At 62.3% G+C, this 56927-nt stretch carries 53 protein-coding genes (2 of these 53 only partly in view); 39 read left to right on the forward strand and 14 right to left on the reverse strand.

The window, feature by feature from the left end:
• The 6 genes in view from tssE to N6L27_RS15705 are tightly spaced (at most 35 nt apart) and all read left to right on the forward strand, a layout consistent with a single transcriptional unit that may run on beyond the window.
• Positions 1 to 508 carry the 3' portion of a type VI secretion system baseplate subunit TssE gene (gene tssE / locus N6L27_RS15680; RefSeq protein ID WP_271908238.1) on the forward strand. 83 nt of this gene lie to the left of the window's left edge, so only the last 508 of its 591 coding nucleotides appear in the window; the start codon falls outside the window, past its left edge; the stop codon is at positions 506 to 508.
• Positions 505 to 2427 carry a type VI secretion system baseplate subunit TssF gene (gene tssF / locus N6L27_RS15685; RefSeq protein ID WP_271908239.1) on the forward strand — a complete coding sequence of 641 codons (1923 nt, stop codon included), beginning with the start codon at positions 505 to 507 and terminating at the stop codon, positions 2425 to 2427. Before tssE ends, tssF begins: the two co-directional genes overlap by 4 nt.
• On the forward strand, positions 2424 to 3515 hold the full coding sequence (gene tssG, locus N6L27_RS15690) for a type VI secretion system baseplate subunit TssG (protein WP_271908240.1): 1092 nt from the start codon (positions 2424 to 2426) through the stop codon (positions 3513 to 3515). Before tssF ends, tssG begins: the two co-directional genes overlap by 4 nt.
• 32 nt (positions 3516 to 3547) lie before the next feature.
• Complete coding sequence (gene tssH, locus N6L27_RS15695) at positions 3548 to 6193, forward strand: type VI secretion system ATPase TssH (protein ID WP_271908241.1); 2646 nt, start codon at positions 3548 to 3550, stop codon at positions 6191 to 6193.
• 35 nt (positions 6194 to 6228) lie between these two features.
• Positions 6229 to 6987 (forward strand): hypothetical protein, encoded by a 759-nt coding sequence (locus tag N6L27_RS15700; RefSeq protein ID WP_271908242.1) that lies wholly within the window; start codon positions 6229 to 6231, stop codon positions 6985 to 6987.
• Positions 6987 to 7367, forward strand: coding sequence for a hypothetical protein (locus tag N6L27_RS15705; RefSeq protein ID WP_271908243.1), 381 nt, complete (start codon positions 6987 to 6989; stop codon positions 7365 to 7367). Before N6L27_RS15700 ends, N6L27_RS15705 begins: the two co-directional genes overlap by 1 nt.
• A gap of 5 nt (positions 7368 to 7372) precedes the next feature.
• Here N6L27_RS15705 and N6L27_RS15710 read toward each other — a convergent pair whose 3' ends face one another.
• The 3 genes from N6L27_RS15710 to N6L27_RS15720 form a co-directional block, all read right to left on the reverse strand.
• Complete coding sequence (locus N6L27_RS15710) at positions 7373 to 9154, reverse strand: hypothetical protein (protein ID WP_271908244.1); 1782 nt, start codon at positions 9152 to 9154, stop codon at positions 7373 to 7375.
• Between the two features lie 14 nt (positions 9155 to 9168).
• Positions 9169 to 10560, reverse strand: coding sequence for a hypothetical protein (locus tag N6L27_RS15715; RefSeq protein WP_271908245.1), 1392 nt, complete (start codon positions 10558 to 10560; stop codon positions 9169 to 9171).
• A gap of 76 nt (positions 10561 to 10636) precedes the next feature.
• Positions 10637 to 11047: a DUF1036 domain-containing protein gene (locus tag N6L27_RS15720; protein ID WP_271908246.1), complete on the reverse strand. Its 411-nt coding sequence runs from the start codon at positions 11045 to 11047 to the stop codon at positions 10637 to 10639.
• 152 nt (positions 11048 to 11199) lie between these two features.
• Here N6L27_RS15720 and N6L27_RS15725 point away from each other — a divergent pair, with 152 nt between their 5' ends.
• From N6L27_RS15725 to N6L27_RS15760, 8 genes are all read left to right on the forward strand, one after another.
• On the forward strand, positions 11200 to 11694 hold the full coding sequence (locus tag N6L27_RS15725) for a hypothetical protein (RefSeq protein ID WP_271908247.1): 495 nt from the start codon (positions 11200 to 11202) through the stop codon (positions 11692 to 11694).
• Positions 11695 to 11797: 103 nt separating this feature from the next.
• Positions 11798 to 12238: a hypothetical protein gene (locus N6L27_RS15730; RefSeq protein ID WP_039186982.1), complete on the forward strand. Its 441-nt coding sequence runs from the start codon at positions 11798 to 11800 to the stop codon at positions 12236 to 12238.
• A 57-nt stretch (positions 12239 to 12295) separates the two neighbouring features.
• Positions 12296 to 12949, forward strand: a complete 654-nt coding sequence (locus N6L27_RS15735; protein ID WP_271908248.1) for a MotA/TolQ/ExbB proton channel family protein — start codon at positions 12296 to 12298, stop codon at positions 12947 to 12949.
• Positions 12949 to 13404 carry an ExbD/TolR family protein gene (locus N6L27_RS15740; protein WP_271908249.1) on the forward strand — a complete coding sequence of 152 codons (456 nt, stop codon included), beginning with the start codon at positions 12949 to 12951 and terminating at the stop codon, positions 13402 to 13404. Before N6L27_RS15735 ends, N6L27_RS15740 begins: the two co-directional genes overlap by 1 nt.
• A gap of 2 nt (positions 13405 to 13406) precedes the next feature.
• Entirely contained in the window at positions 13407 to 13811 is a 405-nt protein-coding gene (locus N6L27_RS15745; RefSeq protein WP_271908250.1) for a biopolymer transporter ExbD, read from the forward strand.
• Positions 13808 to 15034 (forward strand): serine/threonine protein kinase, encoded by a 1227-nt coding sequence (locus N6L27_RS15750; protein WP_271908251.1) that lies wholly within the window; start codon positions 13808 to 13810, stop codon positions 15032 to 15034. Before N6L27_RS15745 ends, N6L27_RS15750 begins: the two co-directional genes overlap by 4 nt.
• Before the next feature lie 237 nt (positions 15035 to 15271).
• Positions 15272 to 15952, forward strand: a complete 681-nt coding sequence (locus tag N6L27_RS15755) for a D-lyxose/D-mannose family sugar isomerase (RefSeq protein ID WP_271908252.1) — start codon at positions 15272 to 15274, stop codon at positions 15950 to 15952.
• Positions 15949 to 16896 (forward strand): carbohydrate kinase family protein, encoded by a 948-nt coding sequence (locus N6L27_RS15760; RefSeq protein ID WP_271908253.1) that lies wholly within the window; start codon positions 15949 to 15951, stop codon positions 16894 to 16896. Before N6L27_RS15755 ends, N6L27_RS15760 begins: the two co-directional genes overlap by 4 nt.
• Before the next feature lie 63 nt (positions 16897 to 16959).
• Here the strand turns inward: N6L27_RS15760 and N6L27_RS15765 are convergent, their stop codons facing one another.
• The 4 genes from N6L27_RS15765 to N6L27_RS15780 all read right to left on the reverse strand — a co-directional run bounded on the left by N6L27_RS15765 (position 16960) and on the right by N6L27_RS15780 (position 22857).
• Positions 16960 to 17862, reverse strand: coding sequence for a class I SAM-dependent methyltransferase (locus N6L27_RS15765; RefSeq protein ID WP_271908254.1), 903 nt, complete (start codon positions 17860 to 17862; stop codon positions 16960 to 16962).
• Positions 17832 to 19781 (reverse strand): Hint domain-containing protein, encoded by a 1950-nt coding sequence (locus tag N6L27_RS15770; RefSeq protein WP_271908255.1) that lies wholly within the window; start codon positions 19779 to 19781, stop codon positions 17832 to 17834. Before N6L27_RS15770 ends, N6L27_RS15765 begins: the two co-directional genes overlap by 31 nt.
• A 237-nt stretch (positions 19782 to 20018) precedes the next feature.
• Positions 20019 to 21419 (reverse strand): class I SAM-dependent methyltransferase, encoded by a 1401-nt coding sequence (locus N6L27_RS15775; RefSeq protein WP_271908256.1) that lies wholly within the window; start codon positions 21417 to 21419, stop codon positions 20019 to 20021.
• Positions 21420 to 21825: 406 nt separating this feature from the next.
• Positions 21826 to 22857 carry a hypothetical protein gene (locus N6L27_RS15780; protein WP_271908257.1) on the reverse strand — a complete coding sequence of 344 codons (1032 nt, stop codon included), beginning with the start codon at positions 22855 to 22857 and terminating at the stop codon, positions 21826 to 21828.
• Between the two features lie 899 nt (positions 22858 to 23756).
• Here N6L27_RS15780 and N6L27_RS15785 point away from each other — a divergent pair.
• Positions 23757 to 24152: a hypothetical protein gene (locus tag N6L27_RS15785; RefSeq protein WP_271908258.1), complete on the forward strand. Its 396-nt coding sequence runs from the start codon at positions 23757 to 23759 to the stop codon at positions 24150 to 24152.
• A 191-nt stretch (positions 24153 to 24343) separates the two neighbouring features.
• Here the strand turns inward: N6L27_RS15785 and N6L27_RS15790 are convergent, their stop codons facing one another.
• Complete coding sequence (locus tag N6L27_RS15790; protein WP_271908259.1) at positions 24344 to 24574, reverse strand: hypothetical protein; 231 nt, start codon at positions 24572 to 24574, stop codon at positions 24344 to 24346.
• A gap of 78 nt (positions 24575 to 24652) precedes the next feature.
• A complete protein-coding gene (locus N6L27_RS15795) occupies positions 24653 to 25591 on the reverse strand; it encodes a LysR family transcriptional regulator (RefSeq protein WP_271908260.1) in 939 nt (312 codons plus the stop codon).
• 910 nt (positions 25592 to 26501) lie between these two features.
• Here N6L27_RS15795 and N6L27_RS15800 point away from each other — a divergent pair.
• The 16 genes from N6L27_RS15800 (at position 26502) to N6L27_RS15875 (ending at position 38227) form a co-directional block, all read left to right on the forward strand.
• A complete protein-coding gene (locus N6L27_RS15800; RefSeq protein WP_271908261.1) occupies positions 26502 to 26771 on the forward strand; it encodes a hypothetical protein in 270 nt (89 codons plus the stop codon).
• Positions 26771 to 27880 carry an FHA domain-containing protein gene (locus N6L27_RS15805; RefSeq protein ID WP_271908262.1) on the forward strand — a complete coding sequence of 370 codons (1110 nt, stop codon included), beginning with the start codon at positions 26771 to 26773 and terminating at the stop codon, positions 27878 to 27880. Before N6L27_RS15800 ends, N6L27_RS15805 begins: the two co-directional genes overlap by 1 nt.
• The gene (locus N6L27_RS15810) at positions 27877 to 28332 is read left to right on the forward strand and encodes a hypothetical protein (protein ID WP_271908263.1); all 456 of its coding nucleotides are present in this window, start codon (positions 27877 to 27879) and stop codon (positions 28330 to 28332) included. Before N6L27_RS15805 ends, N6L27_RS15810 begins: the two co-directional genes overlap by 4 nt.
• Positions 28333 to 28734: a hypothetical protein gene (locus N6L27_RS15815; RefSeq protein WP_271908264.1), complete on the forward strand. Its 402-nt coding sequence runs from the start codon at positions 28333 to 28335 to the stop codon at positions 28732 to 28734.
• Positions 28703 to 29539: a type III secretion system inner membrane ring lipoprotein SctJ gene (gene sctJ, locus N6L27_RS15820; RefSeq protein WP_271908265.1), complete on the forward strand. Its 837-nt coding sequence runs from the start codon at positions 28703 to 28705 to the stop codon at positions 29537 to 29539. Before N6L27_RS15815 ends, sctJ begins: the two co-directional genes overlap by 32 nt.
• The gene (locus N6L27_RS15825; RefSeq protein ID WP_271908266.1) at positions 29536 to 30165 is read left to right on the forward strand and encodes a hypothetical protein; all 630 of its coding nucleotides are present in this window, start codon (positions 29536 to 29538) and stop codon (positions 30163 to 30165) included. Before sctJ ends, N6L27_RS15825 begins: the two co-directional genes overlap by 4 nt.
• Entirely contained in the window at positions 30152 to 30766 is a 615-nt protein-coding gene (locus tag N6L27_RS15830) for an HrpE/YscL family type III secretion apparatus protein (RefSeq protein ID WP_271908267.1), read from the forward strand. Before N6L27_RS15825 ends, N6L27_RS15830 begins: the two co-directional genes overlap by 14 nt.
• On the forward strand, positions 30756 to 32072 hold the full coding sequence (locus N6L27_RS15835) for a FliI/YscN family ATPase (protein ID WP_271908268.1): 1317 nt from the start codon (positions 30756 to 30758) through the stop codon (positions 32070 to 32072). The genes N6L27_RS15830 and N6L27_RS15835 overlap by 11 nt, the downstream gene beginning before the upstream one ends.
• Positions 32065 to 32550 (forward strand): YscO family type III secretion system apparatus protein, encoded by a 486-nt coding sequence (locus N6L27_RS15840; RefSeq protein WP_271908269.1) that lies wholly within the window; start codon positions 32065 to 32067, stop codon positions 32548 to 32550. Before N6L27_RS15835 ends, N6L27_RS15840 begins: the two co-directional genes overlap by 8 nt.
• Complete coding sequence (locus tag N6L27_RS15845; RefSeq protein WP_271908271.1) at positions 32547 to 33704, forward strand: FliM/FliN family flagellar motor switch protein; 1158 nt, start codon at positions 32547 to 32549, stop codon at positions 33702 to 33704. Before N6L27_RS15840 ends, N6L27_RS15845 begins: the two co-directional genes overlap by 4 nt.
• The gene (gene sctR / locus N6L27_RS15850) at positions 33697 to 34350 is read left to right on the forward strand and encodes a type III secretion system export apparatus subunit SctR (RefSeq protein ID WP_260018924.1); all 654 of its coding nucleotides are present in this window, start codon (positions 33697 to 33699) and stop codon (positions 34348 to 34350) included. The genes N6L27_RS15845 and sctR overlap by 8 nt, the downstream gene beginning before the upstream one ends.
• Positions 34351 to 34361: 11 nt before the next feature.
• Positions 34362 to 34625, forward strand: coding sequence for a type III secretion system export apparatus subunit SctS (gene sctS / locus N6L27_RS15855; protein ID WP_271908272.1), 264 nt, complete (start codon positions 34362 to 34364; stop codon positions 34623 to 34625).
• 10 nt (positions 34626 to 34635) lie between these two features.
• Entirely contained in the window at positions 34636 to 35427 is a 792-nt protein-coding gene (locus tag N6L27_RS15860) for an EscT/YscT/HrcT family type III secretion system export apparatus protein (RefSeq protein ID WP_271908273.1), read from the forward strand.
• The gene (locus N6L27_RS15865; RefSeq protein WP_271908274.1) at positions 35424 to 36452 is read left to right on the forward strand and encodes an EscU/YscU/HrcU family type III secretion system export apparatus switch protein; all 1029 of its coding nucleotides are present in this window, start codon (positions 35424 to 35426) and stop codon (positions 36450 to 36452) included. The genes N6L27_RS15860 and N6L27_RS15865 overlap by 4 nt, the downstream gene beginning before the upstream one ends.
• A gap of 56 nt (positions 36453 to 36508) precedes the next feature.
• Positions 36509 to 37297, forward strand: a complete 789-nt coding sequence (locus N6L27_RS15870) for a tetratricopeptide repeat protein (protein WP_271908275.1) — start codon at positions 36509 to 36511, stop codon at positions 37295 to 37297.
• Between the two features lie 102 nt (positions 37298 to 37399).
• A complete protein-coding gene (locus N6L27_RS15875) occupies positions 37400 to 38227 on the forward strand; it encodes a hypothetical protein (RefSeq protein ID WP_271908276.1) in 828 nt (275 codons plus the stop codon).
• Between the two features lie 12 nt (positions 38228 to 38239).
• On the opposite strand, the gene N6L27_RS15880 is transcribed toward N6L27_RS15875, so the two are convergent.
• Positions 38240 to 39148: a LysR family transcriptional regulator gene (locus N6L27_RS15880; RefSeq protein ID WP_260018929.1), complete on the reverse strand. Its 909-nt coding sequence runs from the start codon at positions 39146 to 39148 to the stop codon at positions 38240 to 38242.
• A gap of 248 nt (positions 39149 to 39396) precedes the next feature.
• On the opposite strand from N6L27_RS15880, the gene N6L27_RS15885 reads away from it, so the two are divergent.
• The gene (locus N6L27_RS15885) at positions 39397 to 41925 is read left to right on the forward strand and encodes a hypothetical protein (protein ID WP_271908277.1); all 2529 of its coding nucleotides are present in this window, start codon (positions 39397 to 39399) and stop codon (positions 41923 to 41925) included.
• 140 nt (positions 41926 to 42065) lie between these two features.
• Here the strand turns inward: N6L27_RS15885 and N6L27_RS15890 are convergent, their stop codons facing one another.
• Genes N6L27_RS15890 through N6L27_RS15905 form a run of 4 tightly spaced genes read right to left on the reverse strand, consistent with a single transcriptional unit; the run spans position 42066 to position 45660 of the window.
• A complete protein-coding gene (locus tag N6L27_RS15890) occupies positions 42066 to 42824 on the reverse strand; it encodes an iron ABC transporter ATP-binding protein (RefSeq protein WP_271908278.1) in 759 nt (252 codons plus the stop codon).
• Positions 42821 to 43765, reverse strand: coding sequence for an iron chelate uptake ABC transporter family permease subunit (locus N6L27_RS15895; RefSeq protein WP_271908279.1), 945 nt, complete (start codon positions 43763 to 43765; stop codon positions 42821 to 42823). The genes N6L27_RS15890 and N6L27_RS15895 overlap by 4 nt, the downstream gene beginning before the upstream one ends.
• Positions 43758 to 44744 (reverse strand): ABC transporter permease, encoded by a 987-nt coding sequence (locus N6L27_RS15900; protein ID WP_442915786.1) that lies wholly within the window; start codon positions 44742 to 44744, stop codon positions 43758 to 43760. Before N6L27_RS15900 ends, N6L27_RS15895 begins: the two co-directional genes overlap by 8 nt.
• The gene (locus N6L27_RS15905; protein ID WP_271908280.1) at positions 44737 to 45660 is read right to left on the reverse strand and encodes a siderophore ABC transporter substrate-binding protein; all 924 of its coding nucleotides are present in this window, start codon (positions 45658 to 45660) and stop codon (positions 44737 to 44739) included. Before N6L27_RS15905 ends, N6L27_RS15900 begins: the two co-directional genes overlap by 8 nt.
• Positions 45661 to 46027: 367 nt before the next feature.
• Here N6L27_RS15905 and speA point away from each other — a divergent pair, with 367 nt between their 5' ends.
• The 7 genes from speA to N6L27_RS15940 all read left to right on the forward strand — a co-directional run.
• On the forward strand, positions 46028 to 47914 hold the full coding sequence (gene speA, locus N6L27_RS15910; RefSeq protein ID WP_271908281.1) for a biosynthetic arginine decarboxylase: 1887 nt from the start codon (positions 46028 to 46030) through the stop codon (positions 47912 to 47914).
• Between the two features lie 76 nt (positions 47915 to 47990).
• Positions 47991 to 49202, forward strand: coding sequence for a saccharopine dehydrogenase family protein (locus tag N6L27_RS15915; RefSeq protein WP_271908282.1), 1212 nt, complete (start codon positions 47991 to 47993; stop codon positions 49200 to 49202).
• Between the two features lie 169 nt (positions 49203 to 49371).
• Positions 49372 to 50544 (forward strand): carboxynorspermidine decarboxylase, encoded by a 1173-nt coding sequence (gene nspC, locus N6L27_RS15920; protein ID WP_271908283.1) that lies wholly within the window; start codon positions 49372 to 49374, stop codon positions 50542 to 50544.
• Positions 50541 to 51401 carry an agmatinase gene (gene speB / locus N6L27_RS15925; RefSeq protein WP_271908284.1) on the forward strand — a complete coding sequence of 287 codons (861 nt, stop codon included), beginning with the start codon at positions 50541 to 50543 and terminating at the stop codon, positions 51399 to 51401. The genes nspC and speB overlap by 4 nt, the downstream gene beginning before the upstream one ends.
• Before the next feature lie 192 nt (positions 51402 to 51593).
• A complete protein-coding gene (locus N6L27_RS15930) occupies positions 51594 to 53582 on the forward strand; it encodes a TonB-dependent receptor plug domain-containing protein (protein WP_271908285.1) in 1989 nt (662 codons plus the stop codon).
• Positions 53583 to 53877: 295 nt separating this feature from the next.
• Entirely contained in the window at positions 53878 to 55638 is a 1761-nt protein-coding gene (locus N6L27_RS15935; protein WP_271908287.1) for an IucA/IucC family protein, read from the forward strand.
• On the forward strand, positions 55625 to 56927 hold the 5' portion of the coding sequence (locus N6L27_RS15940) for an IucA/IucC family protein (protein WP_271908288.1). Its footprint extends 410 nt past the window's final position; the window shows 1303 of its 1713 coding nt (coding positions 1–1303); it begins with the start codon at positions 55625 to 55627; its stop codon lies beyond the right edge, outside the window. Before N6L27_RS15935 ends, N6L27_RS15940 begins: the two co-directional genes overlap by 14 nt.

Consider the following 56927-nt stretch of genomic DNA (forward strand, 5'->3'; position numbering starts at 1 on the left):
GGTCTTCCGCGCCGCCCACCTGGAACATGATGCCCGCAGCAACCGCGGCAAGGCCGGCGACGGCACCGCGCAGCTGACCAAGGCCCGCAAGCAGCGCCGCTTCGGCGTATCCGAAAGCGAGCTGCGCGCCCACCTCGAGGCCGATCTGGCGGCGCTTTTGAACACAACCCACCTGGAATCCGCTGTTCCGCTGGATGACGTGCCGCATGTGGCCGGTTCCATCGTGAACTACGGCTTCCGCGATCTCAGCAGCCTGGGCGCGCGTGAGCTGAACACCCCCGCCGTGGTCGAGACCCTGCGCCAGTCGCTGCTGCGGTTCGAACCCCGACTCATCCCCGCCAGCCTGGATGTGCAGATCCGCGACGGTGACGGCCGCAAGCACCACCTAGCTGTGGTGGTGTCAGCCGAACTGATGGGCGATCCCGTCGACGTGCCGCTCGACTTCGATGCCGAGGTGGATCTTGGCGCGGGCAAGATGACGCTTTCCAAACTGCGGATGACTGCATGAAACGGGCCCTGCGCGACGCCTACAACCAGGAACTCGGACTGCTCAAGGAACGCGCGGCGGAGTTCGCCGCGGAATATCCCGGCCTTGCTGACCGGCTGGGCGGGCTGCTGGAGGAAAACCTCGATCCTGCGGTGGCGGGCCTTCTGGAAGGCAGCGCCTTCCTGTCTGCCCGCGTCCAGGTCCGGATGGACGAGGAATACCAGACCTTCACCCGCGAACTGCTGGAGCAGATCTTTCCCGATGCGCTGGCCCCCACGCCCAGCGTCATGCTGGCCCAGGCACATGTCCCCGTGGACAGCCCCGACATCGAAAACGGCCTGCATTTCCAGCCCGGCAGCTACATGGACGCGCGTTTCCTCGATGCCCAGCAGCGGGTTTCCTGCCGGTTCGCCATGGCCGCGCCCCTTTCGGTCTGGCCGGTCGCGGTTACCCAGGCCGCCTATCACGCCAGCGCCGGGCCTATTGGCGCGCTTGGCCAGGAGATCGCCAGCGGCACCAAGGCCGGGCTGGTTGCGGAACTCACCCGGCTGGGCGGGGACGACGCCGGCGCCGCCAGCTTCCGCACTCTGGCAATGGACAGCCTGACCTTGCATTTCACCGCCCCGATGGACCAGGCCGCGGCGCTTTATGAGCAGGTCTTCTGCAACTGCACCCGCATTTCGCTGCGCTGGCTCAATGCGCAAGGCGATCCGGTCTTTGCCCGCCTGTCCCTAAGCCAGCTGCACAAAATCGGATTCGACCCTGACGAGCGGCTGTTTTCCCATCAGAAACGCCTCTTCAGCGGTTTTGCCCGCCTGCGCGAATTCTTTGTTTTCCCGCGGAAATTCCTGGGCCTGCGCCTCAGCGGCCTGCAGGATGTGCTGCCCCATGTCCGCGGCAGCACGCTGCAGATCATTTTTGAGTTCAGCACCGCCCGCCAGCGGCTTGCAACCGCGATGGAACCGCATCATCTGGCGGTGAACGCCGCTCCGGCGGTCAATCTGTTCGAGGAAATGTCCAGCCAGCTGCATCTCGACCGCAAGCGGCATGAATATGCGGTTGTGCCGAATTCCAGCCCTGTCACCCACTACGAGGTGCATCACGTCAGCCAGGCCTGGGCCCATTACAGCGACCGCAAGGGCAAGACCGAGGTGCATCCGCTCTATGCGCTGCCGCCCGACGGCAAGGACCCGCGCCAGACACTCTATTACACTACCCGCCGCAAACCGCGCCGCCAGACACTGAGCGAGCAGCGCAACGGCGCGCCGCGCAACAGCTACCGCGGCACCGAGACCTTCCTCAGCTTCTATCAGCCCGAAGGCCACGACACCCTGAACCGGCTGCAGGTCAAACTGCTCTGCTCCAACCGGCATCTGACCGAATACCTGCCGATCGCAGGCAGCACCGATGCCTTCCAGCTGAGCGACGACCTGTCGGTGTCGCTGGCCTGCCTGGCCGGACCCACACCGCCGCTCGACAGTCTCGCGGACAGGGAAACCGCAGCCAGCCACCGGGCCGGCGCGGGCGACACCTACTGGCGGCTGATTTCCTACCTGTCGCTTGGCACCCACGGGCTGCAAAGCCCTGACGGCGACGGCTCCGCCGCGGCGCTGCGCGAGATGCTGTCTCTGTTTGCCGACCTGTCGGACACCGTCAGCGAAGCCCAGATCAGCGGCATCCGGCGGCTCGACTGCACCCCGGTCACCCGCACGGTCGCCGCGCCGGACGGCTATTACACCGCCCGCGGCATCGAGGTGCGCGTCACCTTTGACGAAACCGAGTTCGAAAGCACCGGCATCGTGCCGCTCGGCGCGGTGCTGGACCGTTTCTTCGCGGAATACACTGCCGTCAACAGCTTCACCCAAACCGTGATCGTCAGCCAGCAGCGCGGCGAGATTGCCCGCTTTGCCCCCTGCTCCGGTACCGGAGCGCTGCTATGAACGAAATCCAGCCCGTTTCCCAGGCGGCTGAAACCCTGACCCGGCGGGAACGGCAGCAACAGGCGGCCTCAGGCACTGGCCTTTTTGCCCTGCTGCGCGAGCTGGAGCGCCGCGCCGGCGTATCCGGCAAGCCCCGTATCGGCAAAAACAGCAGGCTGCGCGATGCCATTGTGCATCTGGGGCAGGACCCGGCGCTGGCCTTTCCGTCGCGCGATCTGGCGCGGGTGGACCTGACCAGCAGCACGCCGCGGCTGCGCGCCCAGTTCATGGGCCTGTTCGGCGCTTTCGGCGCGCTGCCGCTGAACTGGACAGAGGAGGTGGAATCCTGGTTCGCCGCCGGTGATGAAAGTTTTGTCGCCTTCTGCGACATCTTCACCGCCCGCTTTCAGGAGCTGTTCTTCCGCGCCTGGTCTGATGCCAAGGCCATCACCCAATTCGACCATCAGGACGGCGACCGGTTCCAGGCCTATATCCTGTCGCTGCTTGGCTGCGGCACCCCGGCCCTGCGCGGCACCACGGGCCTCAGCGACATGGCGAAACTGCAGCTGGCACCGCTGGCTGCAGGCCGCGTCAAAAGCCCGGTGCGCCTGCGCCAGATGCTGGAGCTGCATTTTGCAGACCGCGCCGCCTTCCGCATCGAGGAACACGTGCCCTGCTGGCTGGACCTGGAGCCCGACGCGCTGTGCCTTCTGGGCGAACAGGGCTGCACCCTGGGCGAAAACACCTTCCTCGGCGGCCATGTGCAATCCCTCAGCGCCAAGATCCGCATCCACGTGACCGTCAGCGGACCGGCCTCCTACCAGCGTTTCCTGCCCGGCGGCCCGGATCACGCCAGCCTGCGCGGCATTGTGTTCTGGTACCTCGGCCAGTCGGTTGATGTGGAAACCGCGCTCTGGATGCCGGAACCGGACATCCGCACCGCTGTTCTGGGCCAAAGCACCCAGGTCGGCTGGCTGGCCTGCGTCGGCCCCGCAGAAGAAGCCGCTGCCGCAGGCATCCCGCGGCGGGACGGCCACCTGCAGGTCAGCCGCTACCCGCTGTTCCCCGCCCCCTCTTCAGAAACCGCATTTGAAAGCCAGGCCGCATAATCTGCAGCCGCCCGTATTTGAGGCAGACCGAGATGACAGAAATCACCATAGAGAAATACGCGGGCAAGATGAACCGCGCAGGCTATGACGCCTTCCTGCAGGGCATGCGCCAGGCCCGCAGCGCCCGCAACCGCTATGTCGATCTCAGCCACTGGCTGTTCCATTCCGTCTCCAACCAGAACGCCGACATCTCTGTCACCCTGCGCCAGCTGGATCTGGACCGCACCCGCATGCTCAAGGATCTGTCAGCCGCGATGGACCGGCTCGACAAGAACGTGACCGAGACGCCCGGCATCAGCGATCACCTGTCGGACGCGCTGAACCACGCCTGGACCTATGCCACGCTGTTTTTCGGCGAGGCGCAGATCCGCACCGGCCATGTGCTGACCGCGCTCCTGAACGACCCCGCCCTGCGCCGCCAGCTGCTACGCTATTCGCCTGTGTTCGAAAGCATCTCTGCCGAACAGCTTGGCCAGGACAGCCGCACGCTCTGGGCCGGCAGCGAAGAGGAAACCATGCGCCCGATGGACGGCGCCAACCTCTCGACAGCTGAGGACACCGCTGGCGGCAGCCCCGCCAAGGGCGGCAGCACCGCCCTGGACCGCTTTGCCAAGGACATGACCGCTGCCGCTGCAGATATGGACCCGGTCAAGGGCCGCGACGAGGATATCCGCCAGCTGACCGACGTGCTGCTGCGCCGCCGCCAGAACAACCCGATCCTTACCGGCGAGGCCGGGGTGGGCAAAACCGCCGTGGTCGAGGGCTTTGCCCAGTTGCTGGCCGCGGGCGAGGTTCCGCCCAAACTGCAGGGCACCCGCCTCTATGAACTCGACATCCAGTCGATGCAGGCCGGCGCCTCGATCAAGGGCGAGTTTGAACAGCGCCTGAAATCGGTGATCGACGAGGTACAATCCAGCCCCGAGCCGATCATCCTGTTCATCGACGAGGCCCACACGCTGATCGGCGCAGGCGGCCAGGCCGGCACCGGCGACGCCGCCAACCTGCTGAAACCGGCGCTTGCGCGCGGCACCCTGCGCACCATCGCCGCCACCACCTGGAGCGAATACCGCCAGCACATCGAAAAAGACCCGGCCCTGACCCGCCGCTTCCAGCCGGTCAACGTGGATGAACCCTCGGTCGAGGTCTGCTGCGACATGCTGCGCGGCATTCTGGAGCCGATGCAAAAGCACCATAATGTGCGGATCTCGGACGAGGCTATCGTCAGCGCCGTCACCCTGTCGCACCGCTACATCCCGGCGCGGCAACTGCCGGACAAGGCGGTCTCGCTCTTGGACACCGCCTGTGCCCGCGTCGCCATCAGCCAATCCGCCGTCCCCGCCCGCATCATGGACACCAAGGCGCGCATCAGCGCGCTGGAAGCAGAACTCGCGGGCAAGACCGCCGCCCGCGACCTGGGCGAAACGGACGCGGAGCGCGAGGACGGCATCCGCGCAGAGATCGAGACGCTTAACAGCAGCCTTGAAGACCTGCAGTCCGGCTACGCCCGCGAAAAAGAGATCGTGGATCAGGTGCTTGCCCTGCGCACCGCGATGCAAACAGCAGACCCGGACAGCAGAGAAACAGCCTCCCCCGACGCACTGCGCAGCGAGATGCACACCCATATGGCCGAACTCGACGCCGCCAGCCCTGACGACCGCATGGTCTATGCCCATGTGGACGCGCAGGCGGTGGCCTCCGTGATCTCCGACTGGACCGGCATACCCGCAGGCCGCATGGTCCAGGATGAGCTGGCGGCGGTGCTGACCCTGTCGGACACGCTGCGCGAACGGGTGATCGGTCAGGACCACGGCCTGCGCACCATCGCCAAACGGATCGAGATCAGCCGCGCAGGCCTTGCCAACCCCAACAAGCCGATCGGTGTCTTCATGCTCTGCGGCCCCTCCGGCACCGGCAAGACGGAAACCGCGCTGGCGCTGGCCGAACAGCTTTACGGCGGCGAGCAGAATGTCATCACCATCAACATGAGCGAATTTCAGGAGGCCCATACCGTCTCCCTGCTGAAAGGCGCGCCTCCCGGCTATGTCGGCTATGGCGAGGGCGGCCGCCTGACTGAGGCCGTGCGCCGCAAACCCTATTCCGTGGTGCTGCTGGACGAGATCGAAAAAGCCCACCCCGACGTGCATGAGCTGTTCTTTCAGGTCTTCGACAAGGGCGTGATGGAGGACGGCAACGGCCGCCTGATCAACTTCAAGAACACCCTGATTCTGCTCACCTCCAACGTGGGCACGGACGTGATCATGGAGATGGCCGGGAACGCGGACAACCAGCCCGACCCTGAACAGCTGGGCCTCGCCCTGAAACCCAGCCTGCTGGAGGTCTTCCCTCCCGCCCTTCTAGGCCGGATGGTCACAATCCCTTATTTCCCGCTCAGCCGCGAGGTTTTGGGTGGAATTACCCGCCTGAAACTCGCCGCCGTTGCAGACCGTCTGAAAGGCGCCCATGGCACAGATCTGGTTTACAGCCAGGATGTGCTCGACCACATCACCGCCCAATGCAACGACCCCGACAGCGGCGGGCGGATGATCGACAACGTCATCACCAATTCCATCCTGCCAGACCTCAGCCGCAAACTGCTGCAGGCGCTCAGTTCCGGCCAGGAAATCGCCCGCGTCAGCGTTTCAGCCGGCCCGGACGGCTTTGAATACGCATTATCCTGATATTGAACCGCAATCCCTTTGTTGAGAGAGTACCCATGGCAGAAACCCTGGCCACCGGCCGCTGCACCGTCACCACAGACAGCCGTGAAATCACTATTGAGGAAACCCTGCTCTACGTTGCCGAGATCAACGACGAACTGGCCCAGGCCACCGGCGTCGATCTGGTCAGCGCCGCCACTGCGGGCATCGACAGCGCCGGTGCCGTCAGCATCGTGCGCCGCCTCGGGCTGACCGGCCGGGCCTATATCAAACATGTGAACGGCAAGGACTACATCATCATCAAGGGCTACCCCGGCCAGCGCGCCACCCTGCAGGGCACCCGCTACCTCGCCAGCAATCCCAAGGTCGCCAAACTGGTGCTCAGCGGCAAGGATCTGGCCAGGGGCGCCGCCAAAATGACCGGCATCGCCATTGTCGCCTTCACCGCGCTGCGGGTGGTGGAACATGTGTTTGCGGACAATGATCCGCGGCTCACCCAGCTGATCGGCACCGTGGCCTCCGATGTGACCAAATTCGCCATCGCGGCGGGCGCCGGCTATCTGGCAGGTGTGGCCGTGGGCACCCTCACCACCATCGCCGCCGGCCCGGTCATCGCGGCAATCGCCGTCGGCATCGGCATGTCGATCCTGCTGGACCGGGTGGACCGCAAATTCGGCCTGACGGAAACCCTGGTCCGCGCCATCGAGGACACGGTGGATTCCTTTGAAAACCCGCTGCGCAAGCTGGCCCGCCAGATCAACGCCTGGGAGCGGCACCTGGTCAATCAGGCCCTGCGCAACGCGCTGCCGCACTGATGTCCAGGGCCGCAGCCATCGCCATTCTGGGCGGGTTTTCCCTGCTCGGCCTGCTGGCGGCAGGCTGGGGGCTGTCGGATATCTCCGCAGCCCTAGCCGCCATGCGGGGCTGCGCCGCCGAAGCGGTGATAGACAACAGCGCCTTCTGGTTCCTCGGACTCGCCGTGCTGCCCCTGTTCCTGCTGCTCGCCCCCCTGCCCCACCGCTGGCACGCCCGTCTGCTGGGGGCCATCACCGCGCTGTTCCTGCTGCTTCCTGCCGGGGGCTTTGTGCTTTTCCAGCACAAGGCATCAGCAGCGGGCTATGTCTTCACGCCGGATCTCAGCCTGTTCGGCCTGCGCGACTTCTCCGCCCCCCGCCCGCAGCCCTGCGGCGGCTGAGGCCCTTACAGCCCGCTCAGCACCCCATCAATCTGCGCCTTGTACGCCAGCACGTCGGCGGGCACCGCAGCCGTCTTGCCCCGCCCCTGCATCTTGCGGTCGGCCCAGGCCAGCAGATCCGCGATCCGCTTACCCTCCAGGAACGGATTGGCAGCCACCACTGCCGCACCCATGACGTCGCCGACACCCAAGGAGGGATCACTGGACAGGGCCCGGTGCGCCCCCTCCGCCCCCAGGAAATGCGCCAGATACAGGCGTCCGGCGGTGGTCTGATGCCCCCGCGCCTGCAGGTATTCCTCGTTTTCCCGAGCCAGATTCCGCACCATTTCCCGACTGAGATCCGGGTCCAGCCGCAGCGCCAGCAGCTCTGCCCGCGCCAGGCTCTGGGCCAGGTCCGGATAGTAACTGCGCATCATCCGCAGCCAGGTGCCCTCAATGAACTGGCCCAGCCCGGTGGCCGTGGACAGCGGGTTTTTGGCATCGGCCCGCCCGGCGCTTTCCACCTGCACGATCCGGCCAACCAGCGCATCCACCGCCTCTATGCCCGCGGCGGCGCCGCCTGCGGCAAAGCTGAAACAGCCAAAACCGCTGTCCGGCCCGGTACGTGCGGTCACATAACAGCGCATCTGCCCCGACGGGCCGCCGAGACCGGCAAACAGAACCTGGCCGCCCCCCTGCCCGTCCGGGCCGGGGTTGGCGGCAAGCACCAGCGTCAGCCGGTCCTCACCGGAAACCGGGCGCTCCAAATCAAAACGCCTGGACAGCATCACGATCAGCTCGCCCGCCAGATCGGTGGCCAGCCCGTTGCGCAGGGCCGTGGAGTAAAGCGCATCCAGCAGCCGCGGCTGCTGGCCCGACCCCGTCTGCAAAGGCTTACGGCCCGACACCTGAAGCAAATCCTCCCCGGCCCAGGGATCTGCCGCGGCCTGAAACCGGCCCGGGCCGGTTTGCGCCATGCTGGCCAGATAGCGCTGCGGCCCGTACAGGGACAGTTGCAGCAGCTCCCGTCCCGCTTGCCCGAACGGCCTTGGCCGCCAGCGCAGCGCCACCAGGCTGCCCGGCGCCAGCGCGCCATCAAACTTCAGCAGCCGCTGCGCCGCCGCGCCGATCTCCTCTGCCTCCTGCCGGGTGAAGCCGTGATCCTCCAAGAGACCGCTCAGGGTCTGGGACGCGGACAGATGCAGCACCGTTTCCCTGAACAGGTACACGCGCGCCTGCGCCGCGCTGACTGTGGCGGCGCTGGTAGCCTCCCGAGACCCCGCCAGGGTATCTGCGCCCTGCCGGGCCGCCCCCGGGTCTTCCGCCGCAGGCAGCGCCCGCCGCCGATGGGCCTGGAACAGGGCAAAGTCATCGCGCTCAGACGGCAAATGCACCATCAGCTGCTGCCCGGCGGCAAACAGCTCATCCTGAACAACCGACAACCGGGCCGGGCCGGGCGGACCTGCACGCTCTGGCAGAAAACCCGGCGGCCCCGGCAGCGTCCGGCGGCTGCCGCCCTGGCCTTCCTCCTTAAGCCGCAGCAGCATCGGTGCGCGGCGCAGGTTCAGCATCGCCCGATTTTGCGCCTGCTGCCGGACCGGTTCTGCAGCGGCTGCTTCGCTCTGCGGCATCATGGTCAGGCGGGCGTCTTCCTCTATCCCGCGGTTCAGCGCCCAGAACAAAGCCGCCGCGGCCACAGCCGCCAGCCCCGCGCCGCCCGCACCGAGCCGGACCGCCAGCCGCCGCCGCCGTCTGGCCACCGCCTTGGCTTTGGCCCTGTGAAAGACCGGATCAACCGGGATACCCATCGCTGCCCCGCTGCCTAGCGGAACACGCCGCCCAGGGCAGACCCGGGCGTGATGGTCTGGGCCGGCTGGCTTGACGGCGCCTGCTCGGGCGCAGCCCGCCGGGCTTGGGTCTGCCGGCTGCCGCCGCTGTTTGCGTTTGTGCGCGGGGCTGCGGCCACCGGGCGGGCGCAGACTACGTCATCCCGGCTGATAATCAGGCGGAACAGCTCTGCCGTCGCCTCCAGACTGGCGGGGCTGCCGCCGCCAGCAGCCGCGAAATACCGGCGCGCCGCAGCCTGCGAGCCGCGTCCCCAATCGCCGTCAATACGGCTGGTATAACACCCCATGCGGGCCAGTTCGCTCTGCAGCGCCTGCGGCAGCAGCGGCGCCGGCGGATCGAACGCCCCGGCCGCAACCAGACTGGCGAACAAATCCGGATCGCCGCTGCGCAGACGCTGCCGCGCAGCCAGGTTGTCATAGGCAATTTCACTGCCCTGCAGATCCGCCGGGTCCTGCGCCGCCGCGAAATCCGCACCGCCCGCCCCCCCGATCACCCCGACGATGACTGAGGGCTGCGGCAATCCTTCGGCCCGCGGCCGGGCGGCAAACTGCGGCGCCGGAGATGTTAGGGCTGCGCCGGTCCCCAGCAGACCGTTTGCCAGCACAGAAACAGGCTGGACCGCGGCCACCGGACGGGCCGGCACCGGCGCCCGGGCGGGCATCAGCCGGACCGTATCCGCCGCCGGAACCTGCGCGCGCTGTGCCGGGACCGCCTTCGCGCTGCCCAGGCCCGCAAGCACCTCCCCGGAACCGTTTCGCACAAAGGCCTGCAAAACATCTGCGGCGGCAGCGCCCTGCGCCTTGGCTGCCGTCTTCATCGCATCACTCAACCGCCCGCCAGCGGCCGCCGCGGGGCAGGCCTCGCCCGCCCCGGCACTGGCGGCCAGCGTCAGCGTGACCCCCGCCTTTGCAGCTTCGACAGACAGATCCGGCAGCGCCGCAGCCTCCCCTGCGGTGCCTGCGCAATTCTCGACCAGCAGCAGCAGATGCGACAGCCCCGCGGCCGCCAGCGGCTCAAGCCGGTCGGCCAGCGCCAGACCGCGCCCGTCCGCAAGCAGGCCGCCATCCAGCTGCACCGGACCCGCATAGTACAGCACCAGCCACCCGGCTCCCTGCAGCCCGTCCAGCGCCTCCGCCGCATCCTTGTGCGCTGCATTGCGCAGCAGAACCGGCGCCGCGCCGCTCCAGCTCCGGATCGCCTCGGCTGCATAATACGCATCGGCAAAGGCCCGTGCCGCACCACCGCCGGTGTCTCCGATCGCCAGCCCGCGCCAGTCCTGCGCCGCGGCTGCACCGCAACCAAGACCAGCAGCCGCAATCAGGGCCAGTGCGGCCCGGCGGGCCAGGGAATAAGGAACAGGCTGCAATACTTTCAACCTAAACGCGGAGATCAATACCGGCTTCATACCCTAAAGGGAGAGCGCTTTGGAGCAGAATATCCGCCTATTGCGCCCCTGAGCGAAGGAAAAATGTCCAGCTGTCCGCCTGCTGCGTGTCCACTTCATGAAACCGCGCGCCGGTGTAGCCCCGGACCAGGCAATCCGACTCGCCGCGGATCTGGAACCGGCCGACATCCACGCACATCGGCGCCGCGCCCTCCAGCAGCACCCGCCCGAATACGTCTTTCGCAAAGATATAGACATACCGCGACCGCAACTTATGGCTGATAAGATCTGCGCATTGGCTTGGCCCGACAACCCACCAGCCCAGGGTTTCAAAAACATCCCCCTCAGAGACGCCAAGCGCCAGATTGGCAACATCCAAGGTCTGGTTGCAGACAGTGAACGCTGCCCTGGCCGGGCGCACGGCGATCAGGCTGACGGCAAGACAGGTAAGCAGGATAAGGCGCATCATTATAGGATTGCTGGAAATTTTCCGTTTCCCCTACAGTAATCCCATCCGCGTGGCAGCGAAAGTGAGATAAACGCAACATTTTTTGGCCCGGACCGGAGGCCAGCGGCAGAATCCGCTGGCGCTGCGCGGCAGCATGCCTAAAAGTGGCCGCCATGGTACGGTATTTCGCGATAGGCGCAGGCCTTGTTTGTCTTTCAGTTGCCGCAGGGGTTGCATTGGTTCTCAGCCACGATGCCGCCTCCGGACAGCGGCGCCTGGCCTCTCTGGCGCCAGCGGTGCAGCCTGAACCAGCTGTGCGGCGTCACGCCAAGGCCGCGGCCGCTCTGCCCGGCACCCTGGCCGAACCGGTTTCCGTGCAGGCGGTGCAGCCCGCCGCCAGCGAACCGGCAGCGCCGTCCAGCTGCTGCGCTGCACCTCTGGAGCGGCAGGCCCCCGGCACAGTCCCGCAGCGCCGTCACACGGCGGCACCCGCTCTCCGTCCTGCCGTTCAGGACCCGCAGCTTGTGCACAAGCAATCGCAGGCTGCAAAGCCCGGCACCATCACCGTGGCCGGGGCTCAGCCGGCAGCGGTTTCCTTGCCGCCGCAGCTCCAGCGCCGGGACGCGCAGTCCGCACTCCCCGGGTTCTTCATAGGGGTCTTCCGCTGACTCGGCCATAACGGGTTTTTTCCATCGAATTTTCCCGGTTGACCTGTGCTGCGGTTTAGCGCCCATATAGCCGCGATTTGATGATCAGACCCGTTGAGGAAAAATGCGCTTTTGTTCTGCTCTAAAACCGGGGGCTCTTGCCGCCGCCGCCCTTCTGGCCCAGGCCGCAGCCCTGACCGCCCAGGACACCGATCAGTTCCAGCTTGATCTGAACGCCGTCACCGAGACCGAAGCGGGTGACTGCCGCCTGACCTACGTTGCCGCGAACCAGTCCGGCACCGCCTTGGAGCGCGCGTCCTACCAGATCGCTCTGTTTGACGGCGAGGGCGTGGTCAGCCGGCTGCTGGTCCTGGAATTCGGCGCCCTGGTGGAAGGCAAAACCAAGGTTCTGCAGTTTGACCTGACAGGCACGCCCTGCGGCGCGATTTCGCGGATTGTCGTCAACGACGCTCCGGCCTGCACCGCCAGCGACGGCAGCGAAAGCCCGCTGTGCATGTCCAATCTTGCAGCCAGCTCCCGCACACCGATCCAGTTCGGCATCTGATACCCGCCGCCTTTCGTTTAACGGCGCGCCGCCTGCGGCCAGCCAAGGAGTGTTTTCATGACCGGTTTCCGGGGCGATTTGTTTGATCCCTTCACGCTGACAGTCTTTGCCGCACTGTTCCTGATGTCCTTCACGGTGCTGTCGGTCTTTTTCTTCAAGCTGCTCCAGTTTTCCCGCCTGGGCGTGGGCAAACGCAGCATGGCTGAGAAAATCATCGATACCTGGCTGTCCGGCCAGGCCGAAGCTGCCATGCAGCAGGCCGCCGCGCGCCAATCGGTTCTGTCCAGGGTTCTGCATGCCGTGTTCACCGGCCTGCAGGCCCGCCCCGGCGAAACGGCCTATGCCGAGGAATTGGGGCGGCAGACCGCCATTGCCGAACTCGCCACCCTGTCGGATCGGATGCGGGCCCTGGAACTAGCCGTGCAGGCGGCGCCCATGCTGGGTCTGCTGGGAACAGTGATCGGCATGATCGATGCCTTCTCGGTGCTGGCGCAGTCGCAGGCCACCGCGGATCCGGCGGCGCTGGCCGCTGGCATCTGGACCGCGCTCACCACCACAGCGGCAGGGCTGGCAATCGCCCTGGTGGCCTATTTCCTGGCCAATTGGCTGGACGCCCGGATCGAGCGGGAGCGCAACCTGATCGAGGTTCTGGTCTCGGCGGCCCTGCATGGCCGGGTCGGCCAGACTGCAAGCGCGCAGGCCCGGACCTGATGCAAATCAGCCGGCTTGGCCTCCCCGCGCCCCGGCAGCGCAGGGCATTTGCCCTCACACCCTTGGCGGACATCATGTTTCAGCTGCTGATCTTCTTCATGCTGTCCTCCAGCCTGACCCCCTATTCGGTTCTGCCCCTGCACAGCAGCGGCCCGGTGGCGGACCGCCAGCCCGGCCCGGCGCAATCCGCTGCCGCCGAACAGGCCCCGCAGGCCTCCGTCCCCGGCGGCACAGCCTTGTGGAACCTGGAGGCCGGCAAACTGCGGGTGCAGGGACAGGACTTCCCCCTTGAGGCCCTGCCCGGCCTTGCCCGCAGCTTGCGCGATGACAACCCTGAGGCAGCCGTTGTGGTCATCGTGAAGCCCTCGGCCCGGGTGCAGGACCTGACCACCGTGCTTGAGCAGCTGCGCACGTCCGGGATTGCGTCGGTCCAGCTCAGTGCAGGAGCCGGCTGAAGATGCTGTCCCGGCGATCCCTGCTGCCGCCGCATAAGGCCTTGCGCACACCCGGCACTTCGCTTGCCATCGTCAATATCGTGCTGCTGCTGCTGTTCTTTTTCCTGGTCACCGGGTCTCTGGTGCCCGCGCCGGACACACAGGTTCAGCTGCCTGCAACCCGGGAATTGCCGTCCGGGCATCTTCCCAGCCCGCTTCTGGAGGTCGGACCGAACGGCAGCTTGCGTCTCGACGGCAGCGCGGTCACGGCCGCCGCCTTGCAGGACACCCTGCCTGCCGGGCAGGTTCTGCATGTGCTGACCGACAGCACCGCCCCGGCGCTGGACCTGCTGCAACTGCTAGCACAGCCGCCGTTTCCGGATCTGGACATCCGGCTGGTCACCCGCCACAGGCAGGCCGGCGCATGAGCACCCTTCCCTATGGCAGTCCGGCCAGCAGGGGCTGGCTTGCCGCCGCCTGCAGCTCTCTGGCCGTTCATGCGGCACTGGGCGCGCTTCTCCTTGGCGGCCTGCAGCCTCTCATCGGCCGCTTCACCCCGCAGACCGCGGCCCCGGAGTACCGTGTCACCCTGCAACGGCTGAACTCGGACACTCTGGCCGGCCTTTCTCTGCAGGACGGAATGGCCGGCGCAGAGGCCCAGACGGAAAGCGATCCCCTTTCGCCAGAGCTTATGAACTCAGCGGAAGATTCCTCTGAGCAAACAAGTCCCGCCAGCGATGAAGCCCCCGGAACCCCGGACGTTGCGACGCAGCCGGTTGGGCAATCACCGGACCCGCAGACCGCCACCGGACCTGCTGTTGCAGCCGAAGCTGTATCGCCCCTTCTGCCAGCAGAAACCGGACCTCTGGTCCCGGAAATCCTTGCCCCGGTGGCACCCAGCGGCCTTGCGGTGTCAACGGCCTCTGTGAATGGAAGTTTGGCAACACTTCAACCGCTGGCGGCCCTTCCCAGCGGAAGCTCCGGCACTGCGGTTGAACCCGCTGCGGCCAAGACCCCGCCACCGCCCCGCGCACAGGACCTTGCGGTTAAAGACCTGATTGCCCGGATCCGCGCAAACGGCGGGCCGGACTGCTTGCTGGCCTTGCCCCGCAGGGACGGCGCCGACAGCACCGGCCTGGAGATGCTTGCCGCCCGCGATGCCGCCTTCGGCCAGTTTTCCGAGGCTGTACTGGGTGAGAACGACAGCGCCCTGCGCCAGACGCGGACGCTGCTGGATCCGCGCCAGTGCCCGGCAGCCGAATACATCCGCCGCAACCGCGATTACCCGGCAACCCGGCTGGGTCTGCGGCTGGACTCTGGCAGAGTGGCCAGCGGCGGGCGTCTCACCGGTGCGCTGCGCGGCACTGCGGGCAAATACGTCGCGCTCCTGCTTGTAGACAACAATGGCGTAGTCCAGGACCTTCAGCGGTTTCTGTCGCAGACAGGCAATGTCACCCGTTTCGACGTGCCCGTGACATTGGCTGGCCCGGTCCGGGACACGGCGCAGATGCTGATTGCAATTGGCAGCACCAGCCCGCTGCAGCAAATCCGCAACCGCGACGGGCGCCTGGCTCAGGATGTTTTCACCGCCCTGACCGGAGATTTGGCCGGGTCTGCATCGCTGGCCGTAGCGGCCTTCGAAATCAGATGAACCAAGCCGGATCCAGCGAAAGCTCCAGCTTTTCTGCGGTTGAAGATCTGCCCGCCCCTTGTGCCCACCGGCGGGCAAGTGATGCCGAGACACTGGAGCGGACTTGCGCCATGGCGCCTTCAGCGTGTTTGATGCTTCGGAATAGAACAGCCGCGGCTGCACCCTGCTCAGGAGATTGCACATGAACCAGAAACGGCGCTGCCTGCCGCCTCTGCTCCAGCTGTCAAAGGCCATGCCATGAAACGCTCTGCCGTCAACGGCCTGATCCGCGAAGGCGCCGCCTTCCTGCGCGCCTTCCAAATGCATCTGCCGCCCTTTGCCTATTGGACGCCCGCGGAAATGGCGGCGCGGGACAACGCGATGATCGCCGCCCGCGGCCTGGGCTGGGATGTCACCGACTACGGCCAGGGCCGTTTCGATGAGCTGGGCCTGTTCCTGTTTACCCTGCGCAACGGCCGCAAGGAGGACCTGGCCACCGGTTCCGGCATGCTCTACGCCGAAAAGCTGCTGATCAGCCGCAGGGACCAGCTGTCGCCGATGCACCGCCACATCCAAAAGGCTGAGGACATCATCAACCGCGGCGGCGCCACCCTGGTGCTGGAGCTGTTCGCCAGCGCCCCCGATGGCAGCATCTGCCGCCACAGCGAAGTGTCCGTGCCCTGCGACGGGCAGATCCGCACCCTGCCCCCGGGCGGCCGTCTGGCGCTGGCGCCCGGCGAGAGCGTCACCCTGCTGCCCGGCGTCTGGCATGCCTTCTGGGGCGAAGGCGGCGACGTGCTGATCGGCGAGGTCTCCACCGTCAACGACGACACCACCGACAATGTCTTTGAAATGGACATCGGACGGTTTTCCCGGATCGAGGAGGACGAGCCGCCGCTGCATCTGCTGGTCTCGGACTACGGGACCTGGCTCAGATGATCCTCTGCTGCGGCGAAGCATTGATCGACATGCTGCCTGCAACGGCCGCGGATGGCAGTGCCTGCTTCGCCCCCTGCCCCGGCGGCGCGGTGTTCAATACCGCCATCGCGCTTGGCCGCCTCGGCGTACCCTGCGGCCTGGCCGCCGGCCTGTCGTCGGACATGTTCGGGCAGCGGCTGCTGGAGGCGCTGGAGGCCAGCCATGTCAGCACCGCGGGCTGCGTCATCAGCGCCCGCCCCTCGACCCTTGCCTTCGTGACGCTGGAGCATGGCGAGGCGCGCTATGCCTTCTATGACGAAAACACCGCAGGGCGGATGCTGGCACCGAAAGATCTGCCGCAGCCGGGCGCCAGCGTCACCGCGCTGTTCTTCGGCGGCATCTCCCTGGCCTGCGAACCCGCGGCTGAGGCCTTTGAGGCGCTGGCGCTGCAGTCCCACGCAGAGCGGCTGGTGATGCTCGACCCCAACATCCGCCCCGCGTTCATTACCGGTGAGACCCGCTACCGCCGCCGCCTGGACCGGATGCTTGCGGTCAGCGACATCGTCAAACTGTCGGAGGACGACCTGGGCTGGCTGTTGCCGGGGGCGGAACCCGCCACGGACAAGCTGGCCCGGATCCAGGCCATGGGGCCGCCGTTGGTGCTGTTGACCCGCGGCAGCAAGGGCGCCGCGGCGCTGCTGCCCGGCGGGGACATTGTGCAGGTGCCTGCCCGCCCTGCCCCTGCTGCGGCATCAGGCGCCGGCGACACCGTGGGCGCCGGCGACACCTTCAACGCGGGCTTCCTGGCGGCACTTGCCCCGGACGGGCAAGCCAGCAAGCGGACGGCCCGGAGCCTGACGCCAAAGGCCGCAGAGGCCGCGCTGCACCATGGTGCAGCGGTTGCCGCCGTCACCGTTTCGCGCAGCGGCGCCAATCCGCCTTGGCAGCATGAGCTTGACCTTTGACCCTGAGCGGCAACGCTTCTGCCATCACTGGCCTTTCGGCCCGCTGACCAGCACCTGGCTTGACTATGAACGCGGTGCTGCGGCAATCAAATGCCTCGGCCAGCCGGCAGCAAATGGTTTGAGATCATAGGTGCCGAACCTCTGCAAAACATGCAGCCCTGCTTCTGCGATCATACCGTCCAGTTCTCCCGCCGTGAAAATTTGCTGCGTATAACTTGAAGCGGCTGTGGTTTCTCCGCTCTGCATGTCTTCGATCCTCCAATGTACAGACAGGGTTCTGCTTTCCTGTTCGTACTCCGAACGCTCCCAGGCACGCATACTGCGGCCAGACACCTCATCCAAGAAGGTTCTGATGACGGTTTCCGGAGAAGAAGGCGCAAGGAAACTGTCGTCAACATTGGCAACGTCAATGACAACCTGCCCATCGTCCGCACAATGGGCTGCAAATGCGGAAAGAGCGGAGAGGGCATCGCTTGGTGTCAGGTGCATCAGGGAGTTGAACGGACAGACCACAACGTCAAAGCGCTTCCCAAGATCAAAGGCCCTCATGTCCGCCTGCATAAAACGCCCCTCCGGCTGCCTTTTCCGAGCCAGATCAAGCATCGGCTCCGAGGCATCAATGCCGGTGACATAAGCAGCGGTTTCCGCCAGCACCTGCGAGAGTGTTCCCGACCCGCAAGCAATTTCCAGAACGTCCAGCGCAGGCGGCAAAAAACTCCGATAAAACTGGAACTCCTCATCCCGGTTGCTATGCAGAACATCATAATATCCGGCACATGCGTCGTAAAATTTCACGTTTCCGTCTGGCATCTGAAACCCGCTCTCCGATTTGACTATCAGTTTAGCGGACATGGTGCTGATGAGCTTATCGCTTTTGGCTATGACAACCGGGCCAAAGAAGCCTGCAGGCAGGACGCAGACCCGGCGCATTGATCCTAGGCCGCCATCTCCGGTGGCCAGCTCCACAACCGCGCGGGGCGCAGAAACGCCGGAAATCCGCCAAAAAACCTTGGAATCCGCGGTGCCGCAAGGCCGCCAGCCTGATAGCGCTCTGCCAGCTGCTTGCGTGTCAGAACCGGACGTGCTGGTGGCCCATAGCAGTTTTCAGGCGGCGTATCTTCAAGGCCCGGAACGCAGGCCTTGAGGCGGCGCCTGTCCTGCGGACTCAATATGCCTGTCGCATAAGGTCCAGGATAAAAGCTCTCCGACGGAATCCCGTTGGAAATCAGCACCTCGTGCTGCCTGGTCAACAGGTGGAAATACCTTATCTTTTTATGGCCTCTGGCAAAGGATGCGAGATTTGTCTCTTCAGCAAGATGCTTGGCCCGGGCAAAATAAGTCTCGCCGCTCTTGCGGCATTGCATCAGGATGCAGTGCTGCTGGGAAACCAGCAATGCACGCTTGTTTCCAAGGCTCCCCGGTTTGATCCGTACCGGAACCAGATTTTGCGGAAGCGTTTCCGTCCCGTCACCGAAGGCCGAGGATGCAACCCAGTGCACCTGTTGTATGCCATTCCCGACTGTGGTGACAAAATCTCCCGGCGCGATCTCCTCAACCGGGCGGCTGCCGCCTGGCACCGCAAGCCGTGTGCCTTCCGCAAAGCAAACGAACCCCATCGCCATCAATTCCGGCCCCTCGTCCACCTGAGATGCCTGTATCCCGTCCAAGGTGACCGTTTCACCGCCAGGAAAAGACAGTATGGCGTTACCAGTGCCGTCACCGTTGCTGTCGGTCACCGTGATGTCCCAAACCCGCACCGGTGCCCCGCCAGGGGTTGTCAGCTCTGAGATGTCAAACTGGTCAACCGTGGTGCCGTCACCGCTGTCACTGAGGTCGAACCCGTAGATCGTGTCGTTGCCGCCATCCACATCCACGACCAGATAGTCACGGTCGGAGTCGCCTGCGACATCAATTATATCATCTCCGGTCCCGCCGTTGATGGTGTCCGAACCGCCCCCTGCAATGATACTGTCCGCGCCGGCCCCGCCCAGCAGCAGGTCGCCGCCCGTCCCGCCGGTCAAGGTGTCATCGCCCTCGCCACCGTCCAATGTTGCTGAGCCTGAGGACGGCAATGTGGCGAAGAATTGCGCCGGATCGGAAATGCCTGAACCGCCATCATTGTAGAACCGGAAGGTCTGCGTGTTCCCGTTCGCATAGGTCACGGTGAAGTCGGAAACGCCAGAGGTTGCATAGGTGCTGACGATCAACGCAGGTGTCTCGGAAAGATATACTTGGTCAATACCCGCATCGAATTTCAAGGCGGTCAGATGCGCGCCGTCGCTGGTGCTGGACACGGTGATCGTGTCGGATGCGTCGTCGCTGCCGGTTGTGCCAGGGCTGCCGCCAAGGTTGATGGTGCTGGTGCCGCCCGAGCCCGGCGCCCACTCGAAATCATCCTGTCCGTAGCCGCCCGAGCCGGTATCGCCATCGCCCACAAAAGTGGCGCCCGGCGGCGGCGTGGCGCCGCCACTTGCGCTGAGCTGGTCATTGCCAGCACCGCCCATAAGCGTGTCGCCGCCGGAACCTGCCAGGGTATCGGACCCGTCCCCGCCAAACACCGCCTGGCCGGAACCGTCGCCATCAATGCTGTCATCACCCGAAGTTCCCTTGACGGTATTTGCCGGGATGGTCTCCGCAACCGCGGTGCCGCTGGTGATATCCCACAAGTCCGGAACGAAATAAACATTGCCATCCTCGGCTAGGTGATAGGTGCCTGTATCCGTTATGTTTTCGTAGTAAAGCCCGTCATCCTCCATGATGCCGGACCACGTCCACTCACCGGCTCCAATTGTCCCGGCCGACGAAAAACTGGCCTGAGATACCGTGATGCTGTCCCCCGCATCCAGAATGCCATCTCCAAGTACGACCAGATAGCCAACCGGCATAACGCGCCTCCGTTTTGCTTGCGCTACGTATTTGGCGGTCCAAGAATTTATGTGGGTTTAACGATCCCAGCCCCTTCCCTTAGGTCACCCTCAGAAAATCCGGATCATTTCAGGCTATCCTCTGTTGAGCAGCGCGCGGCTGCAAAGCGCACGCATGTTGAGCAGACTTGGCGCAGGCCGGGCCGGAGGACACAGAGTCCTCAGGCTTTCCCGCACCCCCCGCTCCTTTGCGTCAGCTTATTTGAGGGCCAGTACACCCTGCGCAGCCAGCCAAGGCGCCCAGCGGGAGTGCCAGGCATGGAGCAGCGAAGAAAGCCCGTCTCTGGATGTGTAGGTCGGATGAGCCAGCATGCTGCGGATACCCGGCAGCTGAAGCAGCACCTCGGCGTAATGGTCAACCGGCACGTCAGAACAATGGGTCAGCACCAGCCATGGCAGGTCGTGCAGCGGAGAAATCACTGTCTGGGTACCCGGGCAGATCAGGGTCCGGTTCACCGGCAGGATGCTGTCATGGCGCGCAATCTGTTCCCGCACCTCATCCGAGAGAACAAAGGCTCTCTGGCCAGCACCGACAGACGGCTGGAAAGGTTTGTTCGAAAACGCCACGAAGCTGCTGTTGTGCAGCATACGGGCCAGCGCATTCTGCGAATAGGCATCTGCTGCACGGCGGCCAATCTCCGACAGCGGAATGCCCGGATGCGGTGCAGAAGATTTCCCCATCGCGTCAAATACAGGATGGAACCCTTCTCCAACGAGCAAATTTGCCACACTGGGGAGCAGTGTCAGATACCCCGACGGCATCTGTTTTGCTGGCTGCGGACCGGACTCTCCTGCGTCCATTCGTGAAAACAGCGACAAGGCAAAGGTGTTCTTCTCACGCAGCGCGTTAACGTCCTCCCAGTACAGCGGATCTGCAATGGGCAACGCCCGTTCGCCCACCGGAACAAGGCAGGCATCGGACAGATACGGACCGCGGAACATCAGCCCGTCTTCCGCCATTTCCGAGGCCACCTGCAGATGCGAAAAACAGGTCCAATTCTGACTAAGGTATTCGTGCCGCAGATAGGCGAGCTGGTCGCTCTCACCAGCGCCCAGGAATTGGCCTGCCGCGCCGCCATGGGCGTACTGCATCATTTCCACGCCTTGCTGCAATGCGGTATCTTCAGGTACGCCGCGCGCGATGGCCTCCACCATCAAGCTGCGGACTTGCGGGATGCTCAGGCGTTCGGAGGACCCCAGGTTATAGCTTGCGGCGAACAGGCCGTCCGGCTTCAGGCTGCTGGAAACGATGCGCCGCAACGAGCGGCGCACTTCCGGCGCCACCCAGCTGAGAATGCCATGCGCCACGGCAAAATCCAGCGGCGGCAAAGCGTGCGCCTGTATCTCATCAAAGGCAGAGGCGATGAAGGTGACATTTTTGACCCCCAGCTGGCTGGCATAGGCCTGTGCAGCCTCCATGTGCTCCGGCATCAGATCAATTCCAAAGAACTGGCCATGCGGCAAAGCTTGCGCAAGCATGATAACCGTCAGCCCGTACCCGCACCCGAAGTCGGCATAGGTGAACGGCTCCATCGGGTCCGGCGCAGCACTCCCGCCTGCCCGCGCCACCGCGGCCAGCCGACGGGGATCAAACTTCATGTGAATGCTCTTAGTATAAGCAGATTCCGTGTAATATCCGTGGTTATTCGTGACCGGACCAGCAGATGCCATGTGTTTAACTCCATTCTGACGCGCGGCTTAAGCACTTCCCTCTTGAATGACATCCGTGCCGCAGCAGGCATATCTGCCTGCATGGCGGCCCAGCACCGCCGCCCGCCCGATCAGCTCGCCTGAGCGCATGAAAAAACGCCGGGTCTGAGCCAGGAAAGCGTGGCCTGCACATCAAGGCAGCAAAAGGAAGAAGCACTCAGGGCTGTGCGCTCTCTGAGCCACTGTTCGATAACGGCTGCCTATGGGCAATTCGGCTTTCCCGATACCTTTGCCTGCCGGAACAGGCCGGTGCCCGTGTTACGGTCCCGAAGCCTGTCCGGCCTGAACCTAAGGGTCACCCCAAATCATAGTCGACAAGGCGGCTTACCGGCGCCCGGTCATCTTCCGCTTCGAGCACGCTTGCGGGAATTTGCTCCAGGATGACTGTCGTGAACTTCTTCTTTGCATCATAGGACACATCTGCAACCCGGAAATGGCTGCCGGGAGCGATGATCGCCTCGGCATAAGCCGTGCAATGCCCCAATCCGTTGGGCTCAATGCCTTTACGGTTCTCATAACTTGATTCCGGCTCCATCTTGTCCACCAGCGGGATAATGGATTGCGGCTGATTGTACAGAACACAGACCTTTGGCGTCCCTCCAGCAACACCAGTTATCAGCCGGTGGCTGGCTGCAGTGAACGACATGGAGGTACTCACGATCGAGGGATCGGTGATGATGTCCCCGGGTTTGCCGATTTTTTCCAGAACAAACTCCCTGGAATTCTGCGGCTGCCCGTTGGCTGCGGCAGGCGGCTGAATGTACCGGTAGGCCCCGTTATAGGGCGACATGTCTGAAAACCTCAGCTGGTTGGCGGCCGCGGTTCTGGAATGATGGAGCTTATGGGCCGCGCCGCGGACCACCTTGGCCAGATCCTGTGCGGGATGGGATTTATCTCCGGCGCGAAGCGCCTCGTTGATCGGCCGCGCAATATAGCCGGCCGCATACATGGCAGCACCGGTGCACTCGGCAAAACTCAGCACTTTGTTCATGCGGCTTTTGCAGACCCGTTCCAGCACGCTGATTTTGTCTGTGGGTGTTTTTTCATCCGTCAGCTTGGAGCGGTATTGAAACTCCTTGCCCTTGACAGTGTAAGTGCTGTTCAGAAAGCGGCCAAGCTGCGGATCGCGTGCGGTCAGCTGCTCGGCGATTTTGTGAGACGTTTTCCTTGGAATCTCCGTGCTGGCTCCCTTCATGAGTTCGGCCATGACGCGAAATTTCGCAGCATCCGGCAGCTGCGAAAAGTTCACACCCTGCCTGTCGGCAACTGACCGCGACGTAAACCCCCTTGCGCCCAGGAGCGCCGGGTCCTTTTTCACTTCCGCCAAGAGACCTTGCAGAAAGACCTCGCTCTCCCGGCCTCCGTCCGCCGCTGCATGTGCGGCCCTGGGACGGGTACCAGCGGAGGTGGCTTGCTGGTTTTGGCCCGCTGGTGACGGCGTTTTGTCATCGGACCGGGCAGCTGCCGGCCTGGCTGTTGCCGGTTTGTTGCGCTCCGCATGCAACAGGATGAATTCGTCCGTTTCCCCGTCCCGTGTGAAAGTGCGGCCGGTGGGCTGGCCGTTCAGGCCGATTTCCGCATAGATGCTTTCGCGTCCCAGATGGCGCTGGCCGGTCGGTTTCACATCCGCCTTATGGCTTCGGCCGCTGGCATCAAGGAAGGAAATACGGGAGATTTCCGCGTCACGCGGCAGGGATCCGTTTTTTCCCGCAGCCGCGGCGGCCCCCGCTTCCTTCCATACCGCGTTGGAGGCAGCGCCCCGCGGCCCGCCGGCGGTGGTTTTGTCAGCCTTGGCCGCGGCGGAGCGGGCGGCCTTGGCTTCAGACCGCCTCTGCGCATTGTCCGCCGCTGCGCCATTGATTGGCTGCTGAACCGGCCTATTAGCTGGTACCGGAGTCCGCATCCCGCCCGCCTCTGTTTGTTGCATCCCTGGAGCCGTCCGGCTCTCGTTTCCTGCTCCTAGCAAAACCTGGGGTTATCCTGGCATTTGAATTTCCTATCTGCCGCAGCCAAAGGGGCTGCGAAGGTAGGGGCGCTGGCGCACAATGCCGCTTCCTCTGAAGCCGCGCTCAGTACGTGCACGCGGGAATATAGCAAATTCTGATGAGGTTATCCGGCCGCCGTGGTGAATCATGGCAATTGTAAGGCGGCCCCTTTTTTGCAGCCACAATGTACTGCCGTTAGTTCATCCGCCTGCAAACAAATGAATTTATTAGGAGAACCGGTATGATAATGCAAATGATGATGTCGCTCATGAACATGATGCAACAGAATCAGGCCGCAGACCAGATTGGCGGCCAGGTCGGTGGCGCCAAGGATGATCTGAAAGCCCAGGGCGAAGATTTCACCAAACAGATGGATGAGCTCAAGAAGAAGGATGAGGAGCAAGACAAGCAGCTCCAGCAGCTGCTTACTGCCATGAACCAGAACGGTGCGCAGGGTGCAGAACAGCAGTGCGGCGGCGCCCAGGCCGGCGGCGGCGGTCAAGGCGGGCAGGGTTGCGGCGGCGGCCAAAGCCAGGGACAGGGCATGGGCGGCTGCGGCGGGCCTCAGGCCGGCGCAATGGCGCACGGCATGGGCGGCGGCCAGGGTCCAAGCTTCGGAGACATGCAGTTCAATTGACGCCGCTATCGGTCAGAGCTTAACGTTAACTTCATGCGTTTGAAAATGACCCTGCCCTGCCGGCAACCGGCAGGGCATTTTCCGTTGCTGCTCAGCCAGGACAAACCATAGCGCCAAGGGATCCAGCAAATAGCCAGACCCTTCACAGAATGCTCTGGCTTTGAGGCGGATCCTATCCGCAGGACAGAACTTCAGATTTCCACAACAGAATTGCGCGCAGTGCGAGAGAACTGCAGAACCTGTTCTTCTTCGTGCAGCAGCTGGAGCAGAAGATCCTTATCCTCATCCGGCAGATCCGAGTCGGCAACAAACCGGGCAGCCTCGCCAATCGCTGCACCCAAGCTCTCCCCGGTGTTAAGGCGCCTGATGACATCGGCGATTTCCGCGTGCGAGAATTGAAAAACGTTGGAAATCAGCTGCATGTGCTTAGGCAAGCGCTCTTGGCTTCCCTCCTGCCAGCTGCCGCCCTTTCCAGTTATGCTATCCTGCGGCATAGCTGGTTATCCGACACGCTGCACCAGATCGTCCTCCTGGCCGCCAGTTTGGCCAGACCTCAAGATGCTCTGCAACTCGCGGTTGGAGATCTTCATCGCATTGATATAGCCCTTGGGAGCGATGATCCCCAGCGGAGCCGAAACCGGGGAATGCGAGAAGGTTAGCACGCGGCCTAAGCCAAGTGCCTCGATTTCCTCTGTCATCGTAGAAGGAATCACAACCGGCCGCCTCAGATCACTCAGGAAGCTGCGTGCAAATTCTTTGTTGTTAATGGTAATCATATTGCCTGTGTCCAGGCCGGCGACAGACAGGTTGGCCTGAATTTGCGACAGCAGTTTGGGGCTGACACCCGAAAAAATCGCCGCGCTGTCGGGCACGTTCCGCCAAGGCAACGCTCGCTGGCTGTCGCTCAGGATGTTCAGTCCTGACGGCACGGCCAGGGAAATGGACACCACACCAATCTGCTTGAAATCCACGTTCGAGTTGTCGGGAGCATCATCAATCACACCTAGGATCGCCTCCCGTTTGGCAACCGAGTCTATGACTTCCCGGCGGCTGCGGGTTCCAATCTCGATATTGCTCTCCTGGTAGCGGCGCATAATTCCGGTCAGTCGGCTTACATCAATGCTGGAGGAGTACGCATCTTGGATCAGCGAAGACTTCCGCAGCGACCTGTGGAGGCTGGTGATCTTGCCGATTTCCAGCTCATAAGAGCTGACCACGCGCGAGAACACCTTGAAGACCTCCTCTCCCTCCCGGGTCAGTTTGGCGGTTCGGACTTTTCCGGATCTCAGAAACAACTGGTGCTTTGAGATGCCTTCTATTTCATCGACGATGGCTGCGGCTGCCGGCTGTGAAATTTTTACTGCCGCCGCGCCCTTAGTAAAACTGCCGGCCTCCACAATGGCCATAAAAACCTTCATCTTCCTAAGACTGATTTCCATATAATCTCACCCTCACCCAAGACGGAAAAGGCATGCACGCTAACAGATCAGTTGAGCGGTTAATGACCAACGGATAGCTGGAATCACTATTTGCCTTCGCAGCAAATACAAGGGCACAATTTTGATAGAAACTTAAGTGTTTTGCCTCGGATTGTATGTTCGCCAGTGTCGAACGAGCAATACATACCCTTACAATCAAGGGTGATTATAAATGATATGGTGAGGTAACAAAACAGTGAACTTCTCCATTCATTACGCCTACCTTGAAAAATGAACCCCGATCATACGGAACTATGTGTGGTTTTGAGTTTCAGACGGCACACTTCAATGCCCCCTCCGCCAAATTCTACGGTTCAGCTCATACTTTCAGATAGTTAAGTTGAGATCTTAAACTACTTGAAAGACAGGAAGCAGTTGCACGGGTGCAGACAGGAGCGCATCCTCATGAGAGGATTTTCTTAGCAGTCACCCGATTCAGGAAATTGAATCAAGAATTTTGGAATTCATTCGCCTCCAAAAACTGGCGCGAAACTTGCACAAAACTAAATGAATAGTTTGACCGCAAGTTATAACCCCTAAAATTGCAAAAGCCATCCGACCGCATAATCGAGCTTTCAGGATGGATCAAAAAACCAAGATCCCCTTGGAGCTCTTACTAGTTGCGCGTTCGATCGATTGCAACCCATTCCGGCCACCTTTCCAGGCAACGCTTCTTTAGCTGCAGGCAAAAGGAAAATGCAAATAAGATATGTGAATGGGCCATAAAATCTTGAAATAAGGTAATGCATACTGACCCTTTCTTGACCCCTGCCCGGCATCAGCAAAACCGCAGCGCATCAGAAATAACAAAAACAGATTACGTCATAACCTGAACATAAGGTTATCTAAGATTGAATCGGGGGTATTTGTTATGCCTGTTGCCAGCGGCTCGTTTAAATCCTTCAGCGAAGCTGATGTAAGCTTCGACAGCATCCTCCACGACGGGATGCTGGGCGGGCTGCCTGCAGTGAAGACGTACCTTCAGCTTCGCCGGAAAATGCTGTTGAGGAACATGTCGCAAACGTCATCAGCCGGAGCCGATCCGGCCAAATATGTCCGGGCAATCAAAGTAATCGACCAATCCGTGGCGCTGCTCGACCTGCTGGGCAGCACAGGTCCGGAGAGCGGTGAGCCAAGCTAATGCTGATCATCAAAATCATCTCTGAAGAGCTGGAGGATCGGTTTGTCAGCCTCGGCGAAGGTGTGCATGCCGTCGGCTCAAGCATCAGTTCCGATATTGTGCTCCTGGAGGAGCAGATCGACCCGCTGCATTTTCTGATCAAGGTGTCCCCTCATGGCGTGGAAGTGGAAATGTCGCCGGACTCCAGCGGTTATTTTCAAAGCAGCGGCGAACCTGCAGGCCGTCCAGCCGCACCGGGATCCGTGCTGCAATGGGGCTGGGGCGACAGCCTGACGATTGGCGGAACGCAGATCAAGATGCAGGGCGAAATGCTGAGCTCCCCAACAGCTTCCCTGCCGCAACCGGCACCGGCCGGAAAGCCGGCACAGGGCTGGCGGATCAAGCTGGCTGGAAGCGTTGCAATTGGCCTGATGGCCGGCGTTCTCTTGCTGACTCAGGTTGGCGCAGTTGAAACTGAGCTGCCCGGAACAGGATCAAGGGAAGCGCCTGAAACCGCTAGCCCTGCAAAGGCTATGGACCCGACCCTTGCCGCGCAAACTACCATCCCAGACCGGCAGGAAATTCTTGCCGGGCTTGAAGCGCTTGGCCTGCAGGTAACCGGCCTTGCCCGATCAGGCGATGCCTGGACCGGAGTCCTGCGGGTCACGGACAGGGCTGAGCAAGAGCGGATAGAGGCCGCCCTGTCCGACTCGGCCCCGCATTTTTCTCCGCGCTTTTTTGCGGACGACCGGTTGGCCGAGGCTGCGGAAGTCGTCGTTGAAAGCTTGGCCCTGGGAGCAACAATCGAGACCGTCGATGAGGGTGTGGTCAGCGTATCCGGGCTGACCGCAGACGCCCCCAAGGCGCAGATGCTGCGAACCAGCCTGCTTGCTGATGTCCCGGGCCTGAAAAGTGTCGTCTACGACAGCCGCCTGCAGGAAACTGCCGCGATGGTCGAAAGCAAAATCGCCGGAACCTGGGCAGGTGATTTCCCTTATGTGCTTCTGGAAGACGGAAAAACAGTCCGCCCGGGCGAAACGATCGGCAAAGACGCCAAGCTCATACAGGTGCATCAGAAGTCAATTGTTATCGAGATCAGCGGCTCCCGGCAGAAAGTGGAGCTGCAATGAATACCGCCGGACCTGAATTCAATGCAGACGACATGTTTGTGCTGGGGAACATCGCCGCAACAGCGATCAAAACCGGGTATGGCGATTTGGCCCAACCGCTTTTGAAGCTCATCCAGGAAGAACGCCCCGCCAACGCCGGCGCATTTGTTCTGGAAGCCATGTACCTGCATTCCATTGGTCAGACAGAAGAGGCCCGGCTTTTTCTGGAAACATCCGGCGCCTTTCAGACAGAGAACAATCGCGACGAGGCCGTCGCCTTCCATCTCTACCTGCTGCAACAGGCTGGCAGCATTGAGCAGGCTCATGAGCTCGGCCAGGCTTACCTGGCAGAAGAACTTGTCACATCGCCGTCAGCAATTGCCGCGGTTTCCACCGTCATCGCCGAATGCGCCGATGAGCTTTTCGAAACCATCGAAGCTTCAGACGAAATACCCCATTCGGAGGACGCGTAAATGATCTCAGCCACCAGCAACGCAACGGCGGCGCCATCGCTGCCTGCCCAGGAAGAAGCCGGCGTGCCCGGAATTGCCAAGAACTTCAGCGAGACGCTGAAGGGGTATGAGCGGCACATCTCCGGCGATATTGAAAAATCGCTGGAGCCCGGCAGCGCGATACTCAAACTTCCCCAGCACGTTCAGGATCAGTTCAAGAAGTGGGATGACCAGTTCACTGATCCCGAAACCCGGGCGCTGATGGAAGCTGTTAAAAAGAAGATCATCGAGATGCACAACAGCAACACGGACTACATCCGCGACAAGGTGAAATCAAACGCTGACAAGATAAAGATCGAGTTTGCCATCAAGGCAATCAGCAAGACGACAAATGGCATCCAGCAAATCCTGTCTGCGCAATGATGCACCTGCGGGCTGCGACAGGTCGCGCGTCATGATCCGGGACTCGCTTGGCAATCTCCGTTGCTGGTGCAAGCTGGCAGTGTTCGCAGCCGCCGTCTTCCTGGCGGGCTGCCAGGTGGAACTGAACAGCAATCTGGAAGAGCGCGAAGCAAACGAGATGCTGTCCAAGCTGCTGGGCCACGGTCTTGCCGCCTCTAAGGAAAAACAGGATGGCAGCGTCACGCTTTTTGTTGAGAAATCCCAATTCGGTGCAGCGGTTGAATTGCTGAACGCATATGGCCTGCCGCGCCGCAAGTTCGTCAACATGGGTGAAGTTTTCAGTACCGACGGGCTTGTCGCCAGCCCGATGCAAGAGTGGGCCCGCTTCAATTTTGCCCTGAGCCAGGAGCTGTCCAAGTCGATCTCCTCGCTGCCCGGCGTGGTTTCTGCGGAGGTGCACATAGCAAACCCCCGCAATACCAAACCGTTTGAAGACCCGCCGCCGCCCAGTGCATCCGTTCTGGTGGTCATCGGCGAAGACTACATAACCGAAAACCTGATCCCGCAGATCAAGCAGCTGGTCTCCTTCAGCATTGAAAACATTGATTACGAACGGGTCGGCGTGGTGTTGTCTCCGGTTCCTCCGCCCAAGGTCGAAACGGGTCAAATGGTCAGCTTTGCCGGTCTGCTTGTGCATCAGAGCAGCCTGCAAACTGCCAGGTTCCTGGCAGGTGCTGCAGCGTTGCTGGCGGTAATTGGCCTTGCAGGCTCCTTTGGAATCTTCAAATGGCTGCAAGGCCGCGGCAGCGGGAGGTCGGCACCTTGAGTTTTGCCAAGATGTCAGCACGCCCTTCGGAGTATGTGGTGCCCGATCAGTTTCAAGCCATGACAGGGCTGAACAACCCGGCTCTGGCTGCATCTCTGTGGCAGACTCCGATGCTGCGGCTCTCTATTGATGACTTCCTGCGCGACAGCTTGCTGCCACTGCCGCAGCTGCCCGGCGATACAGCGGGCATGTATGAAAGCATAGTCTTCAGCAGCCGTGACGAATTGCTGCGTCTGGCGCGGATTCAGTCGGTGCTGATTAACTTTTCAGCCGTGATTTCAACAACACAGAGCCAGCGGCTCAATACAGTGATCGAATGGTGCGGGGATGCCCGTGTTCTGGATGTCCTGCGCAAAGGGAATCTGCCAGTCTTCGCAGCCTTTCCCGTCCTTTCCAGCCTCTCGATTGACATGCTTGAGCTCTACGCCGGGCATGTTCTCACTCATCTGATCGGGGTTCTGCCCAAGGCTTGCCGCCAGCGCCTGTTGCTGCGGTTTCCAGCCGGAACCTTTGCCGGGGAGAAGGTTTTTCCGGCCGAAGATCCCGACAGGCAGGTTTTTGAGACTTACGTGCGCCTTGCGGTGCCGATTTGGTCTTCCGGGGAGGCGCAGGATGCGCAGGATTGAGCTGCCAGGCCAGGCTCCTATGCCGGCCAACGGGATCATCCGCGGGGATCTGCTTGCCGCTGTCAATGAAGCCGATGCCTGTGTCGCTGCGGCCAGGGTTTGGGCGGAACAGGAGCAGCTCAGGATCACCGAATTGGCCAAGGAAACGGAGGCCAAGGCGCTGCAATCCGGCTACGAGGCTGGCCTGCAGCTGTTTGCCGAGGCCAGCGGGCGCCTGGATGCCGCCCGGCAAGATCTGGCCGGCAGGGTTGAAGAGCTGGTTACCCGCAGCCTGCGCCAGGTGCTTGGCGGCATGCCCAAGGCGGATCTTCTGGAAGCGACATTTGCTTCGGTCCTGGCTGAACTCAGATCCGAAACCGCCCTCGTTGCACGGGTGCATCCGGATCACGCCAGCGCGTTTGCTCATGCAGTGCAGGCCTTTCGCGACCGCTTTGGCAGCCAGGTGCAAATCAGTGCTGAATTCGATCAGTCCATGTCAGCAGACGACTGCATGATCTACACCGATACAGAGGTCATCAACGCCAGCGTGCCAGTCATGGTCGAACAGCTGATCACCGCATTTGTGAAAACCGCGGAACGGGGTGGCACAGATGCAGTCTGACCCGAAAAACCGCAAGGAAGGCCTGGACAGCACTGGCCCGGCAATCTTCAAGAAATACGGGCGGGTGCAGAATGTTTCGGGCGCGGTGGTCCGGGCCACCGGCAACTACAGCATCGGCGAAATTTGCTCCATCACCCGCGCCAGCCAGGACCCGATCCTGGCCGAGGTGGTTGGCTTTGACGGCCCCGAGGCGCTGCTAACCCCTTACGGCTTCTCCAATGGCATGTCCTATAACTCTACCATCCGGCCGGTCATGCCCGAGTTTCTGGTTCCCGTGGGCGAAGCGATGACAGGCCGGGTCGTGAACGGCCTGGGCAAGCCGATTGACGGCGGCCCCGCGATCGAGACAGAACAGTTCTACCCCGGCATGCGCCCTCCCCCCGACCCGATGAGCCGCCCGGTCATTGACAGGCCGTTTTCGCTCGGCGTACGGGCATTAGACGGGGTTTTGACCTGCGGCGACGGGCAGCGGGTTGGCATTTTTGCCGCCGCGGGCGGCGGCAAGTCCACCCTGATGTCCATGCTGGTCAAATTTGCGGAATGCGACCGCTGCGTAATTGCACTGATCGGCGAGCGCGGCCGCGAAGTCCGGGAATTCGTCGAACACCAGCTGGGTCCGGAAGGCATGGCAAAATCCATCGTGATTGTCGCCACGTCAGACAGCCCGGCCATCGAACAGGTCAAGGCTGCCTACAGCGCAACGGCCATTGCCGAGTACCACCGCGACCGCGGAGAACGGGTGCTGTTGCTGATGGACAGCCTGACCCGGTTCGCCCGGGCGCAGCGGCAGATCGGTCTCTCCGCCGGCGAACCGCCAACGCGCCGCGGGTTTCCCCCCTCGGTCTTTGAACGCCTGCCCTCGCTGCTGGAACGCACGGGCAAGAACGAACACGGCTCGATTACTGCACTTTACACGGTGCTGGTCGAGGGCGACGACATGAATGAGCCAGTAGCAGACGAGGTGCGTTCGCTGCTGGACGGGCATATTGTGCTGTCCCGCAAACTGGCGGCCTCCGGCCATTACCCGGCGATTGACGTGCTCAGCAGCGCCAGCCGGGTTTTGGGAGCCATCACCAGCGAAGACCACCAGGCAGTCATCGGCAAGATGCGGGGCCTGCTTGCAAAATACCAGGAGATAGAGCTGCTCGTCCGGATCGGCGAGTACATCGAAGGCTCGGACCCCGAAGCAGACGCGGCAATACACTACAAGCCGCTCATTGACGGCTTCCTCAGGCAGCGGACCAGTGAGTTTTCCTCTTACGAAGACACCCTGTCGCAGCTGTTCGAGATGCTCGGCCATGCGTGAATTTGCCTCCCTCGTTTCGGTCCGGAACCGCAAGCTGGACCGGTTCCGCAGTGCTGAACAGGCCGCCAAGCGCGTGCGGGTTGCGGCAGTGAAGGCCGTCGAGGACGCCCGCGCTGCGGTGGAGGATTACCGCAAGGAAATCATGACACTTGAAATCGACTTGCTGAATGAAGTGCTCAATACCCGAGTGGCGGTCACCGATCTCACCGCCATTGAACAGACCCTGAAAGCGGCAGAGGAAAAGGCCGTCGCGCTGATGGATGACGTCCGGCAGGCCGAAGAGGAGCTGCAGGAGGCAGAAGCCGCGCAGCGGCAGGCAAGCCTGGACAAACGGGCGGCGCAGGCGTCTTTGAACAAGAGCACTGAAATTCTGAACATTCTGAAAGAAGAGCACAAGGCAGCCCTCGCCCACGCCGAAGACGCCGAAATCGACGCCTTTGTTGAAACCCGCTTTGGACGGGCAAGGGCGTCGAGATGAACAAGTTTGCCGGGTTCCCGAAAATCGCCCCGGATGCGGCCGCACTGTGCAATTTGCTTGCAGGACGGCAGTGGTTTTTTGACGGCGAGTTTCGGGTTTTCGGATCGGATACCGAAACCGTGCCTTATTCCATAGGCATTGTCTTTCAGGGGATGGAGGCGCTTCCGGACCAGCTGATAGGGATATCCGCCGAAACCGGCTTTGGAAGTTTCGACCTCTTTGTTGCCCCCGAACTGGTCAGCCGCGTCTGCGATCTCTGCCTGCCAGGCTGGGAGCAGGAGCCCGCGGCCGCTGTCCGTACAGACTGGCTGGCCATGTATGCGCTGTCGCAAGTGCTCGAGACCATCGGCCTGACCCAAGAAATCGAAGCCGCCTGGGCAGAACAGGGCCTGATGCGTCTCGGACCGCAGGACCTTGCCGGTGCCATCGGCGGCACGGTTTTTCTGGACGGCGCAGGATATGCCTTTGCCATCCGTACCTGGTCCGTGCAGGCGGATACCGTGACAGCCCTTGCAAATCAGATCGCAGACTCGCGCGTCAGTCTGGCCGACCCGGGATTTCAATTCGGTGTCCAGACCGCGCCACGGATGGTTGCGCTCGGTGATTTCCGGATCCTGTCGCCGGGCGACATTCTTCTGCTTCCGTCAGGCGCACAGGGCATTCCAATTCAGGCCCGGCTTGGCCCGGACAGACTTTGGGACGGAACACTGGGGAACGATGGCGTTGCCACGTTTCAAGGCCAAGGCAATTGGGGAAACAGCATGCAGGAACAAGATTTTTTTTCGTCGGAGCTGTCCGAGTACGACGCACAAGCAGACGGGTATTCAGAGGACGGCGGCGCGGACTGGCTGGAGGCTGAAAGCACCATTCAGGACGCAGAACCGGATGGCATGCAGCCTCCCGCACAGGGATTTCCGCTGGAAGACCTGCCAGTGCGGCTGGATTTCAAACTGGCCTCAAAGACCTTGACGCTGGCAGACTTCAGCCGCCTTGCAGGCGGGTCGGTGCTGGAACTGGAATTCGATCTGAGCACCGCGCTCACCATCGAGGCAAACGGCACCCCGGTTGGCACCGGGCAACTGGTTCAGATCGGTGACAGTATCGGGTTGCAGATCGCTAAATGGCATCCGAAGAGCACTGCCGCAGATGAGTGAGGACCTGCCAGCCATCATCCCCACGGCAATTGCAATTATGGGGCTGACATTCCTGCCGTTCCTGGTTGTGATGGGCACGGCATTTACCAAGATTTCCATTGTTCTCATGCTGCTGCGCAATGCGCTGGGGGTTCAGCAGGCACCATCCGGGATGGTCATCAACTCCATTGCGCTCACCCTGACCGCATTCATCATGGTGCCGGTGGGCGATGCCATTCTGCGGGAGCTGCAACAGCAAAACCTGGGTTTGACGGACTGGGACAGCGCACTCCGGGTCTTTGATGTGATGACCACCAATATGTCCGGCTATCTGACCCGGTTTTCCAATGAACGCGAGCTGGAATTCTTCATGGATGCGGCGCGGGCGATCTGGCCGGAAACGATGCATGGCTACATCAAACCCGACAACATCTTTCTGCTGCTGCCCGCTCATGTCACCTCGGAAATCACACGGGCCTTTGAAATTGCCTTTCTGCTGTTTCTGCCCTTTGTGGTCGTGGACATGATCGTCTCCAACATCCTGCTGGCAATGGGCGCAATGATGGTTCCGCCGATGCTGGTGTCCCTGCCGATCAAGATCCTGCTGTTTGTGGCCGCGGACGGATGGGCCCGGCTGCTCCACGGGCTGATCCTGAGCTATGTCTGACAGGAGCATTCATGTCCCCGAATGAAGTCATGCTGACCGCAAAGAACGCTGTTCTGATGGTCTTTTACCTGTCCATGCCAATCATCATCGCCGCGACGGTTGTTGGCCTGATCATTGCCCTGCTGCAGACCCTGATTCAGCTGCAAGAGCAAACCCTTGCCTTCGCGGCCAAGCTCGCGGCGGTGGTTGCAATGTTCTTCTTTACCGGCAGCTGGATGTCCTATGAACTGCTTAAGCTGCTGGAGCAGACGCTTGACCGGATCGGCGGCCAGTAGGCGCGCGGGAATGGAATTCGAACCCTTTGATACAGGTCTCATCGACTTCGCCATTTCCGGCACGCTTCTGGTGATGGCCAGATTCACCGCATATTTCGCCGTCTCCCCCTTCTTCAGCAAGCGGGCGATGGGACGCTCCGTTCGTCTGGGCTTCATTCTGGCCGCAGCCTTCATTTGTGCACCGCCGGTTGTCATGCAGCTGCACAGCACACCGGAATTGGGACGGAATCTGCATGTCCTGGTGCTGAAGGAATTTGTTCTGGGATTTCTTCTGGGCGTGCTGACCTGGCTGCCGGTGCGCGGTCTGGAGTTTGCAGGCGTGGTTCTGGACACACAGCGCGGAAGCACGCAGGCACAGGACTACGATGTTATTTTTGCGGCCCAGACAACACCCACCGCCATTTTGCTGGCGCAGACCTTCAGCGCCTATTTCTTTACCAGCGGCGGGCTGCTGATGGTCCTGACAATGCTGTTTGAGAGCACCCGCATCTGGCCGCCAACCGCCCCCTTCCCGGACGTTTCGGCCAATTCTTCCGCGCTTCTGATCCAATTCGCGGGCATTCTGTTTGTCACTGCCCTGGCGGTCGCCATGCCGATTTCCGGCTTTATGGTGATTGCCGACGTTGTGATCGCCTTCCTCGCCCGCAGCGCCCAAAGCCTGAATGCCCTGACTTTCGGCATGCCGGTAAAATCCGCGATCATGCTGATCCTGCTCTTCTTCTACCTCGAGATAATCTATCCGAAGATCATGATGACCTTCGGCGAAGCGCTGGCCATGATGTCAAAGGTTCTGGTGCCGTGAGCGGGGAAAAGACAGAAGAGCCAACGCAGAAAAAGCTGGACGATGCCCGCAAGGAAGGCCAGCTGCCACAGCGAAAGAACGTGATCGAAGCTGTCTTCCTGACGGTTTCCGTCTTGCTGCTGGCGGGACTGGCCGGCCGGATTTCAGACTCCTTGCAGGCTGTCCTCAGCAACGTGATCAGCTCCGTTCAGACCGGGTTTGACGAGGGCCTGGGCCTTGTGCTGATCAGCATCAAGGAGCTGGCAGTGGTCTTCTTTATCTTTCTGGGGGCCGCATTTGCATTCACCCTGCTGTTCGGGCTGTTTCTGAACAGGTTCAACTTCGCCCCCAAGGCGATGAAGCCGAAATTTGAGAAGCTGAACCCTGTTAACGGCCTCAAGTCATTGTTTTCAAAGAATACCCTCTACAACTTTGGACGGATCCTGACTTACTTCATAATCCTGTCTCTCCTGTTGTACATCACGATCCGGAACAACTTCACGGATGTCATCAACGCCAGCCATTGCGGCGTCTATTGCCTGGCTCCGCTCTTCATCGGGTATCTGAAAACTCTTCTTGCAGTCATTCTTGTCGTGCTGCTGCTGCTTGCCGCTGCCGACTACAAGGTTCAAAACGCCTTGTTCCGAAAGCAGAACATGATGTCGAAGGATGATGTGAAAAATGAGTTCAAGGGGCAGGAAGGCGATCCGCAGGTCAAGGGCGAGCGCAAGTCGATTGCTATGCGGGAAGCGAATTTGCCCAGCCTCAAAGAAGCCACCCACGTCATCTATGGAGAGCAGTATATGGTCGCGGTAATCTATTACCCGGATTCCCAAACGCCGCCATTCATGGTTGCCAAGGCGCGTGGAGGAAGCATCGGAAAGACTCTCCGGCGCAGCCAGAGTTATGGTGTGGGTCTTTACAACCTTCCGGGTGTTGCAAAAGAACTCCACAAAATGGCAGCGCCCGGTTCATATTTGCCTGCAAAGTCGGCCGCGGGTATACATAAGGTCATAAAAATGGAGCAGGCCCGCAATGCATCCTGAAAGGATCAGCGCGGAACTCAAAACAGCTCCGTATCGATTGAGGAAAGCGGTGTGCCATGGATAAGGTTGCATCTACACAAACCCTTGCCCGGGCCGGACGCAGCAAGGCAGCATCGCGCTTTGGAATGGCCGCGCTGGCGGCAGCGCTGAGTCTCGCCGCTTGTGCGACTCCGAACAGTAATTTCACCAGCGTGTCGTCGCAAATCAATGTGGCCGAGCAATTTGTCAGAAACGGTGAATACAGCCAAGGCTACGGCATCTACGACCGGGTTGCAGAGCGCAACAGCCAATCCCACAAGGCCTTTCTTGAACTGGGCGATTCCTACTTCCGTATCAATGCCTTCCTGAAGGCTGAGACCAGCTACCGGAAAGCTATAGCGCTGGGTGCCCGCGAGGAAGGGCACATCGGGCTGGGCCGTGTTGGACTGGCCCAGAACAAACCCCGAGATGCGGAACAGGCGTTCCAGTCGGCGCTGCAGAAAAATCCGTCCAATATCGACGCCAGGAACGGGCTGGCCGTTGCCTATGATCTGCAGCGCCAGCACAGCAAGGCTCAGGCGATCTACCGGGAGATCCTTCTGGTGGAACCCGGCCACACGAAAACGCTTAATAATTTCGCCCTTTCCATGACACTGAACGGTTCGCCGAGCCTGTCCAAGCCCCTGTTCGCTGCTCTGACGCAGTCCAATCCGGACAATGCAACCATCCGGCAAAATCTGGCCATCACGCAATATTTGTCAGGTGAGCACCAACAAGCTCAGCGCACGGCGTCCGTCGACCTGTCGACAGCGCAGGCCAATGAGAATTTTCGCCTTTTGTCACGGGCTCTTGTCCTCGCCAGGTGACATCGCGCCAGCTGCCAAACTTTTGCAGAGCTGAAGCAAGACCGGGTCATCGCAGGGCCAGTATCTGTGCGCCGCGATCCAGCGAGATAGGATTTTCCTATTTTGACTTCAGCCGCATCCCGGCTTCTGCTCCAGAGGCAGGAGGCCGCGATGAAAATTTCTTTTTCTCCCAAAACTGCCGGTGCTGACCTTCAGCAGACAGGACCGTTGCAGACAAAGAAGCAGCAGAAGAAACAGCCTGCGCTGCCGTCTTCTCCAGGAGTCGCTCCGCAACCAAAACCGAAATCCAGTCTCACGAGCCTGTTCTCGGAAGCAGCGAAGGTTTTCAAGAAAGAGGCCCTTTCACCAGAACAGAAAATGGCGAAACAGGAGGTCAAGTCCGCAAAATCCGGCCTGACGCAAGCCCGCGACCGGGTTGCAGAACAAAAGAACCGCCTGCAGCGCACGGAAAACAGCTTTGACAAGAACATCACCCAGTTGCGGGCAGACGAAAAGCAAAGCCAAGCCGCCGCAAGGCAGGCCAAGCAGAAATTCGAAATTTTCTCAAAGAACTTCAAGGAACTAAACAAGCCGGTAATTGAGGAGCTGAAACTGAAAAAGGCGCGGCTGGCACAGCTGAAGCGCAATCCGGGACCAAACGCAAAAGAAATCAAGTCGCTGGAAAAGAACATAGCCGCGGTGACCAATGCCTTGAAGGGGCAGCTCAGCCTGCAGAAAAAGGCCATGGAAGGCACCATCAAACGCGAGGAACAGCGCCAGAAAACGATCAGCGGCATAATCAGCCGCGAGAAATCTAACAAGGCTTCGGCGCTGGCGGAACAAGGCCTCCGGCTTGAAGATGCCCGGCATCACAAGGCTCTGGCAAAGGGACAGCTGGCGATTGCCGAAGCCGAATTCGCGTTAGCCCGGCTGAAGACTGCAAAAAAATGAAGAACGCACCGGTTATTCAGCCTTCAGTTCAGCCCGAAACGTGTCAATGAAACGGCGGACAGACAGGGGTGCCTTGTCTCCGTAGGGATGAATCGCGGAAATGCGTGTCGGCGGCTGCTCGAGTTGCGGCAGTGCTTTGACCACCTCGCCCGTTTCGACGAATTCCTCCATCAGAATATCCGGCAATAGCGCCATTCCGAACCCGTCTTTGACCAGGCCGCGGGCTACAGCCGCCGTATTGCATTGAACGCAGGTCTCGAACACCAGCTTGGCCTGTTTCCCATCCGGAGTGCGATAGGAATGCTGGATCGGATTGCCCTGCCAGTTCTGCGCAATGTAACGGTAACGGGCAACTTCAGAGGGATCGCTGACCCCGTCCTGTCTAAACCCGGAATATCCCAGATAATCCCGGCTGACCCACAGCGACGCCGGCATGTAGCCAACTGTTTGGGTACGGTAATTGCTGTCCGGCAATTCTCCCAGGCGAATGGCGACATCGATTTTATTGCTGATCAGGTCAAGGCGGGAATCATCAATCAACAGGCGCGGCATGACTTCCGGATAATCTGCACGGATTTTTTTCAAGGCCGGAATCACGGCGGAACATACGGTGGCGAAGGGGGCTGTGATGGTCAGCTCTCCTGCGGGAGTATCAAGCGCGGAACTGATCTCCTCCTCGGCCTCCCTGGCCATCGACATGATCTTAAGGCAAGCCTGATAGTACATGCCGCCGGTTTCGGTCAGCGATTGCTGCCGTGTTGTCCGGTTCAGGAGGCGCGTGCCCAGCGAATTTTCAAGGTCCTTCAGGGATTGACTGACACTCGACTTGGCAAGCGCAAGCTTTTCCGCCGCAGCTGTGATGGATCCGGACTCAACAACGGCCACAAAAATGCGGACATGAGGTGTGATTGTTATGCTCATGCAGTCGGACCTCAAAGTACCTTGTCAATGTCAGGCAACCGCTATCCTCAAGGATAGCAGCTGTTGCGCTTGTCCCCGCAAAGGGTGCGAAAGTTGACCAGCGTCACTCAGCACTGAACGGCATAACAATTATCTATAACTTAATCGGCGCGATTAGCTGCACACTCTTAAGCTGAAGTTGCAGTAGTCTAGTCAGTCACAAAGGAGCCGGGCACTCAGAACGCTCGGGCCTGAAGAGGAGATTTGCCGTGCCGGATAGGATATCGCCACAGAACGTGCAACCGCAATTGCCACCGTCTCAGCAAGAAACCGCTCCTCAATCACGGCAGCGCCAGGGCGTGTCCCAGAATACGTCAAATGCCGCACAGAATGCGCAGGCGGCACAAGCCGGAGCAGCAGACCAAGTGCCGGCACGGCAGGTTTTCGCCGCTGCTTCCAACGCATCTGCCCGCGGCGCAGATGAGACTGAGGCCTCCCCGTTCCAAAGGGGAAGCGAGACACGGGCAGCAACCAAACGCAGAGCAGGCGCCTTCCTTGGCAAGCAGGCAGACCGCACCCCAGCTCAGACTGCGGCATCTCCCTTTGAACGGGCAAGTCCGGAACGTGCGCAGGTCAAGCGCGGGTCAGCTGCTCCCGGCAAGGCGGCGGATCAAAAGCCTGCGGCTTCTGAGAACGCTGCCTTCAGGGACCTTCAGAGCAAAAGCAAAGTTGCCCGGGCGTTCATGCATATGAAGCCCACACTGATCATGGGCAAAGTCCGCGCGAACACAAAGGTTGTGCATCAGGACGCCGAATCTGTACGCAAGCGTGAAGTTAAGAAAGAACGCTACAAGGGCGAGGGCCGAAACGAGGCTACACTGGCAAAGAAAGCCGCCATAAAAGAGGGGAAGCAATGGGCCCAGCTTTTCAAAACCGGCGGCAAACTGGCTGCGCTCGCCGTGCGAAATGACAATAACAGGGAAACCGGAAAATACGGCAACGATCCGGCCTCACAGCTAAACAAAGCCTCGCCAGGGCGGTGGCTGGCAAAATCCAGCATGAACAAGGTCTTCAACACCGAAACACGCGACGACCTCAAAAAATCCTTTGCCGCCTACCTGGACAGCACCCGGCCGGGCTCCTCGATCAACATTGACATGGCAACCAATGTGAAGTGGGGGCCGCGCATCCCCATTGGCGCTATCGTGGCCCTGCCGGTTGGGCCGACAGTGGGTCTTGATGTCAATCACGACCGCACCACAGGGTTCAAGATTGAACGCCAGGACGACGGCAATTTCTCGATCAAACTGAAGTACGACCAGGCTGACGGCGCAGGTTTGCGGGCAAGCGTGGCGCCTGACTTTGGAACCGTCGGCGGATTGGAAGAGAGTGTCGACAACAGTTTCCTGTTTGCCGCCGCAAATGCCGGCGGCAGCCACAAGGAGGAGCGCAGCCTCACCATCAAGGACCAGTCGCTGGAAAGAACAGCCGAGTTCTTCAATCTTTATATGGATCACGATGTTTCCAAGGACCAAGGAGACGACGCTGTTCACGGAAAGAAATCGACCAACAAGTTTGCAGCCTGGGCCGCGTTTGGCCCCGGCGGCTATGCGGATTCGCTAGGCGAGGCCAATATGGGCGGGTTCGCTACGGTCAGTGTCGGCAAGGAGTTGGGCGGCAAGGACAAGACCTACAAGCTTCAGGACTCGTCCGCTGGCGACGGAACTAAGGTCAAGGTTGAAGTGAAGACTGAAAAAGTCAAAGCCGAGCACACGATCTGGAACGGCGATGCGTCAACCGACGCTGGCTTTGGATGGGGACTGTCCCAGATCAGGGACGGTGTGGATTGGGATCCCAGGGTTGAGCCTTCCCCTGAACCGGCAAATCCCGATGTCGAAACTCCAAAACCGGAGACCGGGCAGCCGACAGGCAGCTACAACATCACAACGCGCCACCAGAATTTCGCCGGCGAAGGCACTGCTCTGACACGCAATAAAAACGGAAGTGATCCAAAGGACAAAAAAGTCTCAGTGCCGCAGGCGGACTCTCAGCTCCGGGAGATGAGCGCCAAACGCTCGACCATTCCAACCCGCAAGGAGCGCTGGACCGCAGAAGGCAGTTCCGGCCTCAAGCCGGAATCCCTGTTTGGCGAGAAACGCGCTGCCAAAATCATGGCAAAAGCCATATCGACGCTGAAAGAGGCGACAGGCGAAGACTACGATGTCCGCAAGCGGAACCTGAAGTTCAACGCTACAATGACCGTAAAACCGGAGGCATTTGACAAGGCTAGAACTGAGACAATCCAGGAATTCGGCCACGAAGATGCGGCTGAGCTGAAAAAGAAGCTGAAAACGATCCTTGAAAACCCAAAAAAGTTTCACGACGACATCGACTTCAGCGTATCGATGACCGAAAGCAAAACCTATGGTCAGGGCGCCAAGTTCGGCATTCCCTTCCTGGCAAGCGTCATGGAAAAGGCCGATATCACCTTCTCCCGCTCCTTTGAGCTGGGCATCGCCGATGACGACAAGGCCATCCGTTACAGTCAAGCGCAATTTGAAGAGGCCTACGGCCGGTCTGCCAGCAGAAGCGCACCAGAGGAGCAGGCCGCAGGTGGCGTTGAGGTGCCTGACAGGTACACAATAAGCACCCCGCCAGGTCTCGAAACAATTCCCGAGGAAGATGAAAGCTTGGAAGGCGATACCGCCGCGGGAACCGCGGAAGCAACGGAATCGGTCGCGGCATTTTCTCAGCAGGACATGGATGATATCTTTGCGCCGATGAACAAACGGAATTAACCAGTGAAACTTCGGGCTTGATCTGACTGACAGCCAAGCTTTCCACCCGGACGGCTTGGCGCTGACCCTCCGTATCAGCGGCCAAGTATCCTGGACCGCGGTATCACGGCAACGGCCAGACACATGCCGGAAGCACAGTTCTACCGGTGATACTGCGCAAACACCTGGCCCTCCAGCCAAGTGATTGCCACCGGGGTCCCGTACAGCGCAGTCAGGCGCTCGGCAGTCGCGGCCTCTGTCACCGGGCCCTGAAAGGCCACCTGCCCGTCCCGCAGCGCCACCACGTGATCGGCCCAGCTGACCGCATAGTTCAGATCATGCACCACGATCACGACGCCCTTGCCCTGCGCCTCTGCCAGCTCCCGCAGCTGCGCCATCAGGTTGCGGGCATGGTGCAGATCGAGGTTATTCAGCGGCTCATCCAGCAGCAGCCAGTCGGTGTCCTGCGCATAGGCCATGGCGATAAAGGCCCGCTGCCGCTGCCCGCCTGACAGCTCATCCAGAAACCTTTGCTGCAGATCGCCCAGATCGAACAGTTCCACCGCCCCGGCAATGGCCGCATTGTCGGCAGGCCCCAGCCGCCCCGCACTGTGCGGCCAGCGGCCAAAGCCGACCAGGTCGCGCACCCGGACCCGGCTGGCAACGCTCAGATGCTGCGCCACCACAGCCATCTTGCGGGCCAGATCTGCCGGGACCGTCTGCGCCAGATCCATCCCGTCCATGCGGATGCTGCCGCTGCCCGCGGTCAACTGCCGCGCGATCAGCTTCAGCAGCGTTGACTTTCCCGCGCCATTGGGACCGATCAGCACCGTCACCCGGCCCGCCGGGATTTCAGCACTCACATTTTGCAGGATGGGATTTCCCGCAGCGCCATAGCCGAGGTTTGAGACTTGGATCACCGGATTTTTCCTCTCACCAGCAGGACAAGGAACAACAGACCGCCGCAGAACTCGATGACAACGGCCAGGGTGGATTGCAGATGCAGCAGCCGCTCGAACACGGTCTGGCCCGCCACCAGGATCAGCGCGCCGATCAGCGCGGCGGCAGGCAAAAGCAGCGCGTGGCGGTGGCTCTGCATCAGACTGTGGGCAAGGCTGGTCACCAAGAGGCCAAGGAAGGCCAGCGGCCCCACCAGCGCCGTCGCAACCGAAACCAGCGCCGCAATCAGGCAGAGAACCCGCAGCTGCAGCCCGTCATATGCCACGCCAAGGCTGCGCGCCGTGGTGCGTCCCAGCGCAGCCACATCCAGCACGCGGTGATGACGCACCAGCCACAGGGCCGCCAGCGCCATCAGCCCCAACCCCGCTATCAGCGCCGAGCGGTCGATGCCGCTGAACTGGGCAAACATCCGCGCCTCAACCATGGTGAATTCCGAGGGCTCCATCAGCCGCTGCAAAAAGGCTGTGAGGGTCCGGAACATCACCCCCAGCACCACGCCCGCCAGCACCATCAGCTGGATATCGTGCCGGGTGCGGCTGAGCAGGCTGGTGAACAACAGCAGTGCCGCTCCCAGCATCACCGCGGTCTCCAGCGCAAAGCCCGGCAGGCCGCTGATCCGGCTGGCGCCCGCAGCCCCCAACCCCACCACCAGCCCGGTCTGCAAAAGCAGGAACAGCGCATCAAACCCCATGATCGAGGGCGTCAGGATACGGTTCTGACTGATGGTCTGAAACAGCACTGTTGCCACCCCGGCTGAGGCGCCGACTGCCAGCAGGGCCGTCAGCTTGACCAGCCGCAGCTCCAGAATATAGGCGGTCGGGCCGCGCAAACCCCAGAACAGGAACAGCGCCGCCGCTGCCGCCAGTAAGCAGCCCAGAACAATCAGCCGCCGGTCAGCCACCCGCCCGCCGCCCCAGCAGAAGGTACAGGAAAACGGCAGCCCCGAAGATGCCGAACACGGTGCCCGCAGGGATTTCATAGGGGTAGCGCAACACGCGCCCCAGGATATCGCAGATCAGCAGAAGCCCGGCCCCGGCGGCGGCCACAACCGGCAAGCCTTCGCGCAGGTTGTCACCCATCAGCCGCGATACCAGATTGGGCACCACCAGGCCGATAAACGGCAGCATCCCCACGGTCACGATCACCAGGGACGACACCAGCGACACGGTGACAATCCCGAACCCCAGCACCTGCCCGTAACGCAGGCCCAGGTTCAGGCTGACATCGCGCCCCAGCCCGGCAATGGTGAACTGATCGGCGGCAAAATAGGCCAGAAGCGCCAGCCCGCCCGCCAGCCAAAGCAGCTCATACCGGCCCGCCAGAATGCCGGAGAACTCACCGCTCATCCACACACCAAGGTACTGCAGCAGCCCGCCCTCGATGGCGATGAAGGTGGCCACCGCCATCAGAAGCCCGCCGTAGACCAGCCCGGACAGGGGGATCAGCAGCACCTGATGCGGCGGGATGCGGCGTGCCAGCAGCATGAAGACGCCGGTGCCCGCCAGCGCCGCCCCGGCGGCCGCCAGCATCTTGACCAGAATGGGCGCGCCGGGAGCCAGCAGCGTCACCGCCAGAAGGCCAAGCATCGCTGCCTCGCTTGTGCCGGTGGTGCCCGGCTCGACAAACTTGTTGCGCACCAGCAGTTGCATGATCACCCCCGCCACCGCCATCGCCGCACCGGTCAACAGCACCGCAGCGGTGCGGGGGATGCGGCTGACCGCCAGCACCTGCAGCGCCTGCGGATCGCTCAGCAGCGTGCCCAGCGGCAGCGGCCCGGCCCCCACCAGCAAGCTTACCAGTGCCAGCGGCACCAAGAGCGCCGCCGCCAGCAGCAGCCAGCGGCGCGGCGCAGCCAAAGCTTGGGCGGCCAAATCAGCCACCCGCTTTACCGCCCTGCGAAAACCCGGCTTTGATTTCCTCCAAAGTGGCGCTCATCGACTGGATGCCGCCGCCCGCCACATAGATATTGGCGGCGTTCAGATAGATCACCTGCCCCGCGGCCCAGGCCTTGGTGCCTGCCACCAGCGCGTTGTCCAGCGTCACCTCGGCGGCCTGATTGCCCTGCCCCAGCGCTACCGCCCGGTCCACCACGATCAGCCAGTCGGGATCTGCGGCAGCAATGAATTCAAACGAAATGGCCTCGCCATGGGTCTGCGCATCCAGATCCGGAACCGCCTCCGGCAGCTCCAGCGCCTGATGCAGCCAGCCGAACCGCGACCCGGCGCCATAGGCCGAGACCCGCGGCCCGTTGGTCATCACGATCAGCGCGTCGCCCCGCCCGGCCACCGACGCGCCGGCCTCTGCCAGCTTGACATTGAATGCCGCCTCCAGCTCCGCCGCTCGGTCTTCGCGCCCTGTCAGCTGGCCATAGCTGCGCAGCCGCGCCAGCGCCTGCTCTGCCAGATCGATGCCCCAGATCGTCATGTCGATGGCCGGTGCAATCTCCGCCAGCGGCTCCACTTGCATGGAGGACCGCCCGCCCGCCACGATCAGGTCCGGCGCCAGCATGGCAATCGCCTCGAAATCCGGCTCAAACAGCGTGCCGGCAGAGCCGGCATGCTCCTTCAGATCATCCAGATAGCTGACGAACATCTCGGCAGGCAGGCCCACGGGCTGAACCCCAAGCGCGCCCAGCGTGTCCGCCGCAGCCACATCCAGAACCACGATTCTTTCAGGAGTTTCAGGCAGCTCGACCCTGCCGCGCGCAGTTTCCACTGCCAGTTCCTGCGCCGATGCCGCACCCGTCAGGGCGAAAAAAACCGGCGCGGCCAGTTGCAAAAGCTTCCAATGTGCCATTTCCTGTCCTCTGATGAGTTGGAATTCGGCTGGCTTGGAAGGCTTGCTGAAAATCAAGGGGGGCTTACCGGCACATGCGGCAAAAGTCCAGACGCGCCATTTCGCTGCCCCGGCGGCAGCCTGCGGATGCGCCCGCCCGGCGAAGGCGCGCAAATCACCGCCCTGCCTGCAGAAAACCTCTTGATGCAGCTGAGCACCGATTGTAAGGAGACGGCCACCGCACGGTCCTGCACCTGATAAGGCTTCGACCCGAACCTTCAGCTTTGCACCTCCCAGCCCCCTCGAACTCTGGACAGAAAGGCCCCGCGATGCCGCACCGGCTCCCCCTCTCCGATTTCCCGAAACACCCGGCACAGGCGCAAAACCGATGAGCAGCGGCGCAACCTATGAGGGCCTCTATGGCCTCGACGCCTGGGGCAGCGGCATGCTGGAGGTCACCCCGGACGGTGCCGTGGCGCTGCGCCTGCCGCAGGACCCGGACGCCAAGCCGACCCCGCTGCCGGAGGTTATCGCGGCGATTGAGGCGCGCGGCATTTCCGCCCCGGTGGTGCTGCGGGTGCATCAGTTTCTGGAACAGTCCCTGAACCAGCTGCACGACGCCTTCAACGGCGCGATTGAGGCTGCGGGCTACAAGGGCCAGTACCGCGGCGTGTTCCCGATCAAGGTGAACCAGCAGGCCGAGGTGATAGGCCATCTGATGGCTGCGGGCCAGAAATTCAACTACGGGCTGGAAGCCGGCTCCAAGCCGGAGCTGATGATTGCCCTGTCGCAGCCCCTGCCCGAAGACGCGCTGCTGATCTGCAACGGATCCAAGGACGAGGCCTTTATCCGGCTGGCGATCCTGTCGCGCAAGCTGGGCCACAATACCGTCATCGTCATTGAGACGCTGGACGAGTTCGACATCATCCGCCGGGTGGCGGAGGATCTGGATATCCGCCCGCTTCTGGGCGTGCGGGTCAAGCTGACCGAGCGCGTCACCGGCAAGTGGCAGGAAAGCTCCGGCGACCGTTCCACCTTCGGGCTTGGCGCCCATGATCTTGTGACCCTGATGGACCGCCTGCGCGACAGCGGTTTCCTTGATTGCCTGGTACTGCAGCACAGCCACCTCGGCAGCCAGGTCCCCAACATCTTCGACATCCGCCGCGCCGCGGATGAGGCCTGCCGCTTCTTTGTCGAACTGACCCGCATGGGTGCGCCGCTGACCCATATGGACCTCGGCGGCGGCCTGGGCGTCGACTACACCGGCGCCCGCCGTCCGGACGACAACTCGGTCAACTACACCGTCAACGAATACTGCACCAACATTGTTGAAACCATCCGCTATGCGCTGGATGAGGCGGGCCTGCCCCACCCCGCCATCGTCACCGAAAGCGGCCGCTTCGTGGTCGCGCATTCCTCGATTTTCATCTTCGAGGTGCTGGGCGCCACGCTCTATGATGCGCCGCAAAAGCCGGAGGTGCAGCCCGACGACCACCATCTGGTTTCCGACCTTATGGCGGTGGAGGCCTACATCGGCGCACCGCGCTTCCAGGAGGCGCTGAACGACGCGATTTATTACCGCGATGAACTGCGCGCGCTGTTCCGCCGCGGCCAGATCGGGCTGGCGCAGCTGTCGCGCGCCGAACAGGCGTTTCTCTATCTGGCCGGCCTGTTCAAAGCCGCCGCCCGCGGCGACGAAAGCCTGACAGAGGCCGCCAGCGCCCTGGGCGCCTTCACCGACCACTATCAGGGCAACTTCTCGCTGTTCCAGTCGCTGCCGGACGTCTGGGCGATCGACCAGCTGCACCCGATGATGCCGCTGCAGCGCCTGAACGAGATGCCGTCGCGCAACGCAATGATCACCGACATCACCTGCGACAGCGACGGCAAGCTGGATCACTTCATCCTCGCTGACGGCACCTCCAACGCGCTGCCGGTCCACGACCTGCGCGAGGATGAGCACTACCTGATCGGCGTGTTCTTTGTCGGTGCCTATCAGGAAACGCTGGGCGACTTGCACAACCTGTTTGGCGATGCCAACGTGGTCACCATCTCTCTGGACGGCCAGGGCGGCTTTGATATCGAGCACGAGACCGAAGCCGATACCATTGCCGAAGTGCTGTCCTATGTCGAATACGACCCGCGCCAGTGCCTGGAAACCTTCCGCAAGCGGGTGGAACGCGCCGTGAAATCCGGCAAAGTCAACGCTGCGGAGCGCCGACAGATGATTGCCGCCTACAAGGACAGCCTCGCGGGCAGCACTTATTTCGACTGAAGCCGCCCCCCGGCTGACCACCCAGGGGCACATCGGAACACCTGGGCCCCGGCCCCATCTGCAAAGGAAAATACACATGGAAAAGGTTCTGGTTGTTGGCGCCGGCGGCGTCGGATCCGTATCGGTCACCAAGATGGCCATGCACCCGGAGATCTTTAAGGAGATCACTCTGGCCAGCCGCACGGTCTCCAAATGCGAGGAGATCGCCGCCAACGTCAAGGAACGCACCGGCGTCACCATCCGCACCGCGCAGCTGGACGCGATGAACGTCGCCGACACCGTGGCGCTGATCAAGGAAACCGGCGCAGAGCTGCTGGTGAACCTCGCCCTGCCTTATCAGGATCTGGTGCTGATGGACGCCTGCCTCGAGGCCGGCATTCACTATCTCGACACCGCCAACTATGAGCCCGAGGACGAGGCCAAGTTCGAGTACAAATGGCAGTGGGCCTATCAGGAGCGTTTCAAGGAAGCGGGCCTGACCGCGATCCTGGGCGCCGGTTTCGATCCGGGCGTCACCTCGATCATGGCCACCTGGGTGCGCAAGCACAAGCTGGAGGGCATCCGCCTGATCGACGTGCTGGACTGCAACGGCGGCGACAACGGCAAGCCGTTCGCCACCAACTTCAACCCGGAAATCAACATCCGCGAAGTCACCGCTCCGGCCCGCCACTGGGAAAACGGCGCCTGGGTCGAAAGCCCGGCAATGACGCACAAGTACGAGTTCGACTTCCCCGCCGTGGGCAAGAAGAACATGTACCTGATGTACCACGAGGAGCTGGAGTCGCTGTCGACCCACTTCCCGGAAATCGAGCGTGCCCGTTTCTGGATGACCTTCGGCGATGCCTACATCAACCATGTCACCGTGCTGCAGAACGTCGGCATGACCGGCATCGAGCCGGTGATGCACAACGGCCAGGAAATCATCCCGCTGCAGTTCCTGAAAACCGTGCTGCCGGATCCGTCGGAACTGGGTGAGCTGACCAAGGGCAAGACCTGCATCGGCGACATCATCACCGGCCCGGCCAAGGACGGCGGCGCAGAGAAGACTTATTACATCTACAACATCTGCGACCATGAGGAATGCTATGCCGAGGTCGGCAGCCAGGCGGTGGCCTACACCACCGGCGTGCCGGCAATGATCGGCGCCGCGATGGTGATGAACGGCACCTGGCGCGAGCCGGGCGTGTGGAACACCGAACAGCTGGACCCGGATGCCTTCATGGACATGCTGAACACCGACGGCCTGCCCTGGCAGGTGGTCGAACTGGAAGGCCACCCGGAGTTCTAAGCGCTCCAAGACACCGGCTGCGGGCATCCACTGCCCGCGGCCAGACAAACGGGCTGGTTTCATACAGAGCACGCCGCGCAAAAGTGGGCACCGGTTTTGCGCTCCCCGGGCGTGTGTCAGCAAACAGAAGCCGGCCCTTTCCGTTCCCGCCGCAACGAAAGACCCCGCCATGGACATCAAAGCGCTCTCCACCGAAAGCTTTGCCCGCTTCGACCTGCACCGTGTGCCCTCCCCCTGTTTCGTGGTGGATGAGGCCGCGGTCGAGCGCAACCTGACGATCCTGAAACAGGTCGCGGATGCCTCCGGCGCCAACGTCCTCTTGGCGCTCAAGGCATTCTCGATGTTTGCCGTGGCCCCGCTTGTGCGGCGCTACCTGTCCGGCACCTGCGCCTCCGGCCTCTATGAGGCCCGGCTGGCGCGCGAGGAATTCGGCGGCGAGGTCACCACTTATTCGGCCGGCTTCAAGGCCGAAGACCTGCCGGAGATCATCCGCCTGTCGGATCACCTGATCTTCAACTCCCCCGCCCAGCACCGCCGCTTTGCGCCGCTGATTGCAGAGGCGCGCGCGAAGGGCGAAACCATCTCCATCGGCCTGCGCGTGAACCCCGAGCATTCCGAAGGCTGGAACGAGAAATACGACCCCACCGCCCCCTGCTCGCGTCTCGGCACGCCGGTGTCGCAGCTGAGCGATCAGGACTGGGAAGGCGTCGAGGGCCTGCATATGCACACGCTCTGCGAACAGCTGTTCGAACCGCTGCAGCGCACTTTCGCCGCGCTGGAGGAGAAGATGGGTAACCACCTCAAGCAGCTCAAATGGATCAACCTCGGCGGCGGCCACCACATCACCATGCCGGACTATGACCGCGACGGTCTGATCGCTCTGATCCGCCACATCCGCGAAACCTTCGATGTCGAGGTCTTCATCGAACCGGGCGAGGCGGTGGCGCTGCACTCCGGCATTCTGGTGGGTGAGATCCTGGACGTTGCCGAAAACGCCATGCCGCTGGCGATCACCGATATCTCCGCCACCTGCCACATGCCCGATGTGATCGAGGCTCCCTACCGTCCCGATCTGCTGGGCGAAGTCTCGGACGTACCGCCGCACCGCCTGGGCGGGCCGTCCTGCCTGGCGGGCGACGTGATCGGTGACTACGGCTTTGCCGCGCCGCCCCAGCCCGGCGACCGCATCGCCTTCCTGGACCAGTCGCATTACTCGATGGTCAAGACCAACACCTTCAACGGCGTTCCCCTGCCCGCGATTGCGCTGTGGAACTCCGAGACTGACGCGCTGAAACTCCTGCGCACCCCCTCCTATGACGATTTCAAGGACCGCCTGTCATGACCTACTTCCTCGAAGGCGAACTGAGCGACGCCGAACGCGATCCCGCCACCGCCCGCTTCCGGGTGATCCCGGTGCCGCTGGAGCGCACCGTGTCTTATGGCGGCGGAACCGAAGGCGGGCCTGAGGCCATTCTTGAAGCCAGCGTCGAGCTGGAACGCCTCTACCGCGACGCGGAACCCTGCGCAGCAGGCATCGTCACCGAAGAAGCCGTCGACTGCACCGGTCCCCTGCCCCAGGTGATGGAGCGCATCGCCGCCCGCGCCGAGGCCGCGGTGGCCGCAGGCGCAGTGCCGGTGACGCTGGGCGGCGAGCACGCGCTCAGCTACGGGGCGGTGCGCGGCGTGGCCCGCGCGCTGGGGCGCCCCGTGGGTATCGTCCAGATCGACGCCCACGCCGACCTGCGCAAGGCCTATCAGGACGAACGCCACTCCCACGCCTCGGTGATGCAGCTGCTGGCAGAGGAAGACGGGATCCGCATCGCCCAGTACGGCGTCCGCGCCATGAGCCAGGAAGAGGTCGACCGCCGCGCCGCCTGCCACGTGATCTCCATCGACGCAGAGGAGCTGGTCACCGGCAACATCCACTCCGTCACCCTGCCCGAAGATTTCCCGCAGGACGTCTATGTCTCCTTTGACGTCGACGGTCTGGACCCGGCGATCCTGCCTGCCACCGGCACACCTGTGCCCGGCGGCCTCGGCTACTATCAGGCGCTCAACATCGTGCGCTCTGCGCTGGCGGGCCGCAATCTGGCCGGCTGCGACGTGGTGGAGCTGGCCCCCACTGAGGACAGCCGGGTCTCGGAATTCACCACCGCTCAGATCACCTATGCGCTGATGTCCTTCGCAGCGGCCAAGTAACGTGTCCGCGGCCGGGGCATACGTTTCCGGCCGCATCGCTTGCGCGGCAAAACTGCAACAGCCCATAACAAACTAATTTACTCAACAATACCCCCTTGCGCCCGGCGCAAGCCCTCCCTATCAGGCCCAAGCCTTTGAAAAGGCAAGCCAGGATTTAACCCAAGCTAACAGCTCCAAGAACACGGGTTAATCATGGCACGAACTTCCAGCATCCGCCTGTCCGGTCTGCTCTGCAGCACCGCGCTCACTCTCATCACCGCCTCCGCCGCGCTGGCCGAGGAAGACGATATCCTGTCGCTCGACCCGATCGTGGTCAAACAGCGCGACCCCATCGGCAACGCCGCAGACCGCGCCACCTCGATCTATGTGGCCGACGCCGAAATCGAACGCGCCGCAATGGGCGACCTCAAGGATCTGTTTGCGGGCATCGCCTCGGTCTCCGTCGGCGGCGGCATTCCGATTGCGCAAAAGATCTTCGTCAACGGCGTCGACATGCTGAACCTCGCGGTGCAGGTGGATGGCATCAGCCAGAACAACCGCACCTTCCACCACGTCAGCGCCAACGCCTTCGACCCCGGCCTGATGAAATCGGTGCGCGTCGATCCCGGTGTTGCCCCCGCCGACGCCGGCCCGCGCGCGCTGGCCGGCCGGGTGGTGATGGAAACCATCGACGCAGAGGATATTCTGGAAGACGGCGCAACCTTCGGCGGCCAGTCCCGCCTGTCCTATTCCAGCAACGGCAACACCGCCCAGGGGTCGCTGACCCTGGCGGGCCGCAGCGGCGGTTTCGAAATCCTCGGCTACGCCAAACGCGCCACCGGCAGCAACTACGAGGACGGCGGCGGCGTCGAAATCTCCGGCTCCGCCGCCAACCTGACCGCGGGCCTGCTGAAGTTTGCCTATGAAGGCGACCAGGGCGACCGGATCGAGCTGTCCTTCCAGGAGGCGCAGGACAACGAGCTTCGCAACATCCGGCCCAACTTCGGCCCCAGCAGCGGCGCCGACTTTGCCACCTATAACACCAGACGCCGCATCGCCTCGCTGCGCTATGAAAGCGGCAATGAATCCGGCCTCTGGGATCCCTCGGCCACCCTCGGCTTCTCCGAAATCAATGTCGACCGCCCGTCTGATCCGTGGGGCGATTCCACCTCCACCAGTTCGAACACCTACTCGCTGACGCTGCAGAACGATTTCCACCTGTCGGACAGCAACACGATCACCGCCGGGGTGGACTACCAGATCCGCGAAAGCTCGGTGAACGCAACCTGGACCAACGGCAAGACCGGCGAGGAAAGCAAAAACCTCGGCATCTTCGCTCAGGCCCGGCTGGAACCCACCGACCGGCTCAGCGTCTCAGCCGGTCTGCGCTATGACTGGCAGGACTTCACCGGCCAGGACTTCGCCCAGTCCGGCACCGCCTTCACTGACGAAGCCTCCGGCGCAAGCGGCAACCTGTCGGTGGTCTATGACGTGACAGACTCCCTGTCGCTGCGGGCAGGCTATTCAAACGTGTTCGGCGGCTATGACCTTGAAGACAACTTCCTGTTCTTCCGGACCTGGGATTACACGGACATCCGCTCTTCCCGCGCCGAAAACATCGTGGTCGGCGCCGACTGGCAGCGCGGCAACTGGACCCTGGGCGGCGAACTGTTCAAAACCAATATCGACAATGTCCGCAGCGTGTCCCGCCGCGGCGTTGTCTCCGGAAACGACTTTGAGAGCGAAGGCTTCAACATCGCCGCCACCTACGGCTGGAACAGCGGCTTTGCCCGCTTCACCATGAACAACGCCGACGTCTCCTTCAACGGCGAGGCGGCAGAGAGCTTCTTCCTGGTCGATTCCGGCACCCCGGTCGGCAAGGTGCTGGCGTTCGAGGTGCAGCAGGAGATCGCAACGATGAACCTGCTGGTCGGCGGCAGCGTCGAGGCGGCGCTCTCAAACGACAACGGCGTCTACGAAAGCTACACCCGGAAACAGCCCGGCTATGGCGTGCTGAACCTCTTTGCCGAATACAGCCCGCCGTCGCTGGGCAATCTGACCATCCGGACCGCCATCGACAACGTGTTCGACAAGCAATACGCCGACCGCGCCACCTATGGCACCGAGTATATCTCCTCGGAAGTTGCTACCCTCAACGAACCGGGCCGCAACATCTCGGTCGTTGCAACGCTCAAGTTCTAAGCCGCCGCGGGCTTGCAGTGCCCGGCGGTTCTCCGCCGGGCACTGCAAAACACAGTAAAATAGTCAGAAATCCCTTTCCCCGCCCCGCCGCACAGGCTAAATACGGGGCGTGAAACCCTTTTCACATCCGGCGCCCAGCCTTCTTGCCCGCGCCGCTCCGCAGCCAGCTTCCCGCTAGTATCTGTCAAAAACTGACCCGGCCCGACGGCCCGGCACTGCCGGGGCCTGTCTGCGCCGCGGCACGGCTACGGGAAGACCCCATGCACCCTGTCCGCCCCATGACCGGAGGCCTGTGATGAGCCTCCAGCAGAGTATCCCCTGCGCCGCAACAGCAGCGCAGACCGCCTCCCTGCAGGCGCTTCTCAGCACCTATCTGCGCGAAATGGCCCCCGGCAGCGCCGTGCTTGCCGGCGACCGCAGCGCAGTGGAAATCCCGCTCAGCCACATCCCCGCCCGGCTGCGGGTGCGGATCACCTATTTCTCCGCAACCGGCCCCCACCGCTTCGGCCCGGCGCAAATCCTGTTTGATGGCTCCAGCACCTGGCACTCCGCGCCGCCGGTTCAGGTCCTCACCCTGATCGCGCAGGAGTGCTTCACGCGGCTCAACAGCCGCGATGCGGGCCAGCTGCCGGAGTTCCTGCGCGGCCTCTTCAACAGCAATGCCGGGATCGAGCAGAACCTGGTCCGCCACGCAGGGACACCGGAACCCGACGGCTTCCTCAGCGCCGAGCAGGCGCTGACGTTTGGCCATTGGCTGCACCCGACACCCAAAAGCCGCGACGGGCTGACCAACTGGCAGCAAACAGCCTATGCGCCTGAATACGCGGGTGAATTCCGCCTCACCTACTTTACCGCCGACAAAACACTTGTCACAGAAGGCTCCGCCAATCAGACCCCCGCGGACATGCTCCGCCAGATCCCCGGCCTCGGCGGCGTCTTCCGTCTGCGCCCTGATGAGGTGCTGATCCCCGCCCACCCGCTGCAGGCGCAGATGCTGCGGCTGGATCCGCAGGTGCAGGCTCTGATGGCAACAGGCCGCTTGCGCGATCTGGGCGAGGCCGGCTGCACCTTCACCGCCACCTCCTCCCTGCGCACGCTCTACGCTGCAAACTGCCCCTGGATGCTGAAATTCTCGGTCCCGGTTCGGCTCACCAACTCCCTGCGCGTGACCAAGCAAAACGAGCTGGAAACCGGCGTCTTGATGGCGCGGCTGCTGAAACATCTGGACGCCGTCGGCCCCCGTTTCCGCATCCTGAACGACCCGGCCTATCTGACCCTGACCCTGCCGGGCCGCCGCGAAAGCGGGTTTGAGGTGATCTTCCGCGACAACCCCTTCACGGGCGCAGCAGGCAAGGGCATCTACAACCTCGCCGCCCTCACCGCCGATCCGCTGCCGGGCCGCGGCCCGCTCCTCGCCAGCCTGATCCAGCAGGCAGCAGCAGAGCGCGGCGAGGCACCTGCTGAGACCGCCCGCCTTTGGTTCGAGGCCTACCTCACCTGCATGCTCGACCCGGTGCTGGACCTCTATGACCGCTACGGCATCGCGCTGGAGGCACATCAGCAGAACAGCCTGCTGGACCTCAGCACCGGCCTGCCGTCGCGCGGCTTTTACCGCGACAACCAGGGCTATTTCATCGCTGAGGACGCCCTGCCCCGCCTCAGCGCGCTTGAACCCTCGCTGGCACAGCAGCCCGCGCTGGTCTATCCGCGCGCGCGCATCAATGAACGGATGGCCTATTATCTGGTGATCAACCAGATCTTTGCAGTGATCCGCCGCCTGGGCTGCGACGGGCTGGCGCCGGAGCCTGATCTGCTGCTGCAACTGCGCCGCCGCCTGACTACGGCCGCCAGCCGCCTCAGCGGCGCAGGCGCTGACTTCGCCCGCTACCTTCTGACCGCCCCTGCGCTCAGCGCCAAGGCCAACCTGCTGACCCGCGCCCGCAACGTGGATGAGCTGGAAACCCAAGCGCAAGAGGGGCTGTTCCTGCAGATGCCGAACCCCATCGCCGCGGTACAGCCGCAGCACGTGCAGGAGCGCAACGATGTCCCTGCATGAGACCGTGAGCCGCGCCACATCCGCCCCCCGTGTCCTGCGCCAGCTGTGCGAGGCGCTCCTGTGCGAGGGCTGGGCCGCCGCGTTGCAACTGGATCGCGGCCAGACCCTCAGCTGGTCCTTCCGCCGGACCCAATTCCGCGCCCGCGGCCGCCGCGGCGCCTTTGGCCGCTACCGGCTGCAGGAAGGCAGCATCGAGATCCGCGACGGCCTCACATGGCGCCCCGCCAGTACCGCGGATGTGCTGGCAGCAGTTGCGGACCCCTCGCCTGCGCTGGACATCCTGCGCGCCGACCTTCAGCACACCGAACACCTCAGCGATCTGACCGCGCTGCACATCCCCGCCGCAACCCGGCGGCACCGTTTGGGTATCTCCGCGCTGGAAACCGCCCTGCACGAGGGCCACCCCTATCACCCCTGCTACAAGGCCCGCAGCGGTTTCACCGACGCCGACCACCTCGCCTACGGGCCGGAGGGCGGGCAGACCTTCCGCCTGACAGGCGTGCTATTCCACCAGTCTCTGGTGCAGCAAGTGCTGCCTTCACCGGATTTCTGGGAGCACGAGCTGGGCCGGAAAGAATGGCAGCGCATCACCGCGCTGGCAGAGCGGAACGGCGCGCCTCTGGATAGCTTCCGCCTGCTGCCCCTGCATCCGTGGCAGCACGCCAAGCTGCAATCAGACCCGCTTTTCACCAAATGGCGCAACGCGGGCCGGCTCGCAGAGATTGGCCCCATCGGCACACCCTGCCGCGCCACCCAGTCAATCCGCACCCTGATGAACGCCGCAGACCCCGCCCGCGCCCATGTGAAGACCGCGATGGCGATGCGCAACACCTCCTCGCTGCGCACCCTCGCGCCGGAGTCGGTCGCCGTCGCGCCCGCGATCTCCAACTGGCTGGCGCAGGTCCTGGACAGCGACCCGCTGTTCACCAGCCGCTACCCGCTGACCATCCTGCCGGAATACGCCGCCATCACCGCCGGCCGCGGCACCGTGCTGGACGGGCATCTGGCCGCGATCTGGCGGCAAAGCCCTCAGGCGCTTGGCCTGCCCGCGGAACATATGATGCCCGTGAACGGCCTCGCCCTCACCGACCCCGACGGCCGCCCCCTGATTGCCCCCTGGATCGAAACCCACGGCCTCGACGCCTGGCTCGCCCGGCTGATCGAAGTGGCAGTGCTGCCAGTCTGGCACCTCATGGCAGCCCATGGCATCGGGCTGGAGGCGCACGGCCAGAACCTGATCCTGCACCACGAGGACGGCTGGCCCACCGGCCTTATCGCCCGCGACTTCC

Origin of the sequence: Leisingera sp. SS27 (genome assembly GCF_028368855.1) — a bacterium.
Taxonomy (GTDB): domain Bacteria; phylum Pseudomonadota; class Alphaproteobacteria; order Rhodobacterales; family Rhodobacteraceae; genus Leisingera.

What these genes read in the sequence shown, in the direction of transcription:
- tssF (WP_271908239.1), top strand. Translation starts at nt 505, where the DNA reads ATGAAACGGGCCCTGCGCGACGCCTACAACCAGGAACTCGGACTGCTC.
- tssG (WP_271908240.1), top strand. Translation starts at nt 2,424, where the DNA reads ATGAACGAAATCCAGCCCGTTTCCCAGGCGGCTGAAACCCTGACCCGG.
- tssH (WP_271908241.1), top strand. Translation starts at nt 3,548, where the DNA reads ATGACAGAAATCACCATAGAGAAATACGCGGGCAAGATGAACCGCGCA.
- N6L27_RS15700 (WP_271908242.1), top strand. Translation starts at nt 6,229, where the DNA reads ATGGCAGAAACCCTGGCCACCGGCCGCTGCACCGTCACCACAGACAGC.
- N6L27_RS15705 (WP_271908243.1), top strand. Translation starts at nt 6,987, where the DNA reads ATGTCCAGGGCCGCAGCCATCGCCATTCTGGGCGGGTTTTCCCTGCTC.
- N6L27_RS15710 (WP_271908244.1), bottom strand. Translation starts at nt 9,154, where the DNA reads ATGGGTATCCCGGTTGATCCGGTCTTTCACAGGGCCAAAGCCAAGGCG.
- N6L27_RS15720 (WP_271908246.1), bottom strand. Translation starts at nt 11,047, where the DNA reads ATGATGCGCCTTATCCTGCTTACCTGTCTTGCCGTCAGCCTGATCGCC.
- N6L27_RS15725 (WP_271908247.1), top strand. Translation starts at nt 11,200, where the DNA reads ATGGTACGGTATTTCGCGATAGGCGCAGGCCTTGTTTGTCTTTCAGTT.
- N6L27_RS15730 (WP_039186982.1), top strand. Translation starts at nt 11,798, where the DNA reads ATGCGCTTTTGTTCTGCTCTAAAACCGGGGGCTCTTGCCGCCGCCGCC.
- N6L27_RS15735 (WP_271908248.1), top strand. Translation starts at nt 12,296, where the DNA reads ATGACCGGTTTCCGGGGCGATTTGTTTGATCCCTTCACGCTGACAGTC.
- N6L27_RS15740 (WP_271908249.1), top strand. Translation starts at nt 12,949, where the DNA reads ATGCAAATCAGCCGGCTTGGCCTCCCCGCGCCCCGGCAGCGCAGGGCA.
- N6L27_RS15745 (WP_271908250.1), top strand. Translation starts at nt 13,407, where the DNA reads ATGCTGTCCCGGCGATCCCTGCTGCCGCCGCATAAGGCCTTGCGCACA.
- N6L27_RS15750 (WP_271908251.1), top strand. Translation starts at nt 13,808, where the DNA reads ATGAGCACCCTTCCCTATGGCAGTCCGGCCAGCAGGGGCTGGCTTGCC.
- N6L27_RS15755 (WP_271908252.1), top strand. Translation starts at nt 15,272, where the DNA reads ATGAAACGCTCTGCCGTCAACGGCCTGATCCGCGAAGGCGCCGCCTTC.
- N6L27_RS15760 (WP_271908253.1), top strand. Translation starts at nt 15,949, where the DNA reads ATGATCCTCTGCTGCGGCGAAGCATTGATCGACATGCTGCCTGCAACG.
- N6L27_RS15770 (WP_271908255.1), bottom strand. Translation starts at nt 19,781, where the DNA reads ATGCCGGTTGGCTATCTGGTCGTACTTGGAGATGGCATTCTGGATGCG.
- N6L27_RS15775 (WP_271908256.1), bottom strand. Translation starts at nt 21,419, where the DNA reads ATGAAGTTTGATCCCCGTCGGCTGGCCGCGGTGGCGCGGGCAGGCGGG.
- N6L27_RS15785 (WP_271908258.1), top strand. Translation starts at nt 23,757, where the DNA reads ATGATAATGCAAATGATGATGTCGCTCATGAACATGATGCAACAGAAT.
- N6L27_RS15790 (WP_271908259.1), bottom strand. Translation starts at nt 24,574, where the DNA reads ATGCAGCTGATTTCCAACGTTTTTCAATTCTCGCACGCGGAAATCGCC.
- N6L27_RS15795 (WP_271908260.1), bottom strand. Translation starts at nt 25,591, where the DNA reads ATGGAAATCAGTCTTAGGAAGATGAAGGTTTTTATGGCCATTGTGGAG.
- N6L27_RS15800 (WP_271908261.1), top strand. Translation starts at nt 26,502, where the DNA reads ATGCCTGTTGCCAGCGGCTCGTTTAAATCCTTCAGCGAAGCTGATGTA.
- N6L27_RS15805 (WP_271908262.1), top strand. Translation starts at nt 26,771, where the DNA reads ATGCTGATCATCAAAATCATCTCTGAAGAGCTGGAGGATCGGTTTGTC.
- N6L27_RS15810 (WP_271908263.1), top strand. Translation starts at nt 27,877, where the DNA reads ATGAATACCGCCGGACCTGAATTCAATGCAGACGACATGTTTGTGCTG.
- N6L27_RS15815 (WP_271908264.1), top strand. Translation starts at nt 28,333, where the DNA reads ATGATCTCAGCCACCAGCAACGCAACGGCGGCGCCATCGCTGCCTGCC.
- sctJ (WP_271908265.1), top strand. Translation starts at nt 28,703, where the DNA reads ATGGCATCCAGCAAATCCTGTCTGCGCAATGATGCACCTGCGGGCTGC.
- N6L27_RS15830 (WP_271908267.1), top strand. Translation starts at nt 30,152, where the DNA reads ATGCGCAGGATTGAGCTGCCAGGCCAGGCTCCTATGCCGGCCAACGGG.
- N6L27_RS15835 (WP_271908268.1), top strand. Translation starts at nt 30,756, where the DNA reads ATGCAGTCTGACCCGAAAAACCGCAAGGAAGGCCTGGACAGCACTGGC.
- N6L27_RS15840 (WP_271908269.1), top strand. Translation starts at nt 32,065, where the DNA reads ATGCGTGAATTTGCCTCCCTCGTTTCGGTCCGGAACCGCAAGCTGGAC.
- N6L27_RS15845 (WP_271908271.1), top strand. Translation starts at nt 32,547, where the DNA reads ATGAACAAGTTTGCCGGGTTCCCGAAAATCGCCCCGGATGCGGCCGCA.
- sctR (WP_260018924.1), top strand. Translation starts at nt 33,697, where the DNA reads ATGAGTGAGGACCTGCCAGCCATCATCCCCACGGCAATTGCAATTATG.
- sctS (WP_271908272.1), top strand. Translation starts at nt 34,362, where the DNA reads ATGTCCCCGAATGAAGTCATGCTGACCGCAAAGAACGCTGTTCTGATG.
- N6L27_RS15860 (WP_271908273.1), top strand. Translation starts at nt 34,636, where the DNA reads ATGGAATTCGAACCCTTTGATACAGGTCTCATCGACTTCGCCATTTCC.
- N6L27_RS15870 (WP_271908275.1), top strand. Translation starts at nt 36,509, where the DNA reads ATGGATAAGGTTGCATCTACACAAACCCTTGCCCGGGCCGGACGCAGC.
- N6L27_RS15880 (WP_260018929.1), bottom strand. Translation starts at nt 39,148, where the DNA reads ATGAGCATAACAATCACACCTCATGTCCGCATTTTTGTGGCCGTTGTT.
- N6L27_RS15905 (WP_271908280.1), bottom strand. Translation starts at nt 45,660, where the DNA reads ATGGCACATTGGAAGCTTTTGCAACTGGCCGCGCCGGTTTTTTTCGCC.
- speA (WP_271908281.1), top strand. Translation starts at nt 46,028, where the DNA reads ATGAGCAGCGGCGCAACCTATGAGGGCCTCTATGGCCTCGACGCCTGG.
- N6L27_RS15915 (WP_271908282.1), top strand. Translation starts at nt 47,991, where the DNA reads ATGGAAAAGGTTCTGGTTGTTGGCGCCGGCGGCGTCGGATCCGTATCG.
- nspC (WP_271908283.1), top strand. Translation starts at nt 49,372, where the DNA reads ATGGACATCAAAGCGCTCTCCACCGAAAGCTTTGCCCGCTTCGACCTG.
- speB (WP_271908284.1), top strand. Translation starts at nt 50,541, where the DNA reads ATGACCTACTTCCTCGAAGGCGAACTGAGCGACGCCGAACGCGATCCC.
- N6L27_RS15930 (WP_271908285.1), top strand. Translation starts at nt 51,594, where the DNA reads ATGGCACGAACTTCCAGCATCCGCCTGTCCGGTCTGCTCTGCAGCACC.
- N6L27_RS15935 (WP_271908287.1), top strand. Translation starts at nt 53,878, where the DNA reads ATGAGCCTCCAGCAGAGTATCCCCTGCGCCGCAACAGCAGCGCAGACC.